55 protein-coding genes and 1 pseudogene (1 of these 56 cut by a window edge) are annotated in these 54,412 nt (G+C 65.7%); 21 read left to right on the plus strand and 35 right to left on the minus strand.

Translation table 11 applies throughout. The features are described 5' to 3' along the window. Window positions 1-70: 70 nt before the first annotated feature. Genes smc through SSO01S_RS12460 form a run of 4 tightly spaced genes read right to left on the minus strand, consistent with a single transcriptional unit; the run spans window position 71 to window position 5,557 of the window. Entirely contained in the window at window positions 71-3,478 is a 3,408-nt protein-coding gene (smc, locus tag SSO01S_RS12445) for a chromosome segregation protein SMC (RefSeq protein ID WP_066799201.1), read from the minus strand. A 21-nt stretch (window positions 3,479-3,499) separates the two neighbouring features. Beyond that, on the minus strand, window positions 3,500-4,249 hold the full coding sequence (locus SSO01S_RS12450) for a thioredoxin domain-containing protein (RefSeq protein ID WP_066799406.1): 750 nt from the start codon (window positions 4,247-4,249) through the stop codon (window positions 3,500-3,502). 31 nt (window positions 4,250-4,280) lie between these two features. Then, window positions 4,281-5,018, minus strand: a complete 738-nt coding sequence (locus SSO01S_RS12455; RefSeq protein WP_066799203.1) for a DsbA family protein — start codon at window positions 5,016-5,018, stop codon at window positions 4,281-4,283. After that, on the minus strand, window positions 5,018-5,557 hold the full coding sequence (locus tag SSO01S_RS12460; RefSeq protein ID WP_066799205.1) for a DUF721 domain-containing protein: 540 nt from the start codon (window positions 5,555-5,557) through the stop codon (window positions 5,018-5,020). The genes SSO01S_RS12455 and SSO01S_RS12460 overlap by 1 nt, the downstream gene beginning before the upstream one ends. A 27-nt stretch (window positions 5,558-5,584) precedes the next feature. Here SSO01S_RS12460 and SSO01S_RS12465 point away from each other — a divergent pair, with 27 nt between their 5' ends. Genes SSO01S_RS12465 through nudC form a run of 3 tightly spaced genes read left to right on the plus strand, consistent with a single transcriptional unit; the run spans window position 5,585 to window position 8,827 of the window. After that, window positions 5,585-6,622: an A/G-specific adenine glycosylase gene (locus tag SSO01S_RS12465; protein WP_066799208.1), complete on the plus strand. Its 1,038-nt coding sequence runs from the start codon at window positions 5,585-5,587 to the stop codon at window positions 6,620-6,622. Further along, a complete protein-coding gene (locus tag SSO01S_RS12470; RefSeq protein WP_369404250.1) occupies window positions 6,622-7,908 on the plus strand; it encodes a serine hydrolase domain-containing protein in 1,287 nt (428 codons plus the stop codon). The genes SSO01S_RS12465 and SSO01S_RS12470 overlap by 1 nt, the downstream gene beginning before the upstream one ends. A gap of 49 nt (window positions 7,909-7,957) precedes the next feature. Continuing rightward, window positions 7,958-8,827, plus strand: a complete 870-nt coding sequence (gene nudC, locus SSO01S_RS12475; RefSeq protein ID WP_066799213.1) for an NAD(+) diphosphatase — start codon at window positions 7,958-7,960, stop codon at window positions 8,825-8,827. A gap of 4 nt (window positions 8,828-8,831) precedes the next feature. Here the strand turns inward: nudC and SSO01S_RS12480 are convergent, their stop codons facing one another. From SSO01S_RS12480 to SSO01S_RS12490, 3 genes are all read right to left on the minus strand, one after another. Continuing rightward, on the minus strand, window positions 8,832-9,341 hold the full coding sequence (locus SSO01S_RS12480) for a hypothetical protein (protein WP_066799407.1): 510 nt from the start codon (window positions 9,339-9,341) through the stop codon (window positions 8,832-8,834). 14 nt (window positions 9,342-9,355) lie between these two features. Further along, a complete protein-coding gene (locus SSO01S_RS12485) occupies window positions 9,356-9,610 on the minus strand; it encodes a helix-turn-helix transcriptional regulator (protein ID WP_066799215.1) in 255 nt (84 codons plus the stop codon). Window positions 9,611-9,825: 215 nt separating this feature from the next. After that, a complete protein-coding gene (locus SSO01S_RS12490) occupies window positions 9,826-10,716 on the minus strand; it encodes a prephenate dehydratase (protein WP_066799216.1) in 891 nt (296 codons plus the stop codon). Window positions 10,717-10,827: 111 nt separating this feature from the next. Between SSO01S_RS12490 and SSO01S_RS12495 the strand changes: the two genes are divergently transcribed. Continuing rightward, window positions 10,828-11,496: a c-type cytochrome gene (locus tag SSO01S_RS12495; RefSeq protein ID WP_066799217.1), complete on the plus strand. Its 669-nt coding sequence runs from the start codon at window positions 10,828-10,830 to the stop codon at window positions 11,494-11,496. Between the two features lie 94 nt (window positions 11,497-11,590). Here SSO01S_RS12495 and SSO01S_RS12500 read toward each other — a convergent pair whose 3' ends face one another. Together SSO01S_RS12500 and SSO01S_RS12505 are read right to left on the minus strand one after the other, a co-directional pair. After that, window positions 11,591-12,490 (minus strand): LOG family protein, encoded by a 900-nt coding sequence (locus SSO01S_RS12500; RefSeq protein ID WP_066799218.1) that lies wholly within the window; start codon window positions 12,488-12,490, stop codon window positions 11,591-11,593. 36 nt (window positions 12,491-12,526) lie between these two features. After that, window positions 12,527-13,204, minus strand: coding sequence for an extensin family protein (locus tag SSO01S_RS12505; protein ID WP_066799220.1), 678 nt, complete (start codon window positions 13,202-13,204; stop codon window positions 12,527-12,529). Window positions 13,205-13,286: 82 nt separating this feature from the next. Here SSO01S_RS12505 and SSO01S_RS12510 point away from each other — a divergent pair, with 82 nt between their 5' ends. From SSO01S_RS12510 to SSO01S_RS12525, 4 genes are all read left to right on the plus strand, one after another. Beyond that, window positions 13,287-14,162: an alpha/beta hydrolase gene (locus SSO01S_RS12510; protein WP_083943026.1), complete on the plus strand. Its 876-nt coding sequence runs from the start codon at window positions 13,287-13,289 to the stop codon at window positions 14,160-14,162. A 122-nt stretch (window positions 14,163-14,284) separates the two neighbouring features. Then, window positions 14,285-15,418, plus strand: coding sequence for a phosphoserine transaminase (locus SSO01S_RS12515; protein ID WP_066799222.1), 1,134 nt, complete (start codon window positions 14,285-14,287; stop codon window positions 15,416-15,418). Window positions 15,419-15,531: 113 nt separating this feature from the next. After that, window positions 15,532-17,109, plus strand: coding sequence for a phosphoglycerate dehydrogenase (gene serA, locus SSO01S_RS12520; RefSeq protein ID WP_066799224.1), 1,578 nt, complete (start codon window positions 15,532-15,534; stop codon window positions 17,107-17,109). Window positions 17,110-17,206: 97 nt separating this feature from the next. Beyond that, window positions 17,207-18,292: an ATP phosphoribosyltransferase regulatory subunit gene (locus tag SSO01S_RS12525; RefSeq protein ID WP_066799225.1), complete on the plus strand. Its 1,086-nt coding sequence runs from the start codon at window positions 17,207-17,209 to the stop codon at window positions 18,290-18,292. Here the strand turns inward: SSO01S_RS12525 and SSO01S_RS12530 are convergent. The 3 genes from SSO01S_RS12530 to SSO01S_RS12540 are packed head-to-tail and all read right to left on the minus strand — an operon-like array spanning window position 18,289 to window position 23,234. Further along, window positions 18,289-19,722 carry a mannitol dehydrogenase family protein gene (locus SSO01S_RS12530; protein WP_066799226.1) on the minus strand — a complete coding sequence of 478 codons (1,434 nt, stop codon included), beginning with the start codon at window positions 19,720-19,722 and terminating at the stop codon, window positions 18,289-18,291. The two genes, SSO01S_RS12525 and SSO01S_RS12530, sit on opposite strands and share 4 nt — an antisense overlap. A gap of 42 nt (window positions 19,723-19,764) precedes the next feature. After that, on the minus strand, window positions 19,765-20,766 hold the full coding sequence (locus SSO01S_RS12535; protein ID WP_066799227.1) for a retroviral-like aspartic protease family protein: 1,002 nt from the start codon (window positions 20,764-20,766) through the stop codon (window positions 19,765-19,767). 50 nt (window positions 20,767-20,816) lie between these two features. Continuing rightward, window positions 20,817-23,234 carry a ligase-associated DNA damage response DEXH box helicase gene (locus tag SSO01S_RS12540; RefSeq protein WP_083943032.1) on the minus strand — a complete coding sequence of 806 codons (2,418 nt, stop codon included), beginning with the start codon at window positions 23,232-23,234 and terminating at the stop codon, window positions 20,817-20,819. An 18-nt stretch (window positions 23,235-23,252) separates the two neighbouring features. On the opposite strand from SSO01S_RS12540, the pseudogene SSO01S_RS12545 reads away from it, so the two are divergent. Both SSO01S_RS12545 and SSO01S_RS12550 read left to right on the plus strand, forming a co-directional pair. Then, window positions 23,253-24,250, plus strand: a pseudogene (locus tag SSO01S_RS12545) (ligase-associated DNA damage response exonuclease). Between the two features lie 54 nt (window positions 24,251-24,304). Further along, on the plus strand, window positions 24,305-24,727 hold the full coding sequence (locus tag SSO01S_RS12550; RefSeq protein ID WP_066799228.1) for a hypothetical protein: 423 nt from the start codon (window positions 24,305-24,307) through the stop codon (window positions 24,725-24,727). A 63-nt stretch (window positions 24,728-24,790) separates the two neighbouring features. Here SSO01S_RS12550 and SSO01S_RS12555 read toward each other — a convergent pair whose 3' ends face one another. The 7 genes from SSO01S_RS12555 to SSO01S_RS12585 form a co-directional block, all read right to left on the minus strand. After that, entirely contained in the window at window positions 24,791-25,240 is a 450-nt protein-coding gene (locus SSO01S_RS12555) for a hypothetical protein (protein ID WP_218000369.1), read from the minus strand. A 159-nt stretch (window positions 25,241-25,399) separates the two neighbouring features. Further along, on the minus strand, window positions 25,400-26,914 hold the full coding sequence (gene rpoN, locus SSO01S_RS12560) for an RNA polymerase factor sigma-54 (RefSeq protein ID WP_066799232.1): 1,515 nt from the start codon (window positions 26,912-26,914) through the stop codon (window positions 25,400-25,402). 3 nt (window positions 26,915-26,917) lie between these two features. After that, window positions 26,918-27,694 (minus strand): LPS export ABC transporter ATP-binding protein, encoded by a 777-nt coding sequence (gene lptB / locus SSO01S_RS12565; protein ID WP_066799234.1) that lies wholly within the window; start codon window positions 27,692-27,694, stop codon window positions 26,918-26,920. A gap of 115 nt (window positions 27,695-27,809) precedes the next feature. Next, complete coding sequence (locus SSO01S_RS12570; RefSeq protein WP_066799413.1) at window positions 27,810-28,367, minus strand: LptA/OstA family protein; 558 nt, start codon at window positions 28,365-28,367, stop codon at window positions 27,810-27,812. Further along, window positions 28,367-29,011, minus strand: a complete 645-nt coding sequence (lptC, locus tag SSO01S_RS12575) for an LPS export ABC transporter periplasmic protein LptC (RefSeq protein ID WP_066799236.1) — start codon at window positions 29,009-29,011, stop codon at window positions 28,367-28,369. The genes SSO01S_RS12570 and lptC overlap by 1 nt, the downstream gene beginning before the upstream one ends. A gap of 29 nt (window positions 29,012-29,040) precedes the next feature. Beyond that, a complete protein-coding gene (locus tag SSO01S_RS12580; RefSeq protein ID WP_066799237.1) occupies window positions 29,041-29,661 on the minus strand; it encodes a ribonuclease D in 621 nt (206 codons plus the stop codon). Between the two features lie 31 nt (window positions 29,662-29,692). Then, the gene (locus tag SSO01S_RS12585) at window positions 29,693-30,496 is read right to left on the minus strand and encodes a TerC family protein (RefSeq protein WP_066799238.1); all 804 of its coding nucleotides are present in this window, start codon (window positions 30,494-30,496) and stop codon (window positions 29,693-29,695) included. Window positions 30,497-30,707: 211 nt separating this feature from the next. Here SSO01S_RS12585 and SSO01S_RS18000 point away from each other — a divergent pair, with 211 nt between their 5' ends. Beyond that, entirely contained in the window at window positions 30,708-31,472 is a 765-nt protein-coding gene (locus SSO01S_RS18000; protein WP_066799240.1) for a cold-shock protein, read from the plus strand. A 70-nt stretch (window positions 31,473-31,542) separates the two neighbouring features. Here the strand turns inward: SSO01S_RS18000 and SSO01S_RS12595 are convergent, their stop codons facing one another. Continuing rightward, window positions 31,543-33,120, minus strand: a complete 1,578-nt coding sequence (locus tag SSO01S_RS12595; protein WP_066799242.1) for a cisplatin damage response ATP-dependent DNA ligase — start codon at window positions 33,118-33,120, stop codon at window positions 31,543-31,545. Between the two features lie 66 nt (window positions 33,121-33,186). Here SSO01S_RS12595 and SSO01S_RS12600 point away from each other — a divergent pair, with 66 nt between their 5' ends. Then, the gene (locus SSO01S_RS12600; protein WP_157073768.1) at window positions 33,187-34,005 is read left to right on the plus strand and encodes a metallophosphoesterase; all 819 of its coding nucleotides are present in this window, start codon (window positions 33,187-33,189) and stop codon (window positions 34,003-34,005) included. 9 nt (window positions 34,006-34,014) lie between these two features. Continuing rightward, a complete protein-coding gene (locus tag SSO01S_RS12605) occupies window positions 34,015-34,377 on the plus strand; it encodes a hypothetical protein (RefSeq protein WP_245646762.1) in 363 nt (120 codons plus the stop codon). Window positions 34,378-34,416: 39 nt separating this feature from the next. Here SSO01S_RS12605 and SSO01S_RS12610 read toward each other — a convergent pair whose 3' ends face one another. Beyond that, window positions 34,417-34,911, minus strand: coding sequence for a Dps family protein (locus SSO01S_RS12610; RefSeq protein ID WP_066799246.1), 495 nt, complete (start codon window positions 34,909-34,911; stop codon window positions 34,417-34,419). Window positions 34,912-34,979: 68 nt separating this feature from the next. Beyond that, window positions 34,980-35,645 carry a TMEM165/GDT1 family protein gene (locus SSO01S_RS12615; protein WP_083943028.1) on the minus strand — a complete coding sequence of 222 codons (666 nt, stop codon included), beginning with the start codon at window positions 35,643-35,645 and terminating at the stop codon, window positions 34,980-34,982. A gap of 70 nt (window positions 35,646-35,715) precedes the next feature. Between SSO01S_RS12615 and rpmG the strand changes: the two genes are divergently transcribed. Beyond that, on the plus strand, window positions 35,716-35,883 hold the full coding sequence (rpmG, locus tag SSO01S_RS12620; protein WP_066799250.1) for a 50S ribosomal protein L33: 168 nt from the start codon (window positions 35,716-35,718) through the stop codon (window positions 35,881-35,883). A gap of 69 nt (window positions 35,884-35,952) precedes the next feature. On the opposite strand, the gene SSO01S_RS12625 is transcribed toward rpmG, so the two are convergent. Next, a complete protein-coding gene (locus SSO01S_RS12625; RefSeq protein ID WP_066799417.1) occupies window positions 35,953-36,345 on the minus strand; it encodes a response regulator in 393 nt (130 codons plus the stop codon). Between the two features lie 36 nt (window positions 36,346-36,381). Between SSO01S_RS12625 and SSO01S_RS12630 the strand changes: the two genes are divergently transcribed. The 4 genes from SSO01S_RS12630 (at window position 36,382) to SSO01S_RS12645 (ending at window position 38,677) form a co-directional block, all read left to right on the plus strand. Beyond that, window positions 36,382-36,648 carry a DUF3572 domain-containing protein gene (locus tag SSO01S_RS12630; RefSeq protein ID WP_066799252.1) on the plus strand — a complete coding sequence of 89 codons (267 nt, stop codon included), beginning with the start codon at window positions 36,382-36,384 and terminating at the stop codon, window positions 36,646-36,648. Then, a complete protein-coding gene (locus tag SSO01S_RS12635; protein WP_066799254.1) occupies window positions 36,645-37,292 on the plus strand; it encodes a hypothetical protein in 648 nt (215 codons plus the stop codon). The genes SSO01S_RS12630 and SSO01S_RS12635 overlap by 4 nt, the downstream gene beginning before the upstream one ends. Next, a complete protein-coding gene (locus tag SSO01S_RS12640) occupies window positions 37,289-37,753 on the plus strand; it encodes a RidA family protein (RefSeq protein ID WP_174520789.1) in 465 nt (154 codons plus the stop codon). The genes SSO01S_RS12635 and SSO01S_RS12640 overlap by 4 nt, the downstream gene beginning before the upstream one ends. A gap of 198 nt (window positions 37,754-37,951) precedes the next feature. Continuing rightward, entirely contained in the window at window positions 37,952-38,677 is a 726-nt protein-coding gene (locus SSO01S_RS12645; RefSeq protein ID WP_066799256.1) for a TorF family putative porin, read from the plus strand. A 156-nt stretch (window positions 38,678-38,833) separates the two neighbouring features. Here the strand turns inward: SSO01S_RS12645 and SSO01S_RS12650 are convergent, their stop codons facing one another. From SSO01S_RS12650 to SSO01S_RS12660, 3 genes are read right to left on the minus strand one after another with little or no spacing between them, the layout of a single operon-like run. Beyond that, window positions 38,834-39,247, minus strand: coding sequence for a DUF3035 domain-containing protein (locus SSO01S_RS12650; protein WP_066799258.1), 414 nt, complete (start codon window positions 39,245-39,247; stop codon window positions 38,834-38,836). Then, window positions 39,240-39,779, minus strand: a complete 540-nt coding sequence (gene lspA, locus SSO01S_RS12655; protein WP_066799263.1) for a signal peptidase II — start codon at window positions 39,777-39,779, stop codon at window positions 39,240-39,242. The genes SSO01S_RS12650 and lspA overlap by 8 nt, the downstream gene beginning before the upstream one ends. Next, a complete protein-coding gene (locus SSO01S_RS12660; RefSeq protein WP_066799265.1) occupies window positions 39,776-42,724 on the minus strand; it encodes an isoleucine--tRNA ligase in 2,949 nt (982 codons plus the stop codon). Before SSO01S_RS12660 ends, lspA begins: the two co-directional genes overlap by 4 nt. Before the next feature lie 110 nt (window positions 42,725-42,834). Between SSO01S_RS12660 and SSO01S_RS12665 the strand changes: the two genes are divergently transcribed. Further along, on the plus strand, window positions 42,835-43,077 hold the full coding sequence (locus tag SSO01S_RS12665) for a hypothetical protein (RefSeq protein WP_066799268.1): 243 nt from the start codon (window positions 42,835-42,837) through the stop codon (window positions 43,075-43,077). A gap of 9 nt (window positions 43,078-43,086) precedes the next feature. Here the strand turns inward: SSO01S_RS12665 and SSO01S_RS12670 are convergent, their stop codons facing one another. The 5 genes from SSO01S_RS12670 to SSO01S_RS12690 form a co-directional block, all read right to left on the minus strand. Then, window positions 43,087-44,010, minus strand: coding sequence for a bifunctional riboflavin kinase/FAD synthetase (locus tag SSO01S_RS12670; RefSeq protein ID WP_066799270.1), 924 nt, complete (start codon window positions 44,008-44,010; stop codon window positions 43,087-43,089). Between the two features lie 167 nt (window positions 44,011-44,177). Next, window positions 44,178-45,347 carry a dipeptidase gene (locus tag SSO01S_RS12675; protein ID WP_066799272.1) on the minus strand — a complete coding sequence of 390 codons (1,170 nt, stop codon included), beginning with the start codon at window positions 45,345-45,347 and terminating at the stop codon, window positions 44,178-44,180. Continuing rightward, a complete protein-coding gene (locus SSO01S_RS12680; protein WP_066799273.1) occupies window positions 45,344-45,832 on the minus strand; it encodes a dihydrofolate reductase in 489 nt (162 codons plus the stop codon). Before SSO01S_RS12680 ends, SSO01S_RS12675 begins: the two co-directional genes overlap by 4 nt. Window positions 45,833-45,891: 59 nt before the next feature. After that, window positions 45,892-46,698 carry a glutaminyl-peptide cyclotransferase gene (locus SSO01S_RS12685; protein ID WP_066799274.1) on the minus strand — a complete coding sequence of 269 codons (807 nt, stop codon included), beginning with the start codon at window positions 46,696-46,698 and terminating at the stop codon, window positions 45,892-45,894. Next, window positions 46,695-47,489, minus strand: coding sequence for a thymidylate synthase (locus SSO01S_RS12690; RefSeq protein WP_066799275.1), 795 nt, complete (start codon window positions 47,487-47,489; stop codon window positions 46,695-46,697). Before SSO01S_RS12690 ends, SSO01S_RS12685 begins: the two co-directional genes overlap by 4 nt. A 128-nt stretch (window positions 47,490-47,617) precedes the next feature. On the opposite strand from SSO01S_RS12690, the gene SSO01S_RS12695 reads away from it, so the two are divergent. Together SSO01S_RS12695 and SSO01S_RS12700 are read left to right on the plus strand one after the other, a co-directional pair. Then, entirely contained in the window at window positions 47,618-48,019 is a 402-nt protein-coding gene (locus SSO01S_RS12695) for a JAB domain-containing protein (RefSeq protein WP_066799421.1), read from the plus strand. Between the two features lie 56 nt (window positions 48,020-48,075). Further along, window positions 48,076-49,182 carry a tetratricopeptide repeat protein gene (locus tag SSO01S_RS12700; RefSeq protein ID WP_066799278.1) on the plus strand — a complete coding sequence of 369 codons (1,107 nt, stop codon included), beginning with the start codon at window positions 48,076-48,078 and terminating at the stop codon, window positions 49,180-49,182. A gap of 12 nt (window positions 49,183-49,194) precedes the next feature. On the opposite strand, the gene SSO01S_RS12705 is transcribed toward SSO01S_RS12700, so the two are convergent. The 4 genes from SSO01S_RS12705 to SSO01S_RS12720 form a co-directional block, all read right to left on the minus strand. After that, on the minus strand, window positions 49,195-49,965 hold the full coding sequence (locus SSO01S_RS12705; protein ID WP_066799280.1) for a class I SAM-dependent methyltransferase: 771 nt from the start codon (window positions 49,963-49,965) through the stop codon (window positions 49,195-49,197). Then, window positions 49,962-51,089, minus strand: coding sequence for a peptide chain release factor 2 (prfB, locus tag SSO01S_RS12710; RefSeq protein WP_066799286.1), 1,128 nt, complete (start codon window positions 51,087-51,089; stop codon window positions 49,962-49,964). Before prfB ends, SSO01S_RS12705 begins: the two co-directional genes overlap by 4 nt. A gap of 113 nt (window positions 51,090-51,202) precedes the next feature. After that, the gene (locus tag SSO01S_RS12715) at window positions 51,203-53,713 is read right to left on the minus strand and encodes a penicillin-binding protein 1A (protein WP_066799287.1); all 2,511 of its coding nucleotides are present in this window, start codon (window positions 53,711-53,713) and stop codon (window positions 51,203-51,205) included. Between the two features lie 85 nt (window positions 53,714-53,798). After that, window positions 53,799-54,412 carry the final stretch of an N-acetylmuramoyl-L-alanine amidase gene (locus tag SSO01S_RS12720; protein WP_066799288.1) on the minus strand. The gene runs 634 nt beyond the window's last position, so only the last 614 of its 1,248 coding nucleotides appear in the window; its start codon lies off the right edge, out of view — the gene reads right to left on this strand; the stop codon is at window positions 53,799-53,801.

Below are 54,412 nucleotides of genomic sequence, written 5' to 3' on the forward strand. Positions count from 1 at the left end.
CGAACGCGCACATCTCCCTCACCCTTCCGCAGCTGCGCTGCTCCCTCCCTCTCCCGGCGGGAGAGGGATTTTACTCCGCCGCCAGCACGTCCAGCGCGCCGCCCAGATCCACCGACACCAGCCGGCTGACCCCGCGCTCCACCATCGTCACGCCGAACAGCCGGTGCATGCGGCTCATCGTCGCGGCATTGTGCGTGACGATCAGGTAGCGGGTCGTCGTCTCCAGCGTCATCGCTTCCAGCAGGTCGCAGAAGCGCTCGATATTGGCGTCGTCGAGCGGCGCATCGACTTCGTCGAGCACGCAGATCGGCGCGGGATTGGTGAGGAACAAGGCGAAGATCAGCGCCACAGCGGTCAGCGCCTGCTCGCCGCCCGAAAGCAGGGTCAGCGATTGCAATTTCTTGCCCGGCGGCTGCGCCATGATCTCGAGCCCCGCCTCCAGCGGATCGTCCGAATCGATCAGCTCGAGATGCGCCTGCCCGCCATTGAACAAGGTGGTGAACAGCCGGCGGAAATGCTGGTCCACCGCCTCGAACGCGGTCAGCAGCCGCTGGCGGCCCTCGCGGTTGAGCGTGCCGATGCTGCCGCGCAGCCGGTTGACCGCCTGGGCGAGCTCGTCGCGCTCCTGCGCGTTGGTCGAGAAGGCGGCTTCCAGTTCGGCCAGCTCGCTTTCCGCGACCAGATTGACCGGCCCGATCCGCTCGCGCTCGGCGCTCAGTTTTTCATGCGCCGTGGATTCGTCCTGCGGCGTGCGCACGGTCTCCGAATCGAAGCCGGCCTTTTGCGGCAGCAGGGGCGGCGGGCATTCGAAGCGTTCACCCGAAAGCCGCCCCATCTCGATCCGCCGGGCTTCCTGATTCTCCGCGCGCGCCAGCGACCCGGCGCGTTCCTCGCGGGCCTGGGCCAGCGCCTCGTTCGCCGCGCGCACTGCGCCTTCGGTCTCGCGCAGCGCCGCTTCAGCGGCCTGTTCGGCGGCCTGCGCTGCGGAGGACTGGCTGCGCGCTGCCTCGGCCTCGGTCTCGGCCGCCGCCACCTTGGCATCGAGTTCGGCCGGGCGGGTGGACAGGCGCTCGCTTTCTTCGGCCAGCTCTACGCCGCGTTTGTCCATCTCGGCCGATCGCCGGGCCGCTTCGCCCGCGCGTGATTTCCAGCTTTTCGCCTCCGCGCCTGCCGCCGCGAAGCGCTCGCGCGCCTGGGCGATCTCGCGCTCCAGCGTGCCGCGCTCGGCGCGGGCATTGGCGGCGGCGGCGCGCTTGGCTTCGGCATCGGCGGAAAGCGCGGCAACCTTGTCGCGGGTAGCGCTGCCATCGGGAAGGGCGGTCTTGGCGGCGTCGGCGCGCGCCAGTTCGGCCCCGGCTTCGTCCTGCTCGGCGGCGATGCGAGCACGGCGCGCCTCCAGGTCGGCGCGCTGCGAATCGAGCCGTTCGAGCTGCGCCGTGGCGCGATCCTCGGCGCGGCCTGCCTCGCGTCCGGCATTTTCGGCATGGTCCAGCACGCGGCGGCAATCGCTCGCCGAGCGCTTGGCCTCGGCGATCGATTCCTCGATCCGCGCCAGCTCGGCATCCGCGCTTTCCACCGCGCGCACCGCCGCCGGGCGAGCTCTCTCGATCGCGGCCAGCCGGTTGATATTCTGCAGCCGTGCCGCCGCTGCCGCGCCGCCCGATCTGGCGACATAGCCGTCCCAGCGCCGCAGCACGCCGTCCAGAGTCACCAGCCGTTGCCCCACCGCGAGCGGCTGCCCGTCATCGCTGTCGGCGACGAGCACCTGCTCCAGCCGGCGCGCAAGCCCCGCCGGGGCGGTCACATGGCGGGCGAGCGGCGTTGCGCCCTGCGGCGCGCCGGGATCGCCCGGCTGCGGCTCTGCTCCCGCCCAATAGCGCTCCGATTTCTGGTCGAGCCCGGCCTCCAGATCGTCTCCCAACGCCGCGGCCAGCGCGCGCTCATAACCGGCATCCACCTTCAATTTATCCAGCAGCCGGTCCTTGTCCGAGGGGCGTGTCGCCTTGGCCAGCGCCTGGGCTTCGCTGTCGAGCTGCGCCAGTTCGGCGTGGGCGGATGCGCGGGCGGATTGCGCCCGGTTACGCGATTCCACCCCCGATCGCTCTTCGGCGTCGGCCCGCGCCAGTCCGGTGCGCGCGCTCTCCGCCTGGCGCAGCGCCTGTGTCCGTGCCTCGGCGGCGCGTGCCTTTTCGGCCTTTAGCGGTTCGGCATCGGGCAGTGCGCGCCATTCGGCGTCGATCCGGTCGCGATCGCGGTTGCTGCGCTCCACCCGCGTGCGAGCGGCCGCCAGCGCGGCTTCGGCGACGCGGGTTTCTGCGGCCTCGCTTGCCTGCGCGGCCAGCGCCTGCGCCAGCGCCACCTCCGCATCGCGCGCGGCGCGTTCGGCCTCGGCCAGCGCCGCGTCGAGCGTGGGCATCTTGGTCGTGGCAAAGGCGATGCGCGCGTCGAGCGCCTTTTCTTCCTCCGCCAGCCGGGCCAGCGCTTCGGCGGCGTCGCGGGCCAGCGCGCCTTCGCGGCCGCGATCCTCGGCCAGCCGCAGCTCGGCCTCTTTCAGTTCGCCGATCCGCCGCTCGACCGCCGCGCGCTCGCTGCGCAGGGTCGCCAGCGCGTGCATCGCCTCGGTCGCCCGGTCGCGTACCGCCAGCGCTTCGGCGCGCGCCGTCGCCAGCGTCTCGGCAGCGGCCTGCTGGACGGCCACCGCATCCTCATGCGCCTGTGTCCGCGTCGCGACCAGCGCCTGCGCTGCATCGGCTTCCTTCTTCGCCGCATCCGAAGCTGCCGCCGCATCGCGCCAGCGCGCGAAGATCATCCGCGCCTCGGCCACGCGGATCCGGTCGGAAAGCTCGCGGTAGCGCTCGGCCTGGCGCGCCTGGCGCTTCAACGCGGCGGCGCGCGCTTCCTGATCTCCGATCACCTCGTCCAGCCGGGTCAGGTTGGCCTCGGTTGCGCGCAGCTTCTGCTCGGCATCCTTGCGGCGCACGTGCAGTCCGGCGATCCCCGCCGCTTCCTCCAGCATCGCGCGGCGTTCGGCGGGCTTGGCGGCGATGATCGCCCCGATCCGCCCCTGGCTCACCAGCGCTGGGCTGTGCGCGCCGGTTGCGGCATCGGCAAAGGCCAGGCTGACGTCTTTGGCGCGCACGTCGCGGCCGTTGATCCGGTATGCCGATCCCGCGCCGCGCTCGATCCGGCGGACGACTTCGAACTCTTCCTCGCCGCCCACCTGCTCCGCCAGGATCGATACTTCGGCGAAATCCCTCGCGGGCCGGGTGGCGGTTCCCGCGAAGATAACGTCTTCCATTCCCGCGCCGCGCATCGATTTTGCGCTGTTTTCACCCATCGCCCAGCGCAAAGCCTCGAGCAGGTTTGATTTCCCACACCCGTTCGGCCCGACGATTCCCGTCAGCCCCGGTTCGATTCGCAGATCGGCTGGGTCGACGAAGCTCTTAAAGCCTGTCAGCCGCAGCCGCTTGATCTGCATTTCGGGTCTCTGGACCCCGGCTTAGCGCGCGCCGGCCGCCTGTAGCGCGGGCTCGAGCGCAGCCCATGACGCGGTGTTCGGCACCACCTTGCCGTTGATCAGGAAGGTCGGCGTGCCGGGCAGGTTGGTGTTGACTGCTTCAGCATTGATCTTCGAGATCGCCTCACCGGCCTTCTGGTCGGACAGGCAGGCGCGGGCCTTCGTCTCCGGCACGCCCTGCTGCTTCATGAACTCGATATAGCCAATCGCGTCGGCAAAGCCGGCTGCTGCTTGCGCCGGCGGCAGCTTCTGGAGCTGCTCGACGAGTTGCGGATTCTGGCTGACCAGCGCCTGGGTGCGGTCGAGAAAGGCGTTCTGGTTGGCGAAGAGCTGGTCGAGCACGGTGAAGAACGCCTCGGTCGGCACGCACTGGTTGAGCAATGCTGCGGCGAAATCGGGCGCGCCATGGACCAGGAAGTCGCGGAATTCGTAGGAGACCCGTCCGGTCGAGATATATTTCGTCATCAGCGGCTCCATGCCCTCGGCGGCGAAGCGTCCGCAGGTCGGGCAATTGCGCGAGCCGTATTCGATCAGCTTGATCGGCGCATCCGGATTGCCCAGCACGAAGGTGCTTTCCGGAGTCTTGGTGACCGTTTCGGCCCAGGCCTTGCCGACGGGTGCAGGCGCGGTCGCGATGGCAGTGCTCGATACGACGGGCGCGGAGCTGTTCGAATCCCCGCCGCCGCATGCAGCAAGCGCGAGCATCGAAGTCAGGGCAATGGCGGAACGCATGGGGATCATCTCCAAGTTTTGATTATGTATGTCAGCCAAGGGCCGCGATGAGCAAGGGCTCGAGGCCGTCCCAGGTGTAGGGGGTGACCAGGCTGCCGTTGATCATGAAGCTGGGGGTGCCGCGCACGCCGAGCGCAGCGCCTTTCGAATCGGTGCGGCCCACGCCGGCCAGCATTGCCCGATCGGCCAGGCATGCGCGCGCCTTGGCTTCGGTCACGCCGTGCTGCTTGATGAAATCCACATAGCCCAGCGCATCGGCAAACCCCGCGACCGACTCGGCCGGAGGCAGCGATTCGAGCTGATGATGCCGCGCATGGTCGCGTTCCAATGCGTGCAGTCGCGCAACCACCGCGGGCTGCCCCGCGAACATCGCGTCGAGCACCGGGAAAAAGCGGTTCAGCGGCACGCACTGGTTGATCAGAGCGGCGGCGGCATCGGGTGCGCCGTGGACGAGCAGATCGCGGAACTCGTAGCTGACCTTGCCCGTCGCGATATATTTCGCGCGCAGCGGCCCCACGCCCTCTTCGGCGAACGCCGCACAGGTGGGGCAGGTACGCGCGCCATATTCGACCAGCTTCACCCTCGCGTTGGGGTTGCCCTGGCGATAGCCGCCTTCGGGCGTGCGCACGACCACATCGACCCAGCGCTTGGCCGGGGCTTTCACAGGCGGCTTTGCCTTGGCGGTCGCGGTGGCGCGCTTCTGCGCGGCGGCGGGTGTCGCCACGCCCGAAATCAGCAAGAGGGCGGCGAGGAAACCAAATAAACGCATCAATCAATCCTGACGATCTTGGGCTTTTCGTCGCTTGCCAGCACGCCGGCGGCAAGCGCTTCAAGGACGTTCTTTAGTTCGGGGTCGGCGATCCCGCGCAGGCTCTCGCTCATTTCCTCGGACAGGGGCTTCAGGCTGGGCGGAGGCAGCGGCTTGTCGAGCTTCTTTACCTCGCCATGGCGGATCGAAAGCCGCGCCACGGCGGGATAGCCGAAGAAGCGGTTCACCCGCTCGACGATCTCGGGCGCGATATGCTGCATCATCGGGGCATGGGCGCCGCCTACGACGAGGCTCAGCACGCCCTCGGCGCGCTTGCCCTGTGGAAAGCGAATCGATTCGGGCGTGGAGACGCGGGCATAGCGTTCGCCGACGATTTCCACCCAGCGGCTGACGATCGAATGCTGGACAAAGCCGAACTTGCGGAATGCGGCGCGGCCCACATCGGGCAGCAGCTCGGATACCGCGCGCGCGCGCATCGCACGCTGGGGCGGTGTCGCGGGCTTGGGCTGCCGGGTCGTGGTGCGCGGGGGCTTCGTCATCCAACCGTGTCCATGCCATAGGGGCCTGTGCCCGACAACAAGCCTCGCGCAATCCATTCCCGCCTTCTCGACTGGTATGATCGCCACGCCCGTGCGCTGCCGTGGCGCGCGCAGCCGGGGGCGAACGCGCCCGATCCCTATCGGGTATGGCTTAGCGAGATCATGCTCCAGCAGACGCAGGTGGCGAGCGCGACGCCGTATTTCGAAAAGTTCACTGCGCGCTGGCCCGATTTCGCCTCGCTCGCGGCGGCGGACGATGCCGAGCTGATGGCTGCCTGGGCCGGGCTGGGCTATTATGCCCGCGCTCGCAATCTGCTCGCATGCGCCCGCGAAGTCGCCGCGATGGGGGCGTTTCCCGCAACCGAGGCCGAGCTTCGCAAACTTCCAGGCATCGGTGGCTATACGGCGGCGGCGATCGCGGCGATCGCCTTTGGCCAGCGCGCGGTGGTGGTCGATGCCAATGTCGAGCGCGTCGTCTCGCGCCTGTTCGCGGTGGAGGAGCCGCTGCCGGGAGCCAGGAAGCGCATCCATGCGCTCACCGATTCGGTCACGCCCGATGCCCGCGCAGGCGATTTCGCGCAGGCGATGATGGATCTGGGCAGCGGCATCTGCACCGCGCGAGCGCCGCGCTGCATGCTTTGCCCGCTGCTGGATGCGTGCGATGGCTTCGCAACGGGCGCCCCCGAAGCTTTCCCGGTCAAGGCCGCGAAGACGCCGAAGCCGCAGCGTTACGGCACGATGTTCTGGTTTACCCGCGCCGATCGGGTGCTGCTCGTCCGCCGCCCGGCCAAGGGGCTGCTCGGCGGGATGCGCGCCTTGCCGACCGGCCCCTGGAGCGATTCGCCGCCCGGGCTGGCAGGCGCGCCGACATCCGCGTCGTGGCGCATGCTCGATGCATCGGCGTCGCACGGCTTTACCCATTTCAATCTGCAACTCGCTCTTGCGGCGGCGGAAGCCGGGGGGCATGAAAATGCCGATGGCGAATGGTGGCCGATAGCTGAGCTCGAATCGGCGGGGCTGCCGACGGTGTTTGCCAAGGCTGCACGGATTTTCAGGAGAGCATGATGCGCGCATGGATCGGATTGGGACTGGCCGGGATTGTCACGCTTGCCGTCCCCGCTGCGGCGCAGGTCGCTCCGCCTGCCGCGCCTGGCGTCGCGGCCCAGACCGAGGTCGCGAAGCGCTATGTCGCCGATGGCACGGTTTCGGGCATCGTCATCCGCACCGGCCGTTCCGGCAGCGGCGACACGATCACCACGGTTTCCGAAGGCCGTATCGGTGCCGCGCCCGATTCGCCCAAGGCTGATGCCAACAGCCTGTGGCGGGTCTATTCGATGACCAAGCCGATCACCGGCATCGCCGCGATGATCCTGATTGAAGAGGGCAAGCTCAAGCTCGACGATCCGATCAGCAAATATATCCCCGCGTTCAAGGACACCCAGGTCTTGGTGGATCCCGCCAAGGGCCTCGAAAGCCGCCCGGCCAAGGGTCAGATCACGGTACGCCACCTGCTCACCCATACGGCGGGTCTCGGCTATGTGCTGCCCGGCCAGTCGGGGCCGCTGATCAACGAATATAATCGCCTCGGCATCAATCCCGCGCAGGTGAACATCGCGCTCGAATCGCGCACGCGCCCGACGCGCCCGGCGACGCTCGAGGAATTTGCCAACAAGGTGGCGGCGCTCCCTCTGCTCTTCGATCCCGGCACCAAATGGAGCTATTCGATCGGCCTCGACGTGCTCGGCCGCGTCATCGAGGTCGCCAGCGGCGCCCCGTTCGATACGTTCGTCAACACGCGCATCTTCGCGCCGCTCAAGATGCAGTCGAGCTTCTGGACCGTGCCCGCCGGCGAAGTCGGCCGTCTCGCCGATAATTTCGCCTCGCTCGGCGGCACCCGCGTGGTGATGGATCCGGCCAAAACCTCTGTCTATCTCAGCCCACCCAGCTTTCCTTATGGCGGCGCCAGTCTGGTGATGTCGGCGGCCGATTATGACCGCTTCCTCCATATGCTCGCCAATGAAGGCTCGCTGGATGGCGTTCGCATCCTCAAGCCCGAAACCGTCCGCATCGCCATGTCGAACCTGCTGCCGCCGGGGACGGACACCAGCCAGCTCAATGCCAACCGCGCGGGCGGTGCGCCGCTCGGCTTCGGCGCGGGCGGCTCGGTCACACTCGCCGATACGCCGGACGGCGTTGGCAAGGGCACCTATGGCTGGGGCGGGGCCGCAGGCACGATCGCCTGGGTCGATCCCACCCGCAAGGTGCGCGCCACGGTGATGATCAACCTGTTCGGCGATACCAAGCTGCGCGACGACACCACCAAGGCGATCTTCGCTGATCTGAAGCAATAATCCTCTCCCGGTGGGGAGCAGAACGTCCAGACATTAAGGCGAATACCGCATGAACTTGCCCGGCTTCACCGGGGGCGCGCTCGATCGGGCAGACCGCGTCCGTCACGAACCCGAATTGCTCGCCGCCGCTGTCGCCGACCCCAGGGCGCGGTTGCTCGTGCTGAACGGTCTCGATCCCGAACTGGACGAATATGACCGGCTCCGCTGGACCAATCTGGCCGAGGCGACGGGCGAATTGCTGTTCCTCGGCTTCGAGCATGGCTTGCCGCGCTTCGTCTCGGCGCTTCCCGAAGGGGTGCGTCCGCCCGCCACACGCTCTCCGGCGCTGTTCGGCATGCTGGAGCGCTTCACGTGCGAGGACGCGGCGCTCTACGCCGCTGCCCGCAGTCTGGTCGATTGGCACGCGCGGCATGGCTTTTGTGCTGTCTGCGGCACGCCAGCCGATATTTTTCGCGCCGGCTGGGGCCGCAAATGTCCCCATTGCCACGCCGAACATTTCCCCCGCGTCGATCCTGTCGTCATCATGCTCGCCGAACTGGGTGAGCGTGTGCTGCTCGGCCGCCAGCCATCCTGGCCGAAGGGCCGCTATTCGGCGCTCGCGGGCTTTCTCGAAGTCGGAGAATCGATCGAGGGTGCGGTGATGCGCGAGATCGAGGAGGAAGCCGGCGTTCGCGTTCGCGGCGTTCGTTATATCGCGAGCCAGCCCTGGCCGTTCCCGTCATCGCTGATGATGGCGTGCATCGGCGTGGCGGACGATGAGCGAATCGAGATCGACGTGCATGAGCTGGAGGATGCGCGTTGGTTCACCCGCGATCAGGTGTGCAGGGCGCTGGCCGGAGACGCCGATGCGGGCTTCATCGCCCCGCCGCGCTACGCCATCGCGCACACGCTGCTGACGGCCTGGGCCGAAGGGCTCTGACGGCTTATTCCTCCTCGCCGATCGGCTGCGTCGCCCAGCTCGCATAGAGCGTCGGGACCGCCGAGTAGAGCGTCATCAGGAACAGCGACAAATTGCTGATCTGGCCGATCAGCACCTGCTTCGGCCACGCGCCCAGCAGGTTCAACCCCAGGATCAGCCAGATGCCGATCACCGCCATCACGCTGATCGAGGCAAAGGTCGCAAGGAACGCCCGCAGGCGCATCGCGCGATCGAACTCGTCCGCGATGTCGGGCCCGCCCCATGCCTTGACCGGACCGGCCATCGGCAGCGGCATGGACAGGGCGAAACCGGCCATGACCAGCGTGTAGCTCACTGTGAACAGATCGCCGCGCGCGAGGCTCAGGGCCAGGCCCGTCGCCCCGAGCACAAGCGCGATGATCGGCCACCAGCGCAGATGCCGCCGACGAGGCGGGCGTTTCGTCGGCGCGGGAACTCCCGTGCGCTCGGCTGCGGCGTCGAGCTTGTCGAACAGGCGTTCGTTAAACCGTGGCATGCTGACCTCCTTGGTCATTCGTCGGCGCCGGATGCCGCGCGGCGCAGCGCCGCCGCGACGGATTCAAAGGGTTCGAAGGAAAAGAGCAGTTCGAGCGGAACGTCGAAATAGCGCGCGATCTTCATCGCGAGTTCCAGGCTCGGGCTATAATCGCCGCGTTCGAGATAGCCGATCGTCTGGGGGTTCACGTCCACCGCTTCCGCCAAAGCGCGGCGGCTGATGCCGCGCTCGGCGCGAAACAGGGCAAGTCTATTGTGAATGGCAGGCATCTGGCGACTCAGAAAAGCGATATGTTGTCTATACACAACAATTATACATAAGTGTCAAACGGGCATTCCCAGCTTGTAATGTAGGATTCGGATAACTGCTTGGGCGCGTAGCGCCGCGTGCCGGTGTTCCGGACTGGTCCGCAATACGGGCTTCGTCAGTGCGAACATTGGGAACATTTGCGCATTCGCACGGGGCGGCCGCGCCCCTTGCGCGCTCAGGGGCGCTCGCGTGCCTGCCGATAAGTGCCCAGCACGCGCATCCACTTGGTGTGGAAGCGCAGCTCTTCCAGCGCGCGGCCAACGGTCGCGTCTTCCGGACTGCCGACCACATCGGCATAGAATTCGGTGGCCGCAAAGGTGCCGCCGCGCTGGTAGCTTTCCAGCTTCGTCATGTTGACGCCGTTAGTCGCGAAGCCGCCCAGCGCCTTGTAGAGCGCGGCGGGCACGTTTTTCACCTCGAAGATGAACGTCGTCATGAAGGGCCCCGGACCCGCATCCCGGGGCGCGGCCCGGGCGAGCACGACGAATCGCGTCATATTATGTTCGGCGTCGGCGATGTTGCTTGCCAGCGTGTCGAGGCCATAGATTTCGGCGGCGCGCGGCGGCGCGAGCGCGGCGACTTCCACATTGCCGAGCTCCGCCACCATTGCGGCGGCGCCGGCCGTGTCCGGATAGGAAAGCGGCGCGATCCCCTGCGCCTTCAGCCATTGGCGGCACTGGCCCAGCGCCTGCGGATGACTCATCGCCTGCCTGACCTGTTCGAGCTTGCCCGTGCCCATCAGTGCGTAGCGGATCGGCAGGAAATGCTCGCCGGTGATCACCAGCCCCGATTCGGGCAACAGGAAATGGATGTCGGCGACGCGCCCGTGGAGCGAATTCTCGATCGGGATCATCGCGCAGTCCGCGCGGCCTTCCTTCACCGCGTCGATCGCATCCTCGAACGAAAAGCAGGGCAGCGGCAGCCCGTTCGGGAAGGCTTCGAGCACCGCGATGTGCGAATTGGCGCCCGGCGCGCCCTGAAACGCGACGGCGCGTTCGGGTGCGCTTGCGGCTTGCTCGATCATCGCCGCGACGATCGGGCGTGCTGGTGCGGCGAAATTCTCCATGGGGGCTCGCGATTAACCGTGCCGATGCTGCCCGGCAAGCGGCTTGCGATGCGGAAAGCCCTTCACTAGAGGGGTCTCGAATTTGAAGCCAGAATTCCTCAGGGGCACAAGATGGAAGACCGCACGAACACGATCGCAGGTTGGGCATTGGCCGGCGGCATTGCCGCGCTCGGTCTTTCGATCGTCAGCGGGATGATCTACCATAATGGTCGCCCGGATAAGATGGGTTACCCGATCGAGGGCGTCGAGGAAGCGGGCGAGGGCGGCGGCGGCGCTGCTGCTGTGCCACTCGCGACTCGGCTCGCGGACGCGGATCTCGCCAAGGGTGAAGCCTCGTTCAAGAAGTGCGTTGCATGCCACACGATCGCCCAGGGCGGCGCGAACGGCATCGGTCCGAATCTTTATGGTGTCGTGGGCAAGCCGCACGGTCATATCGCCGGCTTCGCGTTCACGGACGCGCTCAAGAGCGTGCCGGGCAATTGGACCTTCGAGGCGCTCGACGAATGGCTGACCTCGCCGCGCAAATATGCGCCTGGCACCAAGATGACCTTCGCCGGCGTACCGGATGGTCAGGAGCGCGCGAACATCATCGCTTATATGAACGCGCAGGGCTCGAACCTGCCGCTGCCGGCGGCGGCCCCCGCCGCTGCGGCTCCGGCAGAAGCGAACGCGACCGCACCTGCCGAGACCGGCAATCTGTCGAACCAGGCGAGCCCGGCCACTGGCGCACCGTCGGTCGATCCGCAGGCAGCCGTGCAGGCGGAGAAGAAGGGCCACTGAGCCCGGCTCCACTGGCCACTAAAAAGGCCCGCTCTCCGGCTTGGGAGAGCGGGCCTTTTTGCGTGAGGCCGGTGGCCGTCGCGCCGGGAGCGCCTCAGGCTTCGGCCTTGGTGGGCGCAACCTGCTGCTCCTCATGATCGTGCCAGAATTGCTGGACGATCTCCCAGCCCTCTTCCGCGGTCTCGCAATAGTTGAACAGCTTCAGGTCCTTGGCCGCGATCACGCCTTCCTCGACCAGCGCCTCGAAATTGACGACGCGGTCCCAGAACTGGCGGCCATAGAGCAGCACCGGAATTGGCTTGATCTTGCCGGTCTGGATCAAGGTCAGCAGCTCGAACAATTCGTCGAACGTCCCGAACCCGCCCGGGAAGGCGGCCAGCGCGCGGGCGTGCAGCAGGAAGTGCATCTTCCTTAGCGCGAAATAGTGGAACTGCATCGACAGCGCCGGCGTCACATAGGGATTGGGCGCCTGTTCATGCGGCAGCACGATATTGAGCGCGACCGATTCGGCGCCAACGTCGAGCGCGCCGCGATTGGCCGCTTCCATGATCGAAGGGCCGCCACCCGAGCAGACGACGAAGTGCCGCTTGCCGGCCTCGTCGCGTGGGAAGGCACTGACCTTGGCGGCAAGCTCGCGCGCCACGTCATAATATTTGCTCTTCTCTACCAGCCGTTCGGCGATCTTTCTCGCCTCGTCGTCCTGCGCCGCTTCGAGCAGCGCCTGCGCCTTTACCGGCTCCGGAATGCGCGCCGACCCGTAAAAGACGAAGGTCGACGCGATATTGGCTTCGGCGAGGATCAGTTGCGGCTTCAGCAGCTCGAGCTGGAAGCGCACCGGGCGCAGATCCTCGCGCAACAGGAAATCCATGTCCTGAAAGGCGAGGCGATAGGCCGGATGTTCGGTCTGGGGCGTGCCGCTATTGGTGTTCGCGCAGGCGGCTTCTTCGCGGGCCGGCTGGAAAACCCGGCTCGGCACTCTTGTTTCGTTGCTCATTTAATCCGGCTTAGGGCGAATATCGCGCGTCTGCAATCAGGCGCAGAAAGGCCCCCGGCCCATGTCGAGGTGGAGATGGTTGTAATGCGCGGCGTTGTAATCGGGGCTGAGCACCGTCTTGAAGCGCCGGCACGCCGAATTATGGAGCGTCTTGAGGAATCGGCGCGTGGCGGGATCCTCCGAGCGCCAGCCGCGCTCGATCGTGATCCGGCGACCATCCTTGAGCACGAAGCCCGAAACATCGACCGCATTGGCCATGCCGTGCTCGGACATCTTGCCCGCAGTCGCCGGCCCCCCGCCCACAATGCCGCGGCATGAATAGGTGCCATAGGTTTCGACGCGCACAAGCTCGCTGCCGAGGATCTGCATCGCTGCGGGTGCGACGGCATAGCGCACCCATGCCGTGAAAGTGCGGGCCAGTTCGCAACGCATCGATTTGAGGCCGGTTACGGGCACGCCGATATCGAGCAATTGCACCGCCCCCGTCACCACGCAGCCGCCGCCGAAATCGCGATCGGGCAGCCCCGAATAGCGCACATCGGCCTTAGCGAGGTCGGTGAAGCATTGCTGCGTCGCGAGCGGCGTCGGCCCGTTGAGCGTGACCGGGCCGCTCGGCCGCTCGCGAATCGGCGCGGGGCGCGGGGCAGGGGCGTCGTCGCCGCCGAACACGCAGGCCGAAAGGAGCAACGGTGCAAAGGCAAATACAAAGCGCACGCGAAAGCGATACCAAGGTAAGGGTTAACAGTCGCTAACCCTGCCTGTTATCACGCGTGCTCTTACATTGGAGAGGAAGCGCATGATCCGGTTGCTCGCGACTTTGCTGGCGATAGCGCTCAGTCTTCCAGTCTTCGCCCAGTCGCCGCCCGCCGATCCGCTGCGCATCCCGCTCTGGGAGAAAGGCGCCCCGGGGTTCGAGAGCCGCGCGGCGATTCCCGAAATCTCCAGGGAATATTGGACGCGCAATATCAACAATCCCAGCATCACTTATTATCCCGCCCGCGCCGAGCGGCGGACGGGCGCTGCGATTGTGATCATGCCCGGCGGTGCGCATGAATTTCTTGTCATCACCAGTGAGGGCGAGAATGTCGCACGCTGGTTCGCCGAGCGCGGCGTGGCGGCGTTCGTGCTGCGCTACCGGCTGTTTCGGGGCAAGGATTCGCCGATCTATTCGTTCGATCACGCGCGTGAGGATGCGGCGCGCGCGATCCGCACGATCCGTGCCCGCGCGACCGAGTTCACGCTCGATCCCGCGCGCGTCGGTGTCATCGGCTTCTCCGCCGGTGGCGAACTGGCCCGCGCCGCCACGCTTCGCCCACCACCTGCGCCGGAGAAGGACGACGCCACCGACGCGCTTTCCGCGCGTCCCGATTTCGCGATCCTCGTCTATCCCGGCCCGCTGCACGGCGAGGAGAATGTGGCGAAGGATTCGCCGCCCTTGCTGCTCACCGCCGCGACCGATGACGAATGCTGCTCGCAGCCCGCGATCGATCTGATGACCGCCTATCGCGCCGCGGGCGCGTCGGTCGAGATGCATCTGTTCGCCGCAGGCGGCCATGCCTTCAACCTGGGCGAGCGCACGCCCTTAGTCAGCCTGCGCCACTGGGGCGACCGCATTACCGACTGGATGACCGATCGCGGTCTTTTCGCGAATTGGCCACCACCCCGGCCCTGAGCGGTACAAAATTGCGTCCCGCTGCACCGCAGCGCAATTGACTTTCGCGGGCGCGGCTTTAGGGCCGTCGACGGGCCACGCGGTCCCAACGCCGCGCGTGCTCTCTGTAAGGAGAGTCTTAAATGACTGAATTGAATGCCCGCCCGGCGGTAAAGCCGGCGCGTCCTTATTTTTCCTCCGGCCCCTGCGCTAAGCCGCCGGGCTGGTCCGCCGAAAAGCTCGATACCCAGGTCCTTGGTCGCTCGCACCGCTCCAAGATCGGCAAGACGCGTCTCCAGTACGCGATCGATCTGATGCGCGAGATGCTGAAGCTTCCGGATACCCACCGCATCGGCATCGTGCCCGGTTCGGATACCGGCGCTTTCGAAATGGCGATGTGGACAATGCTTGGCGCGAAGCCGGTCACCGCGCTCGCCTGGGAAAGCTTCGGCGAGGGCTGGGTCACCGACGCGGTCAAGCAGCTCAAGATCGATGCGACCGTCCTGCGCGCCGATTACGGCCAGCTGCCCGATCTGGGCGCGGTCGATTGGTCGAACGACGTGCTCTTCACCTGGAACGGCACCACCTCGGGCGTCCGCGTGCCGAATGGCGACTGGATTCCGGACGACCGCGAAGGCCTGAGCTTCGCCGATTCGACCAGCGCGGTGTTCGCCTATGATCTGCCGTGGGACAAGATCGACGTCGCCACCTTCTCTTGGCAGAAGGTGCTGGGCGGCGAGGGCGGGCACGGCGTGCTGATCCTCGGCCCTCGCGCGGTCGAGCGGCTTGAGACCTACACCCCGGCATGGCCGCTTCCCAAGGTGTTCCGCCTGGTTTCCAAAGGCAAGCTGGCCGAAGGCGTGTTCAAGGGCGAAACGATCAACACGCCGAGCATGCTCGCGGTCGAGGACGCGATTTTCGCGCTCGAATGGGGCAAGTCGGTCGGTGGCGCGGACGGGCTGATCGCCCGCTCGAACGCCAATGCCGCGGCGCTGGAGAAGATCGTCTCCGAGCGCGACTGGCTGGGCAACCTCGCCATCGACGCCGCGATCCGCTCGACCACCAGCGTCTGCCTCACGGTCGAAGGTGCCGACGAAGCGCTCATCAAGAAGATGGCATCGCTTCTCGAAGCCGAAGGTGCGGCTTTGGACATCGCCGGCTATCGCGATGCGCCTGCCGGCCTGCGCATCTGGTGCGGTGCGACGGTCGATACCGCCGACATCGAAGCGCTCGGCCCCTGGCTCGACTGGGCCTATGCCCAAGCGAAAGCCGCTTAATCCTTGATTTGTCGCCCCGGGCTTGACCCGGGGTCCCGCTTCTATCCCACCGGCCTGCGAAAGCGGGACCCCGGCGCAAGGCCGGGGTGACGGTGGGAACTAAGGAATTCAAAATGCCCAAAGTCCTTATCAGCGACAAAATGGATCCCAAGGCCGCGGAAATCTTCCGTCAGCGCGGCGTGCAGGTTGACGAAATCACCGGCAAGACTCCCGAAGAGCTTGCCGCGATCATCGGCGAATATGATGGCCTCGCCATCCGCAGCTCGACCAAGGTGACCAAGGCGATCCTCGATGCCGCCACCAATTTGAAGGTCGTCGGCCGCGCCGGAATCGGCGTCGACAATGTCGATATCCCCGCGGCCTCGGCCAAGGGCGTCGTGGTGATGAACACGCCGTTCGGCAACTCGATCACCACCGCAGAGCACGCCATCGCGCTCATGTTCGCACTCGCCCGCCAGCTCCCCGAGGCCGATGCCTCGACCCAGGCTGGCAAGTGGGAAAAGAACCGCTTCATGGGCGTCGAGCTGACCGCCAAGACGCTGGGCCTGATCGGCGCGGGCAATATCGGCTCGATCGTCGCGGATCGCGCGCTGGGCCTCAAGATGAAGGTGATCGCTTATGATCCCTTCCTCACGCCCGAACGCGCGATCGAAATGGGCGTCGAGAAGGTCGAGCTCGATCAGCTGCTCGCCCGCGCCGATTTCATCACGCTCCACACGCCGCTGACCGATCAGACCCGCAATATCCTGTCGAAGGAAAACCTCGCCCGGACCAAGAAGGGCGTCCGCATCATCAACTGCGCACGCGGCGGTCTGATCGACGAAGCGGCGCTCAAGGAAGGGCTCGAAAGCGGCCATATCGCGGGCGCGGCGCTCGACGTGTTCGTTCAGGAGCCGGCCAAGGAATCGCCCTTGTTCGGCACGCCGAACTTCATCTCCACGCCGCATCTCGGCGCGTCGACCAGCGAAGCGCAGGTCAATGTCGCGATCCAGGTCGCGGAGCAGATGGCGGACTATCTGGTCTCGGGCGGCATCACCAACGCGCTCAATGTCCCCAGCCTCTCGGCTGAGGAAGCGCCGCGCGTGAAGCCCTATATGGCGCTTGCCGAAACGCTCGGCAGCCTCGTTGGCCAGCTCACCACCGGCACGATCCCGCGCGTCTCGATCCACAGCGAAGGCGCTGCGACCGAAGTGAACCAGAAGCCGATCGTCAGCGCGGTGCTGGCAGGCTTTCTCCGCGTCCATTCGGACACGGTCAACATGGTCAACGCACCGTTCCTCGCCAAGGAACGCGGCATCGAAGTCCGCGAAGTGAAGACCGAGAAGGAAGGCGATTACCACACGCTGCTGCGCGTTTCGGTCAAGACCGAAGCGGGCGAGCGTTCGGTTGCCGGCACCCTGTTCGGCAACGGCCAGCCGCGCCTTGTCGAGCTGTTCGGCATCAAGGTTGAGGCCGATCTCGCCGGCAACATGCTCTATGTCGTCAACGAAGACGCGCCGGGCTTTATCGGCCGCCTCGGCACCGCGCTGGGCGAAGCGGGCGTCAATATCGGCACCTTCCACCTCGGCCGCCGCGAAACCGGTGGCGAGGCGGTGCTGCTCCTGTCGGTCGACGAAGCGGTCACGCCGGAGCTGATCGCCAAGCTTCGCGCGCTTCCGGGCGTGAAGACGGCGATGGCGCTCAAGTTCTGATGCGCGTAGCGCGCCATTCTGGCGGAAGCGCCCGATCTCATGCCGCATGAGCTTCCGGGCTTCCGCCGGGATGACGCGTTGGTCTAAAGGCGATCGCATGACCGGACTTCTTCCCGAGGGCTTTCACGACCGCCTGCCGCCCGCCGCCGATGCGGCGTCGCGGCTGGAGGGGCGCGTGCTCGGCGTGGCGCGCGGCTATGGCTATGAGCAGGTCGATCCGCCTTTGGCCGAATTCGCCGACGGGCTCGCCGCGCGGCTGAAAGCAGGCGGCCTGCGCGACGCGGTCCGCTTCGTCGATCCGGTCTCGCAACGCACGCTTGCGATTCGGCCCGATATCACGGCGCAGGTCGGTCGCATCGCTGCGACCCGGATGGGGCACCATCCCCGCCCGGTGCGCCTCAGCTATGCCGGGCCGGTGCTCAAGCTCTCGGCGTCTGAGCTCGATCCACTACGCTCGATGCGGCAGATCGGTTGCGAGCTGATCGGGCTCGATACCGTCGCTGCGGCAACCGAGATCGTCCAGGTCGCGATCGAATCGTTGCAGGCGGCGGGCGTGAAGCGGATCAGCGTGGATTTCACGCTTCCCGATCTGGTCGATACGCTCGCTTCGGATACGCCCGATCTGGCGCTGCTGCGCGAGCGTCTCGATGCCAAGGATGCGGGCGGCGTTGCGGCCATCGATTCGCGCTATCTCCCGCTGATTGAGGCGGCCGGGCCGTTCGATGCCGCGATGGCGCGGTTGCGTGCGATCGATTCGGGCAATCTCACTTCGCGTCTCGACGGGCTGGCGCGCATCGCGTCGGCGATCCGCGATCAGGCCGCGTTGACGCTCGATCCTACCGAGCGGCACGGCTTCGAATATCAAAGCTGGCTGGGCTTCTCGATCTTCGCCGATGGCGTTCGCGGCGAGATCGGTCGCGGCGGCACCTACACGATCATTCATGGCGATGGCCGCGAAGAGGCCGCCGTCGGCTTCTCGCTCTTCGCCGATCCGATTCTGGATGCCGGGCTCGGCGATGCGGAGCGGCAGCGGCTGTTCCTTCCGCTCGGCACCCCGTCCGATCTCGGCGCGGCGCTGCGCAGCCAGGGCTGGGTCACCGTCGCGGCGCTGGAAGCCGATGATACGCCGCAAGCGCAATTGTGCAGCCACGTGCTCCAGGACGGCGCGCCCGCCGCGCTTTAGCGGGTCAGCAGCGTTTCCGGGCGCCCGTCGAGGAACGGCAGCAGCGCGTCGGTAACCGCGTGGCGGAATCGCGGATCGGTCGCCAGCGTCTCCGGGAATACCTGCCTCAGCCCGAGCATCGCGGTGGCCACGTCGCTCCCTGCGGCTGCCCGGATCAGCATATCGGCCAGCGGATCGGTAAGCGTCTCGCCCGTCTGCGCCTTGTGCCGCACGAACGCGATCCAGGCGGCAACCGGCACCGCGAGCCGGTCGATATTGCGTCCGGCGTCCAACTCGTCCTGGATCGTGTCGAGCAGCCGATAAGGCAGCTTCTGGGATCCGTCCCATGCGATCTGGCTGAGCAGATGGCGGATCTCCGGGTTGCGGAAGCGATCCAGCACCGCGTCGGCATAGGCTGAGATATCCAGCCCCTCCACCGGCTTGAGGCTGAGCGCGATGTCCGAATGGACCAGGCGCGAGATAAAGCCTTCGAGCGCGGGATCGGACATCGCTTCGAACACCGTCTCCAGCCCCAGCGCAAGGCCGATATAGGCAAGCGAGGAATGCGCGCCGTTCAGGATGCGCAGCTTGGCCTGCTCATATCCGCGCACATCATTGGTGAGCGTAACCCCCACCGACTCGAGATCCGGCCCTTCGGCCATGTCGAAGCGCTGGAGCACCCATTGCGTGAAGCCTTCGCGCTGTACCGCGGCGTCGTCGGTAACGCCGAGCTGATCCGCGACATGGCCCAGGAACGCGGCGTCGCTTGCCGGGGTGATCGAATCCACCATCGAATCGGGGAAGGCGACCTTGTCCTCGATCCAGCTCGCGAGGTTCGCGTCCCATGCGCGCGCCAGAGTGACGCAGGCGGCGCGAAGCTTGCCGCCATTGCCGGTCATGTTGTCGCAGCACAGGACGGCAAATGGCGCTGTGCCCGCATCGCGGCGGTCCGAAAGCCCCGCTACGATCCAGCCGATCACGCTCGCCGGCTCGGCGGGGCGCGCCAGATCATGGACGATGTCGGGGTGCGACAGGTCCAGGCTCCCGTCGCCGCCCAGGCAATAGCCCTTCTCGGTCACCGTGCTAGTCGCGATTCGAACGGCGGGGTCGGCGAGCAGCGCACGCAACCTTGCGCCTTCGCCCGGCCCGATCGCATCGGAATGCGCCGCTATCACGCGCAGGCTTCGGGTCCGGTCGATCACCGCGAGCGTGTACAGGCCGTCCTGCGCCTTAAGCGCCTCGACCGTGCCTGGGCTGCGGAGCGAAACGGCGGCGATCCCCCAGCGCGGATCCTTGTCCAGCAACCGGTCGATAAACGCCGCCTGATGCGCGCGGTGGAACGCACCGGGGCCGAAATGGACGATCCCGGTGGAGACGACGGCGGGATCGTGCCCGGGGCGGGCGATCGCCTGCGGAAGCGAAGCGAGAGTCGCGCGGGACAACCTGGTCATTACTCGTACAAGCAGTCACGCGCCTGCGCTGTCAACCGCGGCCTATTCGGAGGGCGCGGGATAGCCCCCGATCTGCGAGGGGTTGAACATTCCCGGCCGTTCGCGGACTTTCTTCATGACGAAGCGGACCTGGCGATTGGGGAAATCGATCTCGACCCGTTGGAAGGCGTGGAGCGCATCCATGCCCAGAAGCAGCGCGGGCCGCTTGGTCAGGCCGAAGCGATGGAAAGGTGCGAGGTCGGCAAAGGCGATCGGCATCTCGCCAAAGGTCAGGCGTCCCACGCGGATATCGGGCACGGCGGTATAGTCGGCCTCCATCTTGCCGCCGGTTACGCTGGTCAATTCGATCTGCACGGCCTTCTTCATCCGTGCGCGGCCGATGCGCTTGCGCAGGGCCATGTTGCCCATCGTCACCTGCGATCCGGTGTCCAGCACCACCTGAACGCGCGTATGCCCGTAATAGGCGTCGGTGACGATCAACTGGCCGAACAGGCTCTTGGCCGTCACGATGATCTCGTTCGATCCGTTGGTGCGGTCGCGGTCCTTCTTGCTGCTCGGGCGGACGGCCATCGTGCCCTTCTCGAAATCGATCGAGACGGCATGTTTGCTCAGTGTGTCGATGCCCAGCAGCCCGGCCGCTCCCAGATCGCGCGCGCCGAGCGAGGGCGCGGTCACGGTATGGAGCTGGCCGATCGACTTGATCGATAGGTCGGGCACCACCACGGTATCGACCACCGATCGCCCGGTCATCGAGGTCAGCGTCACCGGCTTGCCCGGGGTCAGCCGCAGCGATCCGGCCAGCTCGCGTGAGACCACGGTGCGCTCGGCACCGGTGTCGATGATGAAATTATAGGGGCCCCGGCCCCCCACCACGACCGGCACCGTCAGCCTCTTGTCGAGTTCGCCGAGCGTCACCAGCATGGCATCGACCATGTTCTCGGACGAGATCATGTCGGGGTCCTGGCGGCCGTCATGTCCTCCGGCCGCCGCGCCCAGCGGCAGCAGCAGCGGGAGGAGCAGAAGCGGGCGAGCACGCCATGACATGCGGCGATGATATACCCTTCAATGCTGCGCAGCAATCGAGATGATTGGGGTCAGTCGAGCCGCATCGCCTCGCCCGCGATCGCCTCCGCCTCCATCAGCAGCGCGTCCTCAGCCGCGCCCTGCGGCACCGTCTCGCGGCCAATCATGATCAGCACCGGCACAGCCATCGGGCTGACGCGGGGCAGGTCCATGTGCAGCATCGTGTCCGCTGCGGTGTCGAGCAGATGCGCCAGCCTTCCAACATCGGTCATCCGCGCTCGCGCATCCGCCCATGCCGCGCGCAGCAGCAGGTGGTCGGGCTCGTATTTGCGCAGCACGTCATAGATCAGGTCGGTCGAGAAGGTGACCTGGCGTCCGCTCTTCTTCTTGCCCGGTATCTGCCGCTCGACCAGCCCGCCGATGATAGCCACCTCGCGGAACGCGCGCTTGAGCAGCGCGGAACTCTGCACCCAGTCGACGAACTCATGCTCCAATATGTCGGGTGAGAAGAGCGCGGCGGGATCGGTGATCTTCTCCAGCCCATAGACCGCCAGTGCATAGTCATTGGCGACGAAGCCCAGCGGCTTCAGCCCCAGTTTCTCCATCCGCCGCGTGATCAGCATGCCCAGCGACTGGTGCGCGTTCCAGCCTTCGAAGCTGTACGCCACCATGTGGTGCCGCCCCTCGTGCGGGAAGGTCTCGACGAGCAACTGGCCGGGCGTGGGCAGGGCCGAGCGCCGCCCCTGGACCTCGAGCCATTCGCGGACATCGTCGGGGAAGCGCGCCCATTGGCGGCTGTCCGCCAGGAATGCGCGGACGCGGTTCGCGAGCGTCGCGGTGATCGCCAGCCGCGCCCCCATATAGGATACGTAGCGTGCCTGTTTCGACGTCGCCCGCACGATCAGGTCGGTCAGCTCGACCCGTTCGACCTCCAGCGCCAGCCCGGCGAAGAAGAAGGTGTCGCCCGGCGAAAGCGAATTGCCGAACGCTTCCTCCACCTTGCCCAGCCGCCGCCCATTGCGGAAGCGGACCTCGAGCATCGGCGCTTCCACGATGATCCCCGCATTCAGCCTATGCTGCGCAACAAAGGTGGGCTTGGTCACGCGCCACAGCCCATCCTTGCCCTTCGTCAGCCGTTTGAACTTGTCATAGGCGCGCAGCGAATAGCCGCCGTCAGCGATGAACTGGAGCACGCGGTCGAACGTCTCCGCCTCCAGCGCGGAATAGGGCAATGCTGCACGCACTTCCTGCAGCATTTCCTCGCCCGCGAAGGGTGCCGCGCACGCCACCCCCATCACATGCTGCACCAGCACGTCGAGCGCGCCCGGGCGGAAGATGTCGGGGTCCAGCTCGCCCTGCTCGACCGCATCGAGCGCCGCGCGGGCCTCCAGATATTCGAAGCGGTTGCCCGGCACGAGCACCGCCTCGCTTGCCTCGTCCAGCCGGTGATTGGCGCGCCCGATCCGCTGCAGCATCCGCGACGAGCCCTTGGGCGCGCCCATCTGGATCACGCAGTCGACATCGCCCCAATCCACCCCCAGATCCAGGCTGGCGGTCGCGACCAATGCGCGCAACTTGCCGTCGGCCATCGCCTGCTCGGCCTTGCGCCGCGCCTCCAGGCTCAGGCTGCCATGATGCACCCCGATTGGCAGCTTGAGTTCGTTGACCTTCCACAGATTCTGGAAGACCAGCTCGGCCAGTCCGCGCGTGTTGCAGAAGATGATCGTCGTCCGGTGCGTCTCGATCTCGGCCATCACCTGCGGGATCGCATAAATGCCCGAATGTCCGGCCCAGGGCACGCGTCCTTCGGGCAGCAGGATCGCCACGTCCGGATCGGCCCCTCGCTCGCCCTGCACCAGCCGGACGCTGTCGATATCGCCATAAGGCGCGAGCCAGGCCCGATAGCCGTCGGGATCGGCCACCGTGGCGGACAGCGCCACGCGGCGCAGACCGGGCGCGAGCCTGCCGAGCCGCGCCAGCGCCAGCGCCAGCAGATCGCCGCGCTTTCCCGTGGCAAAGGCATGGATTTCGTCGATGACGATCGTCTTCAGCCCCTCGAACATCGTCAGGCTGTCTTCGTAGGAGAGCAGCAGGCTCAGCGATTCGGGCGTGGTCAGCAATATCTGCGGCGGCCGCGCGCGCTGGCGCAGCTTCTTCTCATGCGAAGTGTCGCCGGTGCGCGTCTCCACGCGGACCGGCAGCCCCATTTCCTCGATCGGCGTCAGCAGATTGCGCTGCACGTCCACCGCCAGCGCCTTGAGCGGCGAGATATAGAGCGTGTGCAGCCCCTCGCCCGGCGTCTCCGCCAGCTCGGCCAGCGTCGGCAGGAATCCCGCCAGCGTCTTGCCCGCACCCGTCGGCGCCACCAGCAGTGCATGCTCGCCCGCGCGCGCGGCCGCCAGCATCTCCCGCTGGTGCCGCCGTGGCGACCAGCCACGCGCGGCGAACCAGTCTTCGAGTTGGCGGGGAAGCTGGGAACCTGCGGGCATCCCAACCATATAGGCATGATGGCGAAGCTCGGCGACTGGATCGATCCGCAACCTTCGGGAATCTATATCCCTTCCGCCGATGCGTGGGTCGATCCCTCGCAGCCGGTGCTGCGCGCGCTGGTGACGCATGGCCATGCCGATCATGCGCGCGGCGGGCATGGCGAGGTCTGGGCCACGCCCGAGACGCTGGCGATCATGCAGACGCGCTACGGCGCACAGACCGGCCATCCGGTCGCTTATGGCGAGAGCATCCGGCTGGGCGATGTCGATATCGGGTTCGTGCCCGCGGGCCATGTGCTCGGCTCCGCCCAGATCATCCTGGAGCATCGTGGTGAGCGCATCGTCGTGTCGGGCGATTACAAGCGCCGGCAGGACCCCACCTGCGCGCCGTTCGAAGTGACCCCCTGCGACATCTTCATTACCGAGGCCACGTTCGGCCTGCCGGTGTTCCGCCATCCCGAGACGCGCGACGAAATAGACAAATTGCTGGCGGCGCTGCGGGCTAACCCCGCACGCTGCGTGCTGGTCGGCGCCTATGCGCTGGGTAAGGCGCAGCGCGTGATCGCCGAATTGCGCGCCATGGGATTCGATGACCCCATCTACCTCCACGGCGCGATGCAACGCTTGTGCGATCTCTATGTCGAGCTGGGCGTCGATCTGGGCGATCTGCGCCTCGCGACCGGGGTGGCGAAGAAGGAGCTGGAAGGGCGCATCGTGATCTGCCCGCCCGGCGCGCTCAACGATCGCTGGTCGCGCCGCCTGCCCGATCCGGTCACCGCGATGGCGTCGGGCTGGATGCGCGTCCGCCAGCGCGCGGTGCAGCGCAATGTCGAGCACCCTTGATCATGTCCGATCATGCCGATTGGGACGATCTGACGCGCACGATCCGCGAAGTCGCACCAAGGGAGGTATGGGTCACGCATGGCCGCGAGGACGCACTCGTCCACTGGTGCGCGCTGCACCAGATCAAGGCACGTGCGCTCGATCTCGCCGGGTTCGAGGATGAGGACGATTGATTGCGCTTCCGAGTTGGTAGCGTTACCATGTCTAAAAATTAGGGGAGAGGTTCTATGCGCCTGTTTAAATCGCTTGCGGTGGTAGCAGCTTTCACGCTCGGCGCGGGCGCTGCGCATGCGCAGATCCTGGTGGGCGAGGAATCGCGCGATTTCAGCGGCGCGGACAAGAACAAGGTTGCCGAAAGCGAGCGTGACCGGGCGATGGCCGATTCGGCAAAACCCAAGGCCGTCAGGGGCAGCCGCGCCGTCCCCGCCGATCCCAATGACGTCAAAGTCGGCAGCGAAATCCGCGATTCAAAGGGCGTGGTGCTCGGCAGGGTCGATTCGGTGAGCATGAGCGCCGCCGTGGTGGCGTCTGAAGGCGGCAAGGTCGAAATCCCACTGGAGGCGTTCGGCAAGAACAATAAGGGCCTGTTGCTCGCAATGACCAAGGCCGACTTCGACGCCGCAGTCGCGGCCGCGAACAAGCCCGGCTGATCGGAGCGGCGGCGTGTACCGTTAAAATATGCGGATGCCGGTTCGGCCCCGCTGGTCGCGACTCTATGCCGCTTCGGCTGAATTCAGGTTCAACCAGGCTTCGGCTGCCCAGGAGTCCTCGAAACAGCGGGCATAGCGGTCGTCCAGCGCGCGCACCAATTGCGTGCGCGCCAGTGTCGGGCTCACGACGAAGGCGAGCCGCCGTGACTGGAAGTGCGGATCCGCGAGTATTTCGCGAAACGCATCCACCATTTCCTGCGACTGGATTTTCATGTCGCGCACGTCGTTCAGCGTCAGATGCTGGTTCGGGCCGCAATGCAGCTTGGCATGCTCTTCGCGGCGGGCGGCCAGGAACGCCTGGATATCGGCCTGGGTAAAGAAGCCGCTCATCCGGATACGGATCAGATCGCGTGCAGGGTCCGCTTCGATCGAGAATTCAGCGCTCATTTGTCCAACTAATACGCCAGCCGTTTCGGAATTCTGAATCGGATCATTGCTACCGTAAATGTGCATATATCGTTACGATGCGCGATCGCGATGCAGATTGCTGGTCCGTGTTTGATCCCGCGCGCTTGAGTAAACGGGGACGACGGCCGGATGCATTCTCAGCAAAGCTGAGCGGGCTGGCGCAGTCTGACGGAGATCGGCTCCGTTCTCCGGTTGGATCAAATCCTAGCCTACGCCCTCGAGCGCTTTCTGCCGGCGGCGCTGGACCGAGCTGCCGATGCCCATCGCTTCGCGATATTTGGCAACGGTGCGCCGCGCGATATCGAAGCCCTTCTCACGCAGCATGTCGACGAGCGTGTCGTCGGACAGAATAGCCTTGGGCGATTCCGCCTGGATCATCGCGCGGATCGCCGATTTGACCGCCTCCGCCGAAACCGCGTCGCCGCCATCGGCTGACTGGATCGCCGAGGTGAAGAAATATTTGAGCTCGAACAGCCCGCGCGCGCAGCTCAGATATTTGTTGCTGGTGACGCGGCTCACGGTCGATTCGTGCATCTCTATCGCCTCGGCCACCTGGCGCAGCGTCATCGGGCGCAAATGCGCGACGCCCTTCAGGAAAAACGCTTCCTGCTGCTTCACGATCTCGCTCGCCACCTTGATGATCGTGCGCTGGCGCTGGTCCAGCGCCTTGACCAGCCAGTTGGCGCTGGCGAGCATGTCCGACATCCAGGCCTTGCTCGTCTTGTCCTGCGCCCCGCTCGAAATCTCGGCATAATAAGCGCGGTTGACCAGCACCTTGGGCAGCGTCGCCGCGTTGATCTCGACGGCCCAGCCCATGCCGCGCCGCGCGACGAAGATGTCGGGCGTGACCGCCAGCGCGGGTTCGCCGCCGAAGCAGCAGCCGGGCTTGGGATCGTAATTGCGCAATTCGCGGATCATGTCCGCCAGATCTTCGTCGTCCACGTCGCAGATGCGCCGCAGCCGCGCCATGTCGCCGCGCGCGACCAGCTCCAGATTGTCGATCAGCCGCGCCATGCACGGATCATAGCGATCTGCTTCCTTGGCCTGGAGTGCCAGGCATTCGGCCAGGCTGCGCGCGCCCACGCCGGTGGGGTCGAAGGTCTGGACGACGCGCAGCACGTCCTCGACCCGCGCCAGCGCGACGTTCAGCCGGTTGGCGATGTCGAGCAGCGGCACGGTCAGATATCCGGCCTCGTCGATCTGGTCGATCAGGTGCGCGGCGATGAACAGGTCGGCACCCGAAATGCTCGCGCCTGCCTGCGCCATCAGATGGTCGGCCAGGCTCAGCGCGTCGCTCGCCATATTGTCGAAATCGGGGCCGTCTTCCGGCATGCCGCCGCCGCCACTGCTGCCGCCGGTCATCCCCAGCCCGCCATCCAGCCCGCCAATGCTGTCGGAGGCGCTGTCATGGTGGAAGGTCTCGGCCGAGAAATCCACGTCGAGCGCGGCTTCATTGTTGGCTTCGCCGCCGCTGTTCAGCAGTTCGGCGGCATCGGCGGGGCCATCGCGCTCCTCATATTCGGGCGCGGGTTCGGGTTCGCGCGCATCGCCATCGTCGCCCGCTTGCGCTTCGAGGAGCGGGTTTTTGTCGAGTTCCTCGGCGATGAAGGTCTCGATCTCCAGGTTCGACAGTGCCAGCAGCTTGATCGCCTGCTGGAGCTGCGGCGTCATCACCAGCGATTGCGACTGCCGCAGATCGAGGCGGGGCGCGAGACTCATGGATTACAGCTCGAAGCTCTCGCCCAGGTACAGCCGCCGCACATTCTCGTCCTTGACGAGATCTTCGGGCGAGCCTGCGAAGAGCACCCGGCCGTCATAGATGATGTAGCCGCGATCGACGATGTCGAGCGTCTCGCGCACATTATGATCGGTGATCAGCACGCCGATCCCGCGCGATTTCAGCTCGACGATCAGATCGCGAATGTCGCTGATCGAAAGCGGATCGATGCCGGCGAACGGCTCGTCGAGCAGCATGATCGTCGGGTCGGCGGCCAGCGCGCGGGCGATCTCGGCGCGGCGGCGCTCGCCGCCCGAAAGCGCCATAGACGGCGCGTCGCGCAGCCTGGTCAGCCCGAACTCTTCCAGAAGCTGGTCCAGCCTGCGCTGGCGCGCGGCCTTGTCCGGCTCGGCGAGTTCGAGCACCGCCAGGATGTTCTTCTCGACCGTCAGCCCGCGAAAGATCGACGTCTCCTGCGGCAGATAGCCGAGGCCCAGGATCGCGCGGCGGTACATGGGCAGCTTGGTGATGTCCTCGCCGTCCAGCATGATGCGGCCGCTATCCGGCTTCACCAGCCCCATCACCGAATAGAAGCTGGTGGTCTTGCCCGCACCGTTGGGGCCGAGCAGCCCCACCACCTCGCCGCGCGCCACCGACATGGAAACGTCGGTCAGCACCACGCGCTTGTCATAGGATTTGGCGATCGAAACGACCGCCAGGCCCTTGTCGGGCACCGGCGCCGGATCGGCCACGGTCGCTTCCTGGATTGTTGCGTCGCTCATACTGGGTCCCTGCATGGACGGTCTTGGTTATCCGATTCTTACCGGCCGGACATTTGGCAAGATTCCTGCATGAACTTCGCGGTCAAGGGAAGGCCCGCTGCGCCGTACCGAGAAATTACTGCTTGGGGGCGGGGGTCGCGGTGCCGCGCTGGGGCACGGAGAACCGGCCGGTCACGCGCCCGCCCGAGCTTTGCACGCCGGTGCCGCCCGTGCTGCCGCCGCTCACGCCCGAGCCATCGATCGTCGCGCGGCCGGTGTCGAGGTTGATCGACAGCCGCCCGCCCGAGACATTGTTGGCGCCCTGCTTCAGCGTCACGCCGCCCACCATGGTGATGACGCGGCGGTTGAGGTCATAGACGGCATAGCTGGATCGCGCGGTCTGGTCCGGTCGCGAAACCGTCACGCCGCCCGATGCGTCGAGCCGCGAGACCTGCGGCGAACCGTTCGCGATCTGCCCCGTATAGGTCACCGTCATCCGCGCGGCAGTCAGCGTCATTTCGGCCTGGGTGATGCGCACATTGCCGGTCAGCAGCACCCGATTTGCGCGATCCTGCAGCTCGATATGGTCCGACGAGAAGTCGATCGGGGCCGAGCTGTCGTGGCGCGTCTGCGCGGCTGCGGGGGCCGCTGCGAGCGCCAGCGCCGTGGCGGCGAGGAAGAAAAGGCGGGTCATCATGGCCTATTTGCTCTTCTGGGATATATGCGCAAGCGCGCATTGCCATCGAGCGAGACAGTTCGCTTCTCCAGATCGGCGGTCAGCTTGTTGCCGCTGAACAGGCCCATCGGGGTGGTGCCGGTCACGGCGCCGCCGCTCTCCATCCGCCGGGTCTTCAGGTCGACCGTCGCGTCGTGCGTATCGAGCGTATAGCCGTCGCTGGTCTTGAACTGGATCGGGCCCTGGATCGAGACCTGTTCGCTGTTCATGTTGTAGCGGCCCTGCTGCGCCACGATGGAGGCGGGCCCTTCGGGAAGCTGGATCTGCGCGTTGAGGTCGCGGAGCTGGACGATCGGCTCGGCCGAGCTTTGCTGGACCGCTTCGCCGGCATGGAGGCGGAAGGGCTGGCCCTTCGAATCCTGGCCACGATACACCGCCGAATCGATCCGCAGCCTTTCGCGGGCGATTTCGACGCGATTCTTGTCGAGCACGAAGCTCAGCTCGCCCCCGGTAAACAGCGGCGCCAGCACCAGGAACGCGCTCAGCACCGCAATCCCGACCGGCAGGATCCACAGCGCGCTCCGCACCAACCGGTCATGACTGCTCCCGGGATGTGCCCAGGCGCGCTTCTGCGAGAGAACTCGGGCGGCTATTTCAGACATGCGCCATGTTCCCGCAGAACCGGAAGGCGTTATGCGTGGGCAAAGATATCGACCTCCGGCCAGCCGGCGAGATCGAGTTCCGCGCGCCAGGGCAGGAAGTCGAAACAGGATTGGGCGAGCTGCATGCGTCCTTCACGCTCGAGACGCTTGTCGAGTTCCACTTTCATCTGATGAAGAAAGCGAACGTCAGAGGCGGCATAGTCTTTTTGCGCGTCCGAAAGCTGGGGCCCGCCCCAATCGGAGGATTGCTGCTGCTTGGAGACTTCCTGCTGGCAAAGCTCGCGAACCAGGTCCTTCAGCCCATGCCGGTCGGTATAGGTGCGCACCAGCCGGCTGGCGATCTTCGTGCAGTAAACCGGCGCGGCGGTGACGCCCAGATAATGGCGGATCGCGGCCAGATCGAAGCGGGCGAAATGATAGAGCTTGAGCCGGCCGGGATCGGCCAGCACCGCGCGAAGGTTCGGCGCGGCATAATCCGATTCCGGCCCGAAGCGCACGAGATGCTCGTCGCCATTCCCGTCCGACAACTGGACGACGCACAGCCGATCACGCGCCGTGATCAGTCCCATCGTCTCGGTATCGACGGCAATCGATGCGCCCGGTGCGAATACGCCCTCGGGCAGGTCTTCTTCGTGGAAATAAACGGTCATGGCGTTCGCCTAGCCCCGTTGACGCCTCGCCTCAATGCTTGTCCGCGTCTGCGGCCCTCTTTGCCTTTGCGCGCCGGGACCAGATGTTGAGGCCCTCGACTGCAGCCGAAAAGCCCATTGCGGCGTAGATATAGCCCTTCGGCACATGTGCGCCAAAAGCCTCGGCGATCAACACCATGCCGATCATCAGCAGGAAGCCCAGCGCGAGCATTACCACGGTGGGGTTGCGATTGATGAACTCGGCCAGCGGATCGGCCGCCAGCAGCATCACGACCACGGCGAAGATCACCGCGACATACATGATCTCGACATGCTCGGTCATGCCCACCGCGGTCAGGATCGAATCGATCGAGAATACGATGTCGAGCAGCAGAATCTGCACGATCGCCGCCGCGAAGGTCATCTGCAAAACCTTGTTCTTGTCGAGCAGGTCGTCGGTATCGTTCGCATCCGAATCGACCGAGTGATGGATCTCCGTCGTCGCCTTCCACATCAGGAACAGGCCGCCCGCCAGCAATATCAGGTCGCGCCACGAAAAGGCGGTTTCGAACGCCGGCTCGCCATGCGCGTTGAGCGGGCCGCTAATGCCCAGATCGAATACCGGATGCACCAGTCCCACGATCCAGGCGATCATGGTGAGCAGTCCCAGCCGCATCACCAGCGCAAGCGAAATGCCGATACGGCGCGCCTTTTGCCGCTGTTCCACGGGCAATTTGTTGGAGAGAATCGAAATGAAGATCAGATTGTCGATCCCCAGCACCACCTCCATGACGATGAGGGTGACGAGCGCCGCCCAGGCGGCGGGGCTGGCTAGCAATTCGATAATCGAGTCCATGGGCCATGCTGTGCCGTGCGGCAAAGCGTGGCGCAAGCGCCGCAGTTAACATTAGTTCGGCAGAATCAAGGCGAATTTCGTTCGCGCGCTGTCCGGTTTTGGGCTATGGCCGATTCTCGGCATGGTCTGTGTGCCTGGAATATCTATGCGCTTTCGTCCGGCGCATGGGTTTTGACTTTGATTTTGGGCGAACCGGGAAGACGAACAGGGCATGAGTTTCGATAGAGGGCGTCGCGGGGATCGCGGCGGACGTGGCCGCGACAAGCGCGACGGTTTTGGCGGCGACGATAGCTTCGGCGGCGGCTTTGGCGGCGGTGACCGCTTCGGCGGTGGCGGTTTTGGCGGCGGTGACCGTTTCGGTGGCGGTGATCGCTTCGGCGGCGGCGGCGGTGGCGGCGGTTATCGCGGCGGCGGCGGCGGCGGTTTTGGCGGCGGTGGCCGCGGCATGCCCCCCCAGGTCGTTGGCGAAGCGACCGGCGTAGTGAAATTCTTCAATGCGCAGAAGGGATTCGGCTTCGTCGTTCGCGATGATGGCGGCGAAGACGTCTTCGTTCACATTTCGGCAGTCGAGCAGGCGGGCCTCACCGGTCTCGCCGAAGGACAGCCGCTGGGCTTCACGCTCGTCGATCGCGGCGGCCGCATTTCGGCTACCGAGCTCAAGATCGATGGCGATCCGCTTCCCGTCGAAGAGCGCGCCCCGCGCGAGGATCGCGGCGGCTTCGGCGGCGAGCGTTCTGGTGGCCCGCAGCGCCAGCTTACCGGCGAAAAGGCCAGCGGCACGGTCAAGTTCTTCAACGCGATGAAGGGCTTCGGCTTCATCCAGCGCGACGATGGACAGCCCGATGCTTTCGTTCACATCTCGGCCGTCGAGCGTGCGGGCATGCCCACGCTCAACGAAGGCGACCGGCTTGAGTTCGAGCTCGAAGTCGATCGGCGCGGCAAATATGCTGCGGTGAACCTGACGCCGGGCAGCTAAGCCTTAGCGGACAGCAAACGAAGGGCCGGGGGGAAACCCTCGGCCCTTTTGTTTTGCCTTACGGCCGGAGTCAGGTGACCAGCCGTCGCAATCCCTCGATCGTATCCGCCTCGCTGGCCGGCTTGTCGGTGCGGATGCGGCTGATACGCGGAAAGCGCATCGCCAGCCCCGATTTGTGCCGCTTCGATTCGTGGATCGAATCGAATGCGACTTCCAGCACCAGCGTCTTGTCGGTCTCGCGCACCGGCCCAAAGCGGGCGGCGGTGTGGTTCCGCACATAGCGATCGAGCCATTTGAGTTCGTCGTCGGTAAAGCCGAAATAGGCCTTGCCCACCGGGAGCAATTCGCCCTGCTCGGTCCAGGCACCGAAAGTGAAATCCGAGTAGAAGGATGATCGCTTGCCCGATCCGCGCTGCGCATACATCAGCACGCAATCAGCATTGAGCGGATCGCGTTTCCATTTGTACCACAGGCCCACGCGCCGTCCGGTGACATAGGGGGCATCGCGGCGCTTGAGCATCACGCCCTCGATCGCGGCGTCGCGTGCGCCCGCGCGGATTTCCTCAAGCGCTGGGAAATCCTGTGCTTCGATCAGCGGTGATACGTCGAAGTGCTCTGGATCGAGCGGGACCGCGAACGCCTCCAGGCGCGCTCGGCGCTCAGTCCAGCCGAGCGTGCGCAGGTCTTCCGGGCCATCGAACAATATGTCGTACAGCCGCACAAAGGCCGGATATTCCGCCAGCGTCTTCGCGCTCACCAGCTTGCGCCCCAGCCGCTGCTGAAGCGCATTGAAGCTCCCTGCTTCCCCGCCCTGCGCATTGCCCTTCACGAGCAATTCGCCATCGAGCACACCCGGCGTACGAAACCGCGTCGCCACTTCTGGGAAACTATGCGTGATGTCGTCGCCCGCCCGGCTGTATAGCCGCGTCTCCCCGGCGACATGGACAAGCTGCACCCGGATGCCGTCCCATTTCCACTCGGCGGCATAGTCATCCATGCTGACTTGCGCTTCTTCGAGCGGGTGCGCGAGCATGAATGGGCGAAAGACCGGAACGTTCTGCGCGGTCGGCTGCGGATGCGTGCCCTCCGCCCAGCCGAACAGGCTGGCATAAGGCGGGGCAAGTCCGTGCCACACCTCCTCGACCGCCTCGACATCCAGCTCAAAGGCTTGCGCCAGTGCGGTCTTGGCCAGCCGTGCCGAAACGCCCGCCCTCAGCGCGCCCATCGCCAGCTTGAGAAGCGCGAAGCGCTCATCCGCTTCCAGCCGGTCGAGCATCGATGCCAGCGCCTCGGGCGCGTCGGACTTGCTGATGCTGCCAAGCCTGTCCACCACCTGGGCCAGCGTCAGCGGTTCGCTTGCGTCGGGCGGGATAGCCGGCTCGGGCCACAGCAAGGCGATCGTCTCTGCGGTATCGCCCACAAAATCGCGGCTCATTCTATAAAGGATGGGATCGACACGCTCTTCGATCAGCGCGCGTACCAGAGCCGGCTTGATCGCGGGCAGGTCGAGCGTCCCGGTAAGCGCCGCCATCGCCCAGCCGCGATCCGGATCCGGCGTCTGGCGCAGATAATCCCCGATCAATCGCAGCTTGGCGTTGCGCGAGCGCGTGTAGATCAGTGCATCCAGTAGGTCGGCGAAAGCGCGCATGATAGGCGCAACATGGAACGCGGGCGGGGGTTCCCGCCAGCCGGATGGCTTGGTTACGCTCGCGGCATGCTGAAGCGCCTCCTGATCGTGCTCGCCGCCTGCTTCCTTATGGGCATGGGGCTCGCGCTTTATGCCTATCTGGAGGCGCGCCGTGACCCGGTGGTGCGTGAGGCGAGTGTGTCGCTGCCGGGCTGGCCCGCAGGTTCGGCGCCGGTTCGCGTGGCGCTGATCAGCGATATTCATATCGGCGGCGTTGCGATGAGCCCGGAGCGGCTGACGCGGATCGTCGCGCAGATCAATGCGCTCAAGCCCGATCTGGTGATGATAGCGGGCGATTTCATCTCCGGTCACGCCAAGGGCAGCGCCGCGCGAACGGGTCCGCCGATGGTCGCCCCGCTCGCGGGGCTGAAGGCTCCGTTTGGCGTAGTTGCTGCGCTCGGCAATCACGATCACTGGACGGGACCTGCGGAGGTTGCGGCGTTGCTGGGCCGGGCCGGGATTGCCGTCGTCGAGAATGGCGCGGTCGAAAGGGGGCCGCTCGTGATCGGCGATGATTTCTCGCGGCACGCCGATGTGCGCGCGACGCATGCCGCGATGCGGCCGCTCGGGGGCGCTCGGGTCATGCTTACCCATTCGCCCGATATCGCGCCGAACCTGCCCGCCGACATCGCTTTGTTGTTCACGGGCCACACGCATTGCGGGCAGGTGGTGCTGCCTCTCTACGGCCCCCTTGTGTCGGTCAGCCGCTATGGCGAACGCTATCGTTGCGGGATACGGCGCGAGGGCGGGCGGACCGTCGTGACGACGGCGGGGCTCGGCACCAGCGGGGGGCCGTTCCGTCTCGGCGCGCCTCCCGATCTCTGGCTGCTTAACTTGGGCCCGTGAATCGCGCTGGTGCGGCACGATGCACAGCGCTACGCTGGTGCTCCAACACCGGAGAGGTTTCCCATGAAGATCGCACTATTTGCTGCCGCGGCGTTCGTTTGCCTGTCCCCCGCCGCCGCGTCGGCTCAGACCGCGCCGGCGCAGACCGCACCTGCCGCCAAGTTCAACCTCGACACCCCCATCGAAATGCTGGTGGCGGACGAGAAAGCGCACGCGGTGCTCACTGCAAACTTCGGCGGCGACATTGTCGAAAATCCCGCCTACGAAACCTTCAAGGCAATGAGCCTCAACGCCGTCGCCCCCTACGCCGCCGACAAGCTCCCGGCCGAATTGCTCAAGAAGATCGAAACGGATCTCGCGGCGATCAAGTAATGTGCCGCAAGGGCCGGGGAATGCCCCGGCCCTTGTCGTTCAGCCTTTGCGGCTAGCTTCGAACAGGAACCAGGCGCGCTCCTCGGCCTGATCGGTCCATTCGTCGACCACGCCGCTGGTTGCGTTGTCGCCCGCCGCTTCCGCCGCTTCCTTCACCGCGCGGAAGCTCTCGACCAGCTTGAGATTATCGTCGCGCAGTTCGGCGAGCATGTCGGCGGCGGAGACGAAATCGGAGTCATTGTCCTTTACCGTCTGGCGGCGCGCAATGTCGCCGATCGAGCGCAACGTGGTGTTGCCGGTCTTGCGAACGCGCTCCGCCACCGCGTCGGTGATCGCGAAGATCTGCGCGGCCTGATCGTCGAGCAGCAGGTGATAGTCACGGAAGTGCGGACCCGAAACGTGCCAGTGGAAATTCTTCGTCTTGAGGTAGAGCGCGAAGCTGTCTGCGAGCGCACTGTTCAGCGCCTCTGCCACGCTCTTGGTGTCGTTACGGTTCAAGTCGGTGGGCGTCTGTAGCGCCTTTGAATCGGCCATGTTGTCCTCCGTGCGAGTGTATTCCGGATATAGGAACGCAAAAGGGGCTCGCCAGTCGCAATTCCCGATCAGAGCAATCGAAGGGCTCCGAGTGCGATCCATATGCCGGAGCAAAGGAACAGGAGGCTGGTGGCCGCGCGCAGTTTGCCAAAAGGGACATTGCGCCAGGCAAGCTCGCCCAGGACTGCGGCCGTGAAGCAGACCCCGAACGCGCCGAGCGCGGACCCCGCAGCGGCGAACCAGGGTTCGCCCCTCGCGGCGAGCGCTAGCGTGAAGAATTGGGTATTGCCGCCCAGTGCCAGCGCGAACACGCCGAGCAGCGGCGTAAGGATGGATCCGAGATGCCAGCCCGCCAGCCTGCCCGGCACCTTGACCCGCCACAGTCCGCTGATGGCCGCCATCAGCAGCGCCACCGCGAGCAGCAGGGATTGCGCATTGGGCGTCAGTATCGGGGCCATCGCCAGCCCGGCGAAAGCCGCGAACGCATTGCCCCCCGCCTGCGCCACGCCGGCGGCGAACGCGACCGTGGCAGGACGGCCATAACGGTCGGCGAGAATCGCGGTGAGCAATGCTGGCCGGTCTCCGATTTGGGTCAAGACGGCCAACAGAAAGGCCGGAACCAGCACTTCCATGCACCTTTCCTCCGCTTTTATTGTCGCCCGAGGGCAGTTAAAGCCGGGTGAAGCACCCGAAGCACGGGCGTTCGGCTTGACTTTTCGCGCAGACTCGCGCATCCGCCCGGGCCTACAGCGGTGCGCCCTGCGTGCCGCTCTTTGTTTTTATCAGATTCAAGGGTTTCGGGTCATGGCCAAGCCGACCACTGTCAAGATCAAGCTCGTCAGCTCGGCGGACACGGGTTTCTTCTACGTCACGAAGAAGAATCCGCGCAACCAGACCGAAAAGATGTCCTTCCGCAAATATGATCCCGTCGTGCGCAAGCATGTCGAGTTCAAGGAAGCCAAGATCAAGTAAGCCTGCCAATCGGGCCACGGGCCGGTTGCAAGTCCTTGCCGGCGGCAGGGATTTAGAGCCCCGGGGCCCTTAGGGCTGCGGGGCTTCTTGCGTTTCGGTGGGCACCAGCGCACGCACCTCTTCCATGAAGCGCACCAGGCTGATCGGCTTCGAGACATAGGCGTCGGCACCCGCCGCGCGGATCCGCTCCTCGTCGTCATGCCCGGCATAGGCTGTTACGGCCATGATCGGGATCGCGCGCAATTGGGGGTCCATCTTCATCTGGCGAATGATCTCGTCGCCGGTCACATGCGGCATCTGGATGTCCATGACGACGAGATCCGGCAGGAAAGCGCGCGCGGCCGCAAGTGCCTCGCGCCCGTCCTTCACCGGGGCAACCTCGAAGGCGTGCGCGCGCAAAAGATCGCAAAACAGCTTCAGATTGAGTTCGTTGTCCTCGACAACGAGCACCCTTTTTGCCACGCCCAAACCCCAATGATGATGGTTTCCTCCTAAGCGATGGCGAGCGCGGAAACAAACCCGCAAGCGCTCGCGCTCCAGGCGCTGGTCTGGACGCTCGGCGATCCGTCGCGCGCCTCTCGGCTGCTTGGTCTCACCGGTCTCGATCCCGATGAATTGCGCGCGCGAATCGACGATCCCGCGCTGCTCGCCGCGACGCTCGGCTTCCTTGAGGCGCATGAACCCGATCTCGTCGCTTGCGCGGAAGCGCTTGGCGTTAAGCCCATGGCATTCGTTGCCGCACGTACCCAATTGGAAACCGCATGAAGCCGCTGCTGATCACCGATTGCGATGAGGTCTTGCTCCACATGGTCCGCCATTTCGGTGCCTGGCTGGACGAGCATCACGATATCGATTTCGCGCCCAATGGCGCTGACTTCGCCACGTCGATGACCCGCCGCGCAGACAAGAGCGCCGTCGAGCGCGAGGAAATGTGGGCGCTGCTTGGCGGCTTCTTTCCGCAGGAGATGGGCCGCCAGACGCTGGTGCCCCATGCCCGCGAGGCGCTGGCCGCGCTTGCGGAGATGGCGGATATCGTGGTGCTCACCAATCTTGGCGATCATTGCCGTGACCATCGCATCTCGCAGCTTGCCGAGCATGGCATCCATCACCGCGTCGAGTGCAACCAGGGCGGGAAGGGCGCGCCGGTCGCCCGGCTTGTCGCCGAATTCGGCAGCCCGGTGACCGTGTTTGTCGATGACCTGGCGGTTCACCACGAATCGGTCGCCAAGCACGCCCCGCAGGTATTTCGCCTGCATATGGTCGCCGAGCCCGCCCTTTCGCCTCATGTGCCGCCAGCGCCGTTCGCGCACGCGCGCATTGACGATTGGCGTGAGGCGGAAGCGTGGATTGCCGAGCGCTTCTCCGCAGGCTTGACCATGGATGCATTGAATGTTGAAGGGGCATCATGACGATCGCGATTGACCGCAAGCTTGAAGAGCTTGGCCTTGCCCTTCCCGAAGCTGCCGCCCCCGTCGCGGCCTATGTGCCTGTGGTCGAGGCGGGCGGGCTGCTCCACATCTCGGGCCAGCTGCCATTCAAGGATGGTGCGGTGATGACCGGCCGCGCAGGGGAAGACCGCGATCTGGCCTATGCTCAGGAAGCCGCCCAACGGTGCGGCTTGATGCTGGTTGCGCAGCTGAAGAAATATCTCGGCGGCGATCTCTCGCGCGTCGAGCGGATCGTGAAGCTCGGCGTATTCATCAATTCGGCTCCCGGTTTTACGGATCAGCCGGAAGTCGCCAATGGCGCGTCGGAGCTGATGCAGGCGCTGTTCGGCGAATCGGGCCGGCATGCGCGCAGCGCTGTCGGGGTGCCGGTTTTGCCGCGTGGTGCGATCGTCGAAGTCGACGCGATCATCGCAGTCCGCTGAAGCGATCGAGCGTCCGTGTTGCCGCAGTGCAACAGGTGACCGCCGATCCCGAAACGACACGGCAAATATTGTTGTGCGCCGCAGCGCAATCCGGCAATAAATCTCTGCCGATGACAGCTGCGCGGACCCTTCGGGGTAAAACGACGCGGCACCTGAGGCAGCAGGCGGGGACCCTTCGTCGAATTAGAAAGGGATTCCATGCGCATTTCCAAACTCCTGCTCGGTGCGCTCGCGCTCACCGCAGTTTCGCCCGCATTCGCTCAGGACCAGACCGAGCCGGCTCCGCCCGTCACGATCACCGGCAGCGCGACGGTCACCAGCGATTATCGTTTCCGCGGCTTCAGCCAGTCGAACGAGAAAGCGGCCATCCAGGGCGGCTTCGCCGTCAATCACGAGAGCGGCGCCTATATCGGCACCTGGGGCTCGAGCATCGGATTCAATAACGGCACCGAAATCGACATCTATGGCGGCTTCACCAAGGAACTGGTCCCCGGCCTGACCGGCGACGTTGGTGCCACGCTGTACCTCTATCCGGGATCGTCCAACACGACCGTGATCGAGCCTTATGTCGCGCTCACCGGCACGCTTGGCCCGGCCAGCCTCAAGGGCGGCGTCGCCTGGGCACCGTCAGGCCAGACCTCGCTCGGCAAGGACAGCGGCGTCTATGTCTATGGCGATCTCGCCGTTGGCATTCCGAACAGCCCGCTCAAGGTGAAGGCGCATCTCGGCTACGCCAAGAGCGACAGCTTCCTGGGCGGCCTCGACGGCGAAGTGCTCGATTATTCGCTCGGTGCCGAAGTGACCTGGCAGGCGCTGACGCTGGGCGTCGCCTATGTGAATACCGATGAGACCAACGCGCTCGGCTGGAAGAAGTCGATCGGCGCAGACGGCGCAGCAGTCTTCTCGATCACCGCCGCTTTCTAAGCGACGGCGATGGGATAGGGGCCGTGGGGCTGGCGGGAGGCCGGCCTCACGGCCCCTTTCTTTGCGCGCGGCCGAAGTTGCGCCGATGAAAATGTAGAAACGAAAAGGGCCGCCCCGTGCCGGGACGGCCCTTTTCTTGATGGCTTTCGCTCGCGCTTATTGCGGCGTGCTGGTGCTCGCGTCGCGGCCATTGCCCTCCGGCGCGGCGACGATGTCGCGCGTAGTCGTCCCCTTGTCGACGACGTTGGTGCCGGGGCTTCCCACCGTGCTGCGCGCGCTGCCATCGGCGCTGGTGCGCCCCGCAGCGTCGAGCGTGGCATTCTCCGAAGGGCTGCGCGGCGCCGGCGCACCGAACATGGCTTCGCTGGCCTGGGTGGCGGGATTTACATCCTGGGGGCGGGGAGCGCCGGGAGCGGGGGGAACGAGGCTGAAATCGGGCGGAATCACCAAAGGTGCCTGGCGCGCGACGGCGAATTCATCGGGGCGGACGCGGTTCAGCCCACCCTTGCTGCAAGCGGAGAGCGACGCCGTGAGCGCGATGCCCGATACGATAAGGACGATTCTACGCATTGACTTCATTCTCCACAGCGGGCGCACCAGATTCTTGCGCCGTCTTATCACGCACGAAGAGCGCGCGGAACAACAGGATGACGACCCCGATGGTAATCGCCGCATCGGCGACGTTGAACACCAGGAACGGACGCCATGTGCCGAAATGCAAATCGGCGAAATCGACCACATAGCCCAGCCGCGCGCGATCGAGGATGTTGCCGACCGCGCCGCCCAGCACCATGCCGAGCGCAATCACGTCCGGCAGCTTCTTTTCCTTCGCCATCCACCAGGCGACGCCCGCCGCGATACCCGCGGTCAGCGCCACCAGCGCCCAGCGCATGAACTCGCCGCTCGCGGGCAGCAGCCCCAGCGACACGCCGACATTCTTGACGAACTGGAGATCGAAGATCGGCAGCAAGGTGATGCTGTCGCCCTGTACATTGAGCCCCAGCGGCCCGGTCACATACCATTTGGTCAGCTGGTCGAACAGGAACACCAAGGCGGCGACAAGCAGCCCGATCCAGCGCGTGACCAAAACTTTCGCGTTCATTGTTCCACCACCCCGCTGCATCGGTCGCACAGCAAACCATCCTCTGCAACCTCGGGAAGATGCCGCCAGCAACGGCCGCATTTATGGCGATCGGTGGGCGTCACCGTGACGCTATCGCCTTCGCCCACTGACGCGACGATGAACAGCTCGGCCAGATCGACGCCGCCCGGCAGGTTCGGCGCGGTGACTTCGGCCTCAAGGCTGGAGCGCACCTTCTTCTCGCGGCGATAGGGCTCGATCGCTTCGGTGATCGTCTGGCGCAGCGAACGGATGGCGGGCCAATCGGCGCTGGTCGCTGCCCCTTCGGGCAGCACCGGCCATTCGAGCATGTGCACCGATTCGTCCTCGCTCGGATAGCGCGCCTGCCACACTTCCTCGGCGGTGAAGCTGATGATCGGCGCGGCGTAACGGACCAAAGCGTGGAACAATATGTCGAGCACCGTGCGATAGGCGCGGCGCTTCGGATCCGAAGGGGCGTCGCAATAAAGCGAATCCTTGCGGATATCGAAGAAGAAGGCCGAGAGGTCTTCGTTCGCGAAATCGGTGAGCGCGCGGCTGTAGCGGTTGAACTCGAAGGCGTCCGCCGCCGAACGCAGCTCGGCATCGAGCTCGGCCAGCTTTGCCAGCACATAGCGCTCCAGCTCGGGCATTTCGGCGACGGGCAGCTTCTCGGCATCGGTGAAGCCGTCGAGCGCGCCCAGCAGATAGCGGAACGTGTTGCGCAGCTTGCGATAGGTGTCGCCAGTGCCCGCCAGCACTTCCTTGCCGACACGAACGTCGTCGAAATAATCGGTCTGCGCGACCCAGAGGCGCAGAATGTCCGCGCCGCTTTCGCCGATCACCTTCAACGGATCGACGACGTTGCCGAGCGACTTGCTCATCTTGCGGCCATTGCCGTCGAGCGCGAAGCCGTGGGTGAGCACCGCATCATAGGGCGCGCGGCCACGCGTGCCGGTGGCTTCCAGCAGCGAGGACTGGAACCAGCCGCGATGCTGGTCCGATCCTTCGAGATAGAGATCGGCGCGGACGCCTTCGCCGTAACGCGCCTCGATCACGAAGGCGTGGGTGGAGCCCGAATCGAACCACACGTCGAGAATGTCGGTGATCACTTCATAGTCGGCGAGCGCATGACCGGGGCCGAGCAGCGCCTGATGATCGGCGGCGAACCACGCATCGGCGCCGCCCGCGCGGAAGGCCTCCAGAATGCGCTCATTGACGGCGGGATCGCGGAGGTAATCGCCGGTCGCGCGGTTCACATAAAGCGCGATCGGCACGCCCCATGCGCGCTGGCGGCTGATCACCCAGTCCGGGCGCCCTTCGACCATCGAACGGATGCGGTTGATCGAACGCTCGGGCACCCAGCGCGTGGTCTCGATCGCGTCGACGGCGAGTTCGCGGAGCGTAGGCCCGTTGCCGGTCGACATGGGCATGCCGATGCCGAGCGGCGAGGGCACATCGACCACGGCCTCGCCTGCGGGCTTGTCCATCGGGATGAACCATTGCGGGGTGGCGCGGAAGATGATCTTGGCCTTGGACCGCCAGCTATGCGGATAGCTGTGCGTGAAATCCTCGGTCGCGGCGAGCAATGCGCCCGCTTCGCGCAGATCAGTGCAGATCGGGCCATCGGGCGCGACGAACTTCTTGTTGATGACGCTGCCCTGGCCACCCAGCCACAGCCAATCTGGCCGGTACATGCCGCCGCCATCGACCGCGAAGACCGGATCGATGCCGTTCGCCTTGCAGAGCAGGAAGTCGTCCTCGCCGTGGTCGGGTGCCATATGGACAAGGCCGGTACCGGCGTCGGTGGTGACGAAATCGCCGGGCAGGAACGGACGCGGCTTGGCGAAGAAGCCGCCGAGTTTGTGCATGGGGTGGCGGGCGACGGCGCCGGCGAGCTGCGAGCCCTTAAACGAATCAATGGAGCCGTCTGAGCGCGGAAGATGATCGACTTCAAGCGCGTGCAACTTGGGCGTTACGTGACCTTCGAGCTTCAGGCCACGGTACTGGCTCTCAAGGCGTTTTTGAAAAGCCGGGATCAAGACCTCGGCGATGATGAAACGTCTTGCACCAGTGCCGAGCGCATCCAATGCGGCCTGAAACGCTCGGTCTTCGGCTGTCTCCATCACGTATAGCGGCGTGACTTCGACGAGAGCGTACTCAATCTCCGGCCCATAAGCCAAAGCCTGGTTGACGGGGATCGTCCACGGCGTCGTCGTCCAGATCACCGCATGCGCGCCGACCAGTTCGGGCGCGTTCGGCGCCTCGACGATCTCGAACGCCACGTCGATCTGCGTCGAGGTGATGTCCTCATATTCGACCTCGGCCTCGGCCAAGGCGGTCTTCTCGACCGGCGACCACATCACCGGCTTGGCGCCGCGATAGAGCTGGCCGCTCTCGGCGAACTTGAGCAATTCGCCGGCGATCGTCGCCTCGGCGTCGAACTTCATGGTCAGATAGGGATCGTCCCAATCGCCCATGATCCCGAGCCGTTCGAACTGGCCGCGCTGCACCGCCACCCATTTCTCGGCATAGGCGCGGCATTCGGCGCGAAAGGCGACGGGGTCGACCTCGTCCTTGTTGAGCTTCCTGGCGCGATAGGCTTCCTCGACCTTCCACTCGATCGGCAGGCCGTGACAGTCCCAGCCGGGCACATAGGGCGCGTCCTTGCCGAGCAAGGTCTGCGAGCGCACGACGATGTCCTTGAGGATCTTGTTCATCGCATGGCCCATGTGAATGTCGCCATTCGCGTAGGGCGGGCCATCGTGCAGCAGGAAGCGCTCGCGGCCCGCGCGTTGCTCGCGCAGTTTTGCGTAAAGGCCGATCTTCGCCCAGCGCTCGAGGATCGCAGGCTCCTTGGCGGCGAGCCCGGCTTTCATGGGGAAATCGGTCTTCGGCAGGAAGACGGTGTCGCGCCAATCGCGCGCGGTGTCGGTCTGGTCGGTCATGGGTGCGGCGGAACTAGAGTAAACGGGCCGATTTTCAAAGCGGATGTTAGGTCCGGCGCGGTTAACCACGAACTTGTGGAACAAGTTTCGCGCAGGCGCGTCGATTGTCGATGTTCCAGAAAATAGAGCGGGGGCGGCCAGCGAGCATCGGTGATGAAATCGGCGTGCTGGCGCAGCGATATCTGATGGACCCCGATTCGCGCGGACTGCAGCGGATCGACGAGCATATCCAGGCGGCCATGGCCGAATCGCGCTGGGACGATATGAGCAAATGGCACCGGGTCCGCCTGCGCTTGATCCGCATGCAGCAGCAATTGGCGGCGGGCGAGCGGCTGGGTCTGGGTGCGGGCTGAGGTTCGGGGCTAGGCGAGCAATTCGCGGGCGCGGGCTGCGTCGAGATCCATCTGCGCCTTGAGCGTGGCGAGATCGTCGAACTTCGCTTCGGGGCGAAGATAATCGATCAATTGCACTTCGATCGTCTGGCCATATAGATCGCCGGAGAAATCGAAGAAGAAGCTTTCCAGCAATTCCTCGGGCGGCTCGAAGCTGGGCCGGATGCCGAGATTGGCGACGCCATCGAGCACGCGCCCGTCCGCCAGCGTCCCCCGCACCGCATAGATGCCGTAGGCCGGCCGCAGATAATTGGCGAGGCGCATATTGGCGGTGGGATAATCGAGCGTGCGGCCTAGCTGCGCGCCCTTTTCCACCACGCCGCGGATCGCGAAGGGGCGGGTGAGCAACGCCGCCGCCTCGCGCGGCTGGCCGGAGCGGAGATGCTCGCGGATGCGGCTGGAGGATACCACCCAGCCGCCCTGCATCACCGGCGGCACCGTCTCCGCCACGAAGCCGAGTTCGTCGCCGAGCCGGGCGAGCGTGGCGACGTCGCCCGAGCGCCCCTTGCCAAAGGTGAAGTCGCCGCCGGTGACCACGCCCGCCGCGCCGATCCGCTCCGACAGCCGCTCGACGGCGAAGTCACGCGCGCTGAGCGCCGCCAGCGACGCATCGAAGGGGAAGACGAGCATCGCATCGACGCCCGCATCCGCCAGCAAGGCGGCGCGCTGATCCATGCTGGTCAGCCGAAACCATTCGGTCTGCGGCTGGAAATAGCGCTTGGGATGCGGATCGAAGGTGCCGACCAGCGCCGGGCGGCCCTGCGCGCGGGCCTGTGCCACGGCACGGCCGACCACCGCCTGGTGGCCCAGGTGAAATCCATCGAAATTGCCCAGCGCGACGATCCCCCCGCGAAACTGCGCGGGGACTGCCGAGCCGCCGTCGAGCCGCTCCATGGCGGGGCTATAGGGGCGATAGCCGCCCAAGCAAACTGTCTGTCACCCCGGACCTGTTCCGGGGCCCACCCTGCCGGAAGCGGAAAGCAAGAGGCTCCAGCGCATCGCGAAGCCGCCTGGTGGACCCCGGAACAGGTCCGGGGTGACGGTCTTTCTTGCGTTGCGGCTCAGGATTGCGGCGCGAGCCCTGCGCGGAGCACGCGGAGGGTGTTTCCGCCCATCACCTTGCGGATATCGTCGGGCGTGAAGCCGGCATCGACCAGCGCCTGGGTGATCGCGGAAAGCTGCGAGGCATCGAAACCGGTGGTCACCGCGCCGTCGAAATCCGAGCCCAACCCGACATGATCCACGCCGACAAGATCGCGGACATGGGCGATCGCCTTGACCACATCGGCGGGCGAGGTACCGCAGATCGCGGCGTCCCAAAAGCCGATGCCGATCACGCCGCCGGTCTTGGCTACGCCCTTTATCTCCTCATCGGTCAGGTTGCGGTTGACCTTGCAGGTCGCCTGCACGCCGCCATGGCTGGAGACGACGGGGCGCTTCGCCATGGCGAGGATCTGGGCGACGGCGGTGTGGCTGGAATGCGCGATATCGACGATCATGCCGCGCGCCTCCATCCGGCGCAGCGCCTGGATCCCCAGCGGGGTGAGCCCGCCTTTCTGCACGCCGTGCATCGAGCCGGCGACTTCATTGTCGAAGAAATGGGCGAGACCCGCCATGCGGAAGCCCGCATCATAGAGCTTGTCGAGATTGGCGATCTGGCCCTCGATATCCTGAAGCCCTTCGATCGAGAGCATGCCGCCGACGACCCTTTTCCCCGCGGCGCGATCGGCGAGCAGCGCGTCCAGCTCGGCCGGGGTGCGGATCACGCGGAGCTTGCCGTCAGAGCCCGCCGCGACGCGATCGAGCTTGCGCGCGTGGAAGAGCGACCGTTCGAGCAGCGAGCGCCATGTGGCGGGGGGCTGCATCTGCGCGATGGTCAGCAGCGTGATATTGTCGGTGTCGGCGCTGTTCGAATCGTAATTCTGGCCCTTGGGGGTCTTGGTGACCGAGGAGAAGATCTGGAGCGCGGCATTGCCCTCCAGCAGGCGCGGCAGATCGACCTGGCCGGTGTTCGAGCGTTCCAGCATCGAGCGCCGCCACATCAAAGTATCCGCATGCATGTCGGCGATGGCCAGGCTGTCATGCAGTTTCCGGGTCTCGGCGGTGACCGCAGGCAGCTTGCCCGGCACCACCTTGTTCATGCTGCCCTCGACGATACCCGGCAGGAAGCCGAAAAAGACGACGGCGGCCAGCACAAGCAATCCGGCCAAACCCCATAGGATCTTCTTCATGGCATCCTCTCCAGCGTGACGAAGCTGTAGGCGGGGCGCCCCGCTTCGCTGGCGAAATCCTCGCGCGCCACCTCGCGCCATGCAAGGCCAAAGGGCGGGACGGTAGCGTCGCCCGTGTGTTCGCCATGCACTTCGGTCAGCTCGATACGGTCTGCCACGGGGAGGAAGAGCGCGAATATCTCCGCGCCGCCGATCACGGCGATATCGCCGTCTCCGGCCAGCGCGAGCGCTTCCTGGGGCGTGTGCGCGACCTCGGCGCCTTCGGCCTGCCAGCGGGCGTCGCGCGTGAGCACGATGTGGCGGCGGCCGGGCAGTGGGCTGGGGAAGCTCTCGAAGGTCTTGCGGCCCATCACCATCGGCTTGCCCATGGTCTGCGCCTTGAAGCGCTTGAGATCGGCGGGCAGGTGCCAGGGGAGCTGGCCGTCGCGGCCGATCACGCCATTGTCGGCGCGGGCAAGGTGGAAGATGATTCGCGGCCCGGTCATCGCTTGGCTTCCCCACTTTTCCTGCGAATCGTGCAACTCTGTGGCGCGAGACAGCAGCCTCAGCAGCGCATCAGCGCAGCCGCGGCGTCATTGGCGGCACCCGCGGGCGGGGCATCGCTCAGTTTCACCTGATAAAGCTGGGGCCACATCTTGCCGGTGACGAAGATGCGCTTGGTGGCGGCGTCATAGGCGATGCCGTTGGGCACTTCGTCTTCGCTGGGCGTGGGCGGGCCGAGCGCGGTGACGTCGACAAAGCCCTTCACCTTGCCCGATGCCGGATCGATCCGCGCGATCAGATCGGTGCGCCAGATGTTCGCCCAGATCTCGCCGTCGATCCATTCGAGCTCGTTGAGCTGGCTGACCGGGCAGCCATTGGCGGTGACCGCGAGGGTGGATTTCTGCGCGAGCGTATCGGGATCGAGGAAGCGCAGCGTGGCGCTGCCGTCGCTCATGATCACCGACTTGCCGTCATGCGTGAGGCCCCAGCCTTCGCCATTATAGGCAAATTCGCCGACGGGGCTGAGATCCTTCGCGTTGTAGATGAAGCCCTTCTGGTGCTTCCAGGTGAGCTGGTAGATCCGGTCCTTCCAGCCAACGATGCCCTCGCCGAAATAGGCGTTGTCGAGCTGGTTCTGCGCCACGACCTCGCCCGTATCCGGCACCACCTTGCGGATGCCCGACGTGCCTTCCTCGCCGGTGCCCTCGAACAAGGCGCCGTCCTGGAAATAGAGCCCCTGGGTGAAGGCCAGGCTGTCATGCGGCATCGTCTTCACGACCTCGACCGACTGGACCTTGGGCGTCTCGTTCTTCGCGCCGCAGCCAGCGAGGGGGAGGAGCGCGAAAGTGAGGAGGAGCCGGCGCGTCATACCGCCACCGCCGCCTTGATATGCGCCTGCGCTTCATAGCCGGTCAGCACGAAATCCTCATATTCATACGCATCGATGCTCGGAGCCTTTCGCAGGATTTCGAGGCGGGGGAGCGGCCCCGGCGTGCGCGCCAGTTGCTCGCGCGCCTGCTCCAGATGATTCGAATAAAGATGGCAATCGCCGCCGGTCCAGATGAACTCGCCGGGCTCAAGCCCCGCCTGCTGGGCGAGCAGCATTGTCAGCAGCGCATAGCTGGCGATGTTGAACGGCACGCCGAGGAAGATGTCCGCCGAGCGCTGATAGAGCTGGAGGCTGAGCCGGCCGTTCGCGACGTGCGTCTGGAACAGGCAGTGGCAGGGCGCGAGCGCCATGGCGTGGAGCTCGCCGGGGTTCCACGCGCTGACGACCTGGCGGCGCGAGCCGGGATTGGTTTTGATCGTCTCCAGCAATTCGGCGATCTGATCGATATGACGGCCATCCGCCGTCTCCCAATCGCGCCATTGCTTGCCATAGACCGGGCCGAGATCGCCATTCTCATCGGCCCATTCGTCCCAGATCGAGCATTTGCGCTCCTGCAGCCAGCGCACATTGGTGTCGCCGCGCAGGAACCAGAGCAATTCGACGATGATCGCGCGGGTGAACAGCTTCTTGGTGGTGAGCAGCGGAAAGCCATCCGTCAGATCGAAGCGCATCTGATGGCCGAACACGCTGAGCGTGCCCGTGCCGGTGCGGTCCATCGTCTCCACGCCCTGGCTAAGCGCACGTTCCATCAGGTCGAGATATTGCCGCATCCGGCGAGCCTAGCCGCCCGCCCGCGGCACGCCAAGCGGGCTGATTACCTCCATTGTGGAGAAACATCGCTCCGAAGCCGAGCCAGTTGCGCTTCGGCCGGGCGGCAGGGCCTGCCAGCTACGAAAGCGTGCAGCGATCCGACCCGCCTTTGCCGCAGCAGCGGATCGCCGGGCCGGCGGAAGCGGAGCGCTTCTTCGAGCCCCTGCTCGACCATGCGCACGAAACGGCCGCCTTTGTCTATCTGGACGGCGCGCAAGGCGTGTTGGGGATGCGCCAGCTCCATTCCGAGCTGACCGGCTATCTCGACCTGCCGATTCGCACCATCGCAGCGGACGCGCTGGCGCTCGATGCGCAGGCGGTGGTGATGGCGCACAATCATCCGAGCGGCGATCCCACGCCGAGCAGCGCGGATCGCGAGGCGACGCGCCGTCTGGCGCGCGCGCTCGACGGGATCGGCATCCGGCTGATCGATCATCTGGTGATGACGCGCAACGGCGTGACCAGCTTCCGCGCGCTGGGGTGGCTCTGACGGCAGTTGCCAACCTCTTCGCTAATGATAGCTTTCCCCTGAGAACCGGGGGACTTATGATCCGATTTGCAGTAGTTCTACTGGCGCTGACGGTGAGCGGCACGGCCGCGGCGCAGGGGCGCATGTCCGACTATGTGCGCGGGATCTATCAGGAGCGCTGCCTGAAGCAGGACGTGGCCGCGTGCAGCGAGCTGATCAATGCCGGCGGCCTTTCCGATGGTACGCGCGCGTTGGCGCTGGCAGTGCGCGGCGAAGCGCGGCTGGCCGGCGAGAGGGTGGCGGAGGCGCTCGCGGACCTGAAGGAAGCCGCGGCGATCGGCGAGACGCCGCAAGACCCGGCGCGCGCCCGGCTCGATGCAGCGCTGGGCGTCCCGCCGCTCAGCCCCGCGTGGCGGAGCGCCGTGCAGGCCAACCTCGCCGAGGCGCTGCTCCTCTCCAAGGACAAGGCGGGCGCCACCGCTGCGGTGACGCTGGCGATCCGGCTCAATGCCGCCAACGGACGCGCCTATGTGGTGCGCGGGCGGATCCAGGGAAGCGACAATCGCTGGCCGGCTGCGCTCGCCGACATAGACAAGGGGCTTTCGCTCGGAATCGCTCACAGCCGTCTCCGCGCGCGGGCCTATTATCTGCGGGCGATCGTCCGTTCCGCGCTGAAACAGCCGCCGGAAGCGCAGATCGCCGATTTCGGCCGCGCGATCGCTGCGGACCCCGAATTGGCGGATTCCTATCAGGAGCGCGGCTATCTGTATCAGGATCTCAAGCGCTACGAGGAAGCGCTGCGCGATTTCGACGAACTGACCCGGCGGGCACCCCGATATGCGGGCGGCTATAATGCCGCCTGCTGGACGCGCGCGGCATATCTGAAGCGCGAGTTCGATACGGCGCGGACGCAGTGCGACAAGGCGTTGGCGCTGAAGCCGGAGGCCAACACCCATGACAGCGCCGGGCTTGTCGCGCTCCAGCAACAGCGCTGGCAGGACGCCTGGACGCATTATGACAAGGCCGTGAAGGGCGACGCAAAAATGGCCTCGGCGCGTTTCGGGCGCGGGGTTGCCGCGCGCAAGCTCGGGCGCAGGGCTGAGGGGGACGCAGACATTGCCGCAGCCAATGCGATGGACGCGGGGATCGCGGCGAAATACGCGTCCTATGGGCAAAAGCCCTGACGATCTGCGGCCTTAGGGCATCTCGTCCTTCTTGCCGGCATCCTTGATGATTGCCGCTGGGGTTGCGGTCTTGCCGCTGCGGCAGGCCTTGATCGTGCCCGGTTCGGGGCGCTCGCCGTTGCGCGCGAAGATCGCGATATAGCCCCCGGCCGAGGGCATCGAGCGCATCGACACCAGACCATAGCCCACCGCGGCGAACTCGCACTTGAGCAGATCGGGCGGGGTTCCGTGATTCTCGGTCGGCCGGTCCGCATCGACGACGATCACCTGGCCGTCGGGCGTGAGCGACGGGCGGAGCCGCCACAGGAATTCATAGGGGCTCTCAATCTCGTGATACATGTGCACCATCAGCACGCGATCGAAGCTTGCCTCGGGCAGGCGCGGATCGGCGGGGAGCCCCAGCCGCACGCTGACATTGTCGAGCTTTTCGCGCAGCACGCGCGTGGCGAGCTGATCGCGCACTTCGGGCACGATATCTTCGGCAACGACGCGGCCTTCGCTGCCGACGCGCTGCGCCAGGCGGATCGTGTAATAGCCTTCGCCCGCGCCGATATCGGCAACGGTCATGCCGGGCTTCACCCCGGCAAGGTCCATCACCTGCTCGGCTTCGTTCAGCCGGTCGCGCGCCTCTTCGGTGGACCAGCGCGCCGAAACGATGGTCGCGACCGGACGGTCGGCGGCGGGAAAGCCGGTGTGCGGCTCAGCCTTTTGCTGCGGCGTACGCGACGCTCCGTCGCATGCGCCGAGCGCAAGCAGCAACGGTAACGTCAGGGCAAGCCTCAATCGACATCCTCCACTTCGACCGTCTCTCCGGTGACGCGCTGCGACAGCGCCGCCGCCATGAACGGATCGAGCGCACCATCGAGCACATCCGACGGCGCAGTGGAAGTCACCCCGGTGCGCAGATCCTTCACCAGCTGATAGGGCTGGAGGACATAAGAGCGGATCTGATGGCCCCAGCCGATATCGGTCTTGGTCGCGTTTTCTGCATTGGCGGCCTGTTCGCGGATCGCGAGTTCGCGCTCGTAAAGGCGGGCGCGGAGCTGGTTATACGCCTCCGCCTTGTTCTTGTGCTGCGAACGCTGGTTCTGGCACTGCACGACGATCCCGGTGGGGATGTGGGTGATGCGCACCGCCGAATCGGTGGTGTTGATGTGCTGCCCGCCCGCACCCGATGCGCGATAGGTATCGATGCGCAGGTCGCTTTCGTTATATTCGACCTCGATATTGTCATCGATCACCGGATAGACCCACACCGACGAGAAGCTGGTGTGGCGGCGCGCCGCGCTGTCATAAGGCGAGATGCGGACGAGGCGGTGCACGCCGCTTTCCGTCTTCGCATAGCCATAGGCGTTCTCGCCCTTGATCAGCAAAGTCGCCGATTTGATCCCTGCCTGTTCGCCGGCATGGAAATCGATCAGCTCGACCTTGTAGCCGTGGCGTTCGGCCCAGCGCGTGTACATGCGCTGGAGCATGCCGGCCCAGTCCTGGCTCTCGGTGCCGCCGGCGCCCGAATTGATCTCGATATAGGTATCGTTGGCGTCGGCCTCGCCCGAGAGCAGGGCCATCACCTTGTCCTTGTCGGCGCGTTCGGCAAGGGCGGCGAGCGCCGCAGTGCCTTCGCTTGCCATCTCCTCATCGCCCTCGGCCTCGGCCATCTCGATCAGCTCGGCGGTGTCCGAGAGCTCGGTCTCGATCGCGCGGGTGGCCGAGATCGCCTCGTCCAGCCGACGGCGTTCGCGCATCACATCCTGCGCGGCCTTGGCGTCGTTCCACAGCGTCGGGTCCTCGACGCGCGCGTTGAGTTCGTCGAGCCGGCGAAGCGCACGGTCCCAGTCGAGGAACCGGCGCAACAGCGCCAGCGCATCGTTGATCTTGTCGACATATGCCTGCGCTTCGGCGCGCATTTCAGAAACTCCAAATTCCGTCATCCCAGCGGAAGCTGGGATCTCGTGCCTCAAACCGCTCGCTTGCGGCCCTCGGGTTCCGGCTTGCGCCGGGATGGCGATAATGTGTGGCGCTAGTAGATTCCGCCCTCGCGTTGCAAGAAGTCGCTGTCGCTCTCCTGCTTCTTCGGCTCCGCCTTTTTCTCGACCGCCTTGGTTTCGGTGGTTTCTTCAGGGCGGCGGCGGTCGCGCTGGTCGCTTTCGGGCTTGAACGCTTCCCAGATCACCGCGGAAAGCGGATCATTACTCGGCCAGCCGCCGAATACGCGCTTGCCGCTTGCGCGATCGATCCGCGCCATGCGGATGCCCGGCGGCGCGGTGAAGGGCACGACGGGCATGCCTTCAAACGCGGGCTTGGCGAACTCCTTGAAGATCGGCGCGGCGATCGATCCGCCCTGGGCATAGCCGCCCAGGTTCGACGGCGTATCGAAGCCGAGATACAGCCCGCCGATCATCTGCGGCGTGCCGCCGACGAACCACACATCGGTTGGCCCGGTAGTGGTGCCGGTCTTGCCCATGATCGGGCGGCCCAGATCGCGCAGCGTGGTCGCGGTACCGCGCTGGATCACGCCCTCGGCGATATGGACCATCTGATAGGCGCTCATCGCGTCGATCACCTGGCGCGCGCGCGTGACCGGGCGCGGCATCGGCCCGCCCTTGTAATCCGGTGCGTTGCAGCCTTCGCAGGGCCGCCAGTTTTCGGGCCAGACGACTTCGCCGCGGCGGTTCTGGACGAAATCGATCAGCGTGGGATTGAGCGCGCGGCCATGGTTCACCAGGATCGAATAGGCATTGACCATGCGCATCACGGTCGTCTCGCCCGCGCCCAGCGCATAAGAGAGATAGGGCGGGAATTTCTGCTTCGATATGCCGATGCGCTGCATCAGGTCGACGACATGATCCATGCCGGTGGTGTTGGCGATCTGCACCGTCATCAGGTTGCGCGACTGCTCCAGCCCCCAGCGCATCGTGCGCGGGCCCGCGCCCGCCGATCCGCCGAAGTTGCGGAAGCACTTCTGGCCGAGATTCGCGCCCTGCCACACGCAGAAGGGGCCATCGACCACGATCGAGGCGGGCGTCATCCCCTGTTCGAGCGCGGCGGCATAGACGATCGGCTTGATCGTCGATCCGGGCTGGCGCTGTGCCTGGGTGGCGCGGTTGAACGATTGCAGGCGCTGATCGAACCCGCCCTGCATCGCCAGGATGCGGCCGGTGCGCGGATCCTCGACCACGAAGCCGCCAGAGATGCGGGGCACGCTGCGCAGCGACCAGTTGCCGCCGCCCGCAGGCGCGACGGCGACGATATCCCCCGCCTTGAACGCGTTGAACGCCTGGCCACCCTGGCCCCGGACGGGCATCGACGCGCCCGATTGCGGCAGCGAACCGGTGGTGCCGTCGTCAAAGCCGATCTGCCAGCTGTCGCCCGAGCGCGCGATCAGGATGCCGGCGCGCCAATCCTCATAATCCACGCCGATATTGGTGTTGAGCAAGCTCTGCTGCCAGCTCCGGCCGATCTCGGCATGGCCGAGCGGGCCGGACCAGCCGCGGCCGCGCTCATAGCGGAGCAGGCCGTCGCGCAGTGCCTTTTGCGCGTAAAGCTGGAGCTGCGGATCGAGCGAGGTGCGAACCCACAGGCCGCCCGAATAGACGCTGTACGGACCCGATTCGTTGGTCTCGCCAAACTTGTCGATAAGCTGGCGGCGGACTTCCTCGACGAAATAGCCGCCTACGCGCTCCTCCTTGGGCGTCTGGCGCGGGATCGTGCCCAGCGGCGCGGCGCGGGCGGCGTCGCGCTCGGCATTGGTGATGAAGCCGTTGCTGGCCATCTGGCCCAGCACCCAGTTTCGCCGCTCGATCGCGCGATCGGCCTTGCGATCCGGATCGTAATTGGCCGGCCCCTTGGGAAGGATCGCCAGATAGGCCATTTGCGGGAGGGTGAGATCCTTCAGCTCCCTGCCGAAATAGGCTTGGCTGGCGGCGGCGACGCCGCCCGCGTTGCGGCCCAGCTCGATCGAATTGAGGTAGAGCTCGAGGATCTGCTCCTTGGTGAGCGTGTCTTCGATGCGCCAGGCGAGCACGGCTTCCTTGGCCTTGCGCAGATAGCTCTGCTCATTGCCCACCACCAGATTCTTGGCGACCTGCTGCGTGATCGTCGAGGTGCCGCGCGGGGTCGAGCCGGTCAGCAGGCCCTGCGCCGCGGCGCGCACCAGGCCGGGGAAATCCACGCCGTGATGGCTGAAGAAGGTCTTGTCCTCGGCGGAGAGATACGCCTCGACAAGCTGCTTGGGATATTCGGCGAAGCTGAGCTGCACGCGGCGCTCGCGCGCATAGCTGTGGATCGGCTTGCCGTCATAAGCGCGCACGCTGGTCGGCAGCGGGGGCTCATAGCTGCGCAGCGTATCGACCGAAGGCAGATTGCGCGCGATCAGCAGCCAGATCAGGAAGAAGAAGATGCCGCTGAGCAGGGCCAGGATCGCGAGGATGCGGAACCACCAGCGATCATGGACGCGCGCATACCATCCGCGAAGACCACCGATCTCGCGCTTGAGCCTCATCCTGACGCTGGAAATGGTACCTTCGGGCATGCGGAGGCGGGTTTAGCAAGATTCGGCCCGGAGGGAAGCGGCAGCTTTTGTTTTGCCTCGGGCGCGGACGCCCGGGGCAGACAGGCTAGCGGGCGGCCACGCGGGTGGCGAAATGGATTTCCACCGCCTTGCGCACGGTCTGGCCGATCCGCTTCTGCCCGTCATTCGAGGCGAGGAAGGCGGCGTCATTGGCGTTCGAGATATAGCCGGTCTCGAACAGCACCGAAGGCATGTCGGGCGCCTTGAGCACGATCAGCGAGGCCATGCGGTGCCAATTGGCCTTGATCGGGATCAGCGGCTGCGCCTCGCGGCCGAGCAGGCGGGCAAAGCTTGCCGAGGCGTTCATCGTCTCGCGCTGGGTAAGGTCGATCAGGATCGACGAGATGTCCGGGTTGGTCGCGCCGAGATCGACGCCGGCGATGATGTCGGCCTTGTTCTCGCGCGCCGCCAGCCGCGCCGCTTCCTTGTCGGAGGCGACTTCGGAGAGGGTGTACACCGTGGCGCCCGTCGCTTCCGGGTTGCCGGCGCTGTCGCAATGGACCGAGATGAACAGGTCGGCCTTTAGCTTGCGGGCAAGGCCGTAGCGCTCCTGGAGCACCAGGAAGCGATCATCCTCGCGGGTCAGCGCGACGCGGACTCGGCCAGATGCAAGCAGCGCGTCGCGAATCGCCAGCGCGTTCTTGAGCGTCAGATCCTTTT

The organism is Sphingomonas soli NBRC 100801 (genome assembly GCF_001591025.1).
Taxonomy (GTDB): domain Bacteria; phylum Pseudomonadota; class Alphaproteobacteria; order Sphingomonadales; family Sphingomonadaceae; genus Sphingomonas; species Sphingomonas soli.

Excerpts from the sequence above, each read along its gene's own strand:
- SSO01S_RS12610 (WP_066799246.1), bottom strand. The coding sequence starts at position 34,911 with ATGGCCGATTCAAAGGCGCTACAGACGCCCACCGACTTGAACCGTAAC.
- SSO01S_RS12480 (WP_066799407.1), bottom strand. The coding sequence starts at position 9,341 with ATGCCACGGTTTAACGAACGCCTGTTCGACAAGCTCGACGCCGCAGCC.
- SSO01S_RS12640 (WP_174520789.1), top strand. The coding sequence starts at position 37,289 with ATGACGATCGCGATTGACCGCAAGCTTGAAGAGCTTGGCCTTGCCCTT.
- SSO01S_RS12665 (WP_066799268.1), top strand. The coding sequence starts at position 42,835 with ATGTTCCAGAAAATAGAGCGGGGGCGGCCAGCGAGCATCGGTGATGAA.
- rpmG (WP_066799250.1), top strand. The coding sequence starts at position 35,716 with ATGGCCAAGCCGACCACTGTCAAGATCAAGCTCGTCAGCTCGGCGGAC.
- lptB (WP_066799234.1), bottom strand. The coding sequence starts at position 27,694 with ATGAGCGACGCAACAATCCAGGAAGCGACCGTGGCCGATCCGGCGCCG.
- SSO01S_RS12550 (WP_066799228.1), top strand. The coding sequence starts at position 24,305 with ATGCGCCTGTTTAAATCGCTTGCGGTGGTAGCAGCTTTCACGCTCGGC.
- nudC (WP_066799213.1), top strand. The coding sequence starts at position 7,958 with ATGAACTTGCCCGGCTTCACCGGGGGCGCGCTCGATCGGGCAGACCGC.
- SSO01S_RS12675 (WP_066799272.1), bottom strand. The coding sequence starts at position 45,347 with ATGAAGAAGATCCTATGGGGTTTGGCCGGATTGCTTGTGCTGGCCGCC.
- SSO01S_RS12500 (WP_066799218.1), bottom strand. The coding sequence starts at position 12,490 with ATGAGCAACGAAACAAGAGTGCCGAGCCGGGTTTTCCAGCCGGCCCGC.
- SSO01S_RS12685 (WP_066799274.1), bottom strand. The coding sequence starts at position 46,698 with ATGACGCGCCGGCTCCTCCTCACTTTCGCGCTCCTCCCCCTCGCTGGC.
- rpoN (WP_066799232.1), bottom strand. The coding sequence starts at position 26,914 with ATGAGTCTCGCGCCCCGCCTCGATCTGCGGCAGTCGCAATCGCTGGTG.
- SSO01S_RS12515 (WP_066799222.1), top strand. The coding sequence starts at position 14,285 with ATGACTGAATTGAATGCCCGCCCGGCGGTAAAGCCGGCGCGTCCTTAT.
- SSO01S_RS12570 (WP_066799413.1), bottom strand. The coding sequence starts at position 28,367 with ATGACCCGCCTTTTCTTCCTCGCCGCCACGGCGCTGGCGCTCGCAGCG.
- SSO01S_RS12535 (WP_066799227.1), bottom strand. The coding sequence starts at position 20,766 with ATGTCATGGCGTGCTCGCCCGCTTCTGCTCCTCCCGCTGCTGCTGCCG.
- SSO01S_RS12615 (WP_083943028.1), bottom strand. The coding sequence starts at position 35,645 with ATGCGCGAGTCTGCGCGAAAAGTCAAGCCGAACGCCCGTGCTTCGGGT.
- SSO01S_RS12715 (WP_066799287.1), bottom strand. The coding sequence starts at position 53,713 with ATGCCCGAAGGTACCATTTCCAGCGTCAGGATGAGGCTCAAGCGCGAG.
- SSO01S_RS12645 (WP_066799256.1), top strand. The coding sequence starts at position 37,952 with ATGCGCATTTCCAAACTCCTGCTCGGTGCGCTCGCGCTCACCGCAGTT.
- SSO01S_RS12460 (WP_066799205.1), bottom strand. The coding sequence starts at position 5,557 with ATGACGAAGCCCCCGCGCACCACGACCCGGCAGCCCAAGCCCGCGACA.
- SSO01S_RS12530 (WP_066799226.1), bottom strand. The coding sequence starts at position 19,722 with ATGACCAGGTTGTCCCGCGCGACTCTCGCTTCGCTTCCGCAGGCGATC.
- SSO01S_RS12585 (WP_066799238.1), bottom strand. The coding sequence starts at position 30,496 with ATGGACTCGATTATCGAATTGCTAGCCAGCCCCGCCGCCTGGGCGGCG.
- SSO01S_RS12650 (WP_066799258.1), bottom strand. The coding sequence starts at position 39,247 with ATGCGTAGAATCGTCCTTATCGTATCGGGCATCGCGCTCACGGCGTCG.
- SSO01S_RS12450 (WP_066799406.1), bottom strand. The coding sequence starts at position 4,249 with ATGCGTTCCGCCATTGCCCTGACTTCGATGCTCGCGCTTGCTGCATGC.
- lspA (WP_066799263.1), bottom strand. The coding sequence starts at position 39,779 with ATGAACGCGAAAGTTTTGGTCACGCGCTGGATCGGGCTGCTTGTCGCC.
- SSO01S_RS12690 (WP_066799275.1), bottom strand. The coding sequence starts at position 47,489 with ATGCGGCAATATCTCGACCTGATGGAACGTGCGCTTAGCCAGGGCGTG.
- SSO01S_RS12525 (WP_066799225.1), top strand. The coding sequence starts at position 17,207 with ATGACCGGACTTCTTCCCGAGGGCTTTCACGACCGCCTGCCGCCCGCC.
- SSO01S_RS18000 (WP_066799240.1), top strand. The coding sequence starts at position 30,708 with ATGAGTTTCGATAGAGGGCGTCGCGGGGATCGCGGCGGACGTGGCCGC.
- prfB (WP_066799286.1), bottom strand. The coding sequence starts at position 51,089 with ATGCGCGCCGAAGCGCAGGCATATGTCGACAAGATCAACGATGCGCTG.
- SSO01S_RS12670 (WP_066799270.1), bottom strand. The coding sequence starts at position 44,010 with ATGGAGCGGCTCGACGGCGGCTCGGCAGTCCCCGCGCAGTTTCGCGGG.
- SSO01S_RS12485 (WP_066799215.1), bottom strand. The coding sequence starts at position 9,610 with ATGCCTGCCATTCACAATAGACTTGCCCTGTTTCGCGCCGAGCGCGGC.
- SSO01S_RS12595 (WP_066799242.1), bottom strand. The coding sequence starts at position 33,120 with ATGCGCGCTTTCGCCGACCTACTGGATGCACTGATCTACACGCGCTCG.
- SSO01S_RS12555 (WP_218000369.1), bottom strand. The coding sequence starts at position 25,240 with ATGCACATTTACGGTAGCAATGATCCGATTCAGAATTCCGAAACGGCT.
- serA (WP_066799224.1), top strand. The coding sequence starts at position 15,532 with ATGCCCAAAGTCCTTATCAGCGACAAAATGGATCCCAAGGCCGCGGAA.
- SSO01S_RS12455 (WP_066799203.1), bottom strand. The coding sequence starts at position 5,018 with ATGCGTTTATTTGGTTTCCTCGCCGCCCTCTTGCTGATTTCGGGCGTG.
- SSO01S_RS12630 (WP_066799252.1), top strand. The coding sequence starts at position 36,382 with ATGGCGAGCGCGGAAACAAACCCGCAAGCGCTCGCGCTCCAGGCGCTG.
- SSO01S_RS12495 (WP_066799217.1), top strand. The coding sequence starts at position 10,828 with ATGGAAGACCGCACGAACACGATCGCAGGTTGGGCATTGGCCGGCGGC.
- SSO01S_RS12680 (WP_066799273.1), bottom strand. The coding sequence starts at position 45,832 with ATGACCGGGCCGCGAATCATCTTCCACCTTGCCCGCGCCGACAATGGC.
- SSO01S_RS12510 (WP_083943026.1), top strand. The coding sequence starts at position 13,287 with ATGATCCGGTTGCTCGCGACTTTGCTGGCGATAGCGCTCAGTCTTCCA.
- SSO01S_RS12635 (WP_066799254.1), top strand. The coding sequence starts at position 36,645 with ATGAAGCCGCTGCTGATCACCGATTGCGATGAGGTCTTGCTCCACATG.
- SSO01S_RS12470 (WP_369404250.1), top strand. The coding sequence starts at position 6,622 with ATGCGCGCATGGATCGGATTGGGACTGGCCGGGATTGTCACGCTTGCC.
- smc (WP_066799201.1), bottom strand. The coding sequence starts at position 3,478 with ATGCAGATCAAGCGGCTGCGGCTGACAGGCTTTAAGAGCTTCGTCGAC.
- SSO01S_RS12700 (WP_066799278.1), top strand. The coding sequence starts at position 48,076 with ATGATCCGATTTGCAGTAGTTCTACTGGCGCTGACGGTGAGCGGCACG.
- SSO01S_RS12490 (WP_066799216.1), bottom strand. The coding sequence starts at position 10,716 with ATGGAGAATTTCGCCGCACCAGCACGCCCGATCGTCGCGGCGATGATC.
- SSO01S_RS12600 (WP_157073768.1), top strand. The coding sequence starts at position 33,187 with ATGCTGAAGCGCCTCCTGATCGTGCTCGCCGCCTGCTTCCTTATGGGC.
- SSO01S_RS12540 (WP_083943032.1), bottom strand. The coding sequence starts at position 23,234 with ATGCCCGCAGGTTCCCAGCTTCCCCGCCAACTCGAAGACTGGTTCGCC.
- lptC (WP_066799236.1), bottom strand. The coding sequence starts at position 29,011 with ATGTCTGAAATAGCCGCCCGAGTTCTCTCGCAGAAGCGCGCCTGGGCA.
- SSO01S_RS12580 (WP_066799237.1), bottom strand. The coding sequence starts at position 29,661 with ATGACCGTTTATTTCCACGAAGAAGACCTGCCCGAGGGCGTATTCGCA.
- SSO01S_RS12660 (WP_066799265.1), bottom strand. The coding sequence starts at position 42,724 with ATGACCGACCAGACCGACACCGCGCGCGATTGGCGCGACACCGTCTTC.